53 protein-coding genes and 1 pseudogene (2 of these 54 running past the window's edge) are annotated in these 56,132 nt (G+C 65.0%); 27 read left to right on the plus strand and 27 right to left on the minus strand.

Annotation, left to right across the window (positions count from 1 at the left end; all coding sequences use genetic code 11):
* The 6 genes from polA to VA599_RS07240 all read left to right on the plus strand — a co-directional run.
* Positions 1-1,145: the 3' end of a DNA polymerase I gene (gene polA, locus VA599_RS07215; RefSeq protein ID WP_346788090.1), read on the plus strand. The gene continues 1,654 nt to the left of window position 1, outside the view; only the last 1,145 of its 2,799 coding nucleotides appear in the window; its start codon lies off the left edge, out of view; its stop codon occupies positions 1,143-1,145.
* Between the two features lie 181 nt (positions 1,146-1,326).
* Complete coding sequence (locus VA599_RS07220) at positions 1,327-1,869, plus strand: GspH/FimT family pseudopilin (RefSeq protein WP_104945431.1); 543 nt, start codon at positions 1,327-1,329, stop codon at positions 1,867-1,869.
* A complete protein-coding gene (locus VA599_RS07225) occupies positions 1,856-2,350 on the plus strand; it encodes a prepilin-type N-terminal cleavage/methylation domain-containing protein (protein WP_021476874.1) in 495 nt (164 codons plus the stop codon). Before VA599_RS07220 ends, VA599_RS07225 begins: the two co-directional genes overlap by 14 nt.
* On the plus strand, positions 2,328-3,197 hold the full coding sequence (locus VA599_RS07230) for a hypothetical protein (protein ID WP_346788091.1): 870 nt from the start codon (positions 2,328-2,330) through the stop codon (positions 3,195-3,197). The genes VA599_RS07225 and VA599_RS07230 overlap by 23 nt, the downstream gene beginning before the upstream one ends.
* Complete coding sequence (locus VA599_RS07235) at positions 3,194-3,829, plus strand: pilus assembly PilX family protein (protein ID WP_158677404.1); 636 nt, start codon at positions 3,194-3,196, stop codon at positions 3,827-3,829. Before VA599_RS07230 ends, VA599_RS07235 begins: the two co-directional genes overlap by 4 nt.
* Positions 3,826-4,254, plus strand: coding sequence for a type IV pilin protein (locus tag VA599_RS07240; RefSeq protein WP_152526907.1), 429 nt, complete (start codon positions 3,826-3,828; stop codon positions 4,252-4,254). The genes VA599_RS07235 and VA599_RS07240 overlap by 4 nt, the downstream gene beginning before the upstream one ends.
* Before the next feature lie 9 nt (positions 4,255-4,263).
* Here the strand turns inward: VA599_RS07240 and VA599_RS07245 are convergent, their stop codons facing one another.
* From VA599_RS07245 to metX, 4 genes are all read right to left on the minus strand, one after another.
* Positions 4,264-5,541 carry an AmpG family muropeptide MFS transporter gene (locus VA599_RS07245; RefSeq protein ID WP_021476870.1) on the minus strand — a complete coding sequence of 426 codons (1,278 nt, stop codon included), beginning with the start codon at positions 5,539-5,541 and terminating at the stop codon, positions 4,264-4,266.
* Between the two features lie 87 nt (positions 5,542-5,628).
* Positions 5,629-5,817 (minus strand): YqaE/Pmp3 family membrane protein, encoded by a 189-nt coding sequence (locus VA599_RS07250; RefSeq protein ID WP_346788092.1) that lies wholly within the window; start codon positions 5,815-5,817, stop codon positions 5,629-5,631.
* A gap of 25 nt (positions 5,818-5,842) precedes the next feature.
* Complete coding sequence (gene metW, locus VA599_RS07255; RefSeq protein ID WP_021476868.1) at positions 5,843-6,436, minus strand: methionine biosynthesis protein MetW; 594 nt, start codon at positions 6,434-6,436, stop codon at positions 5,843-5,845.
* On the minus strand, positions 6,433-7,575 hold the full coding sequence (gene metX / locus VA599_RS07260; RefSeq protein WP_104945428.1) for a homoserine O-succinyltransferase MetX: 1,143 nt from the start codon (positions 7,573-7,575) through the stop codon (positions 6,433-6,435). The genes metW and metX overlap by 4 nt, the downstream gene beginning before the upstream one ends.
* 157 nt (positions 7,576-7,732) lie before the next feature.
* Here metX and VA599_RS07265 point away from each other — a divergent pair, with 157 nt between their 5' ends.
* From VA599_RS07265 to ybaK, 5 genes are all read left to right on the plus strand, one after another.
* Complete coding sequence (locus tag VA599_RS07265) at positions 7,733-7,915, plus strand: protein MIGRI (RefSeq protein WP_346788093.1); 183 nt, start codon at positions 7,733-7,735, stop codon at positions 7,913-7,915.
* Positions 7,916-7,991: 76 nt separating this feature from the next.
* Entirely contained in the window at positions 7,992-8,909 is a 918-nt protein-coding gene (gene mnmL, locus VA599_RS07270; protein WP_346788094.1) for a tRNA modification radical SAM protein MnmL/YtqA, read from the plus strand.
* Positions 8,910-9,041: 132 nt separating this feature from the next.
* Positions 9,042-9,959, plus strand: a complete 918-nt coding sequence (msrP, locus tag VA599_RS07275; protein ID WP_346788095.1) for a protein-methionine-sulfoxide reductase catalytic subunit MsrP — start codon at positions 9,042-9,044, stop codon at positions 9,957-9,959.
* A complete protein-coding gene (locus VA599_RS07280) occupies positions 9,959-10,576 on the plus strand; it encodes a protein-methionine-sulfoxide reductase heme-binding subunit MsrQ (RefSeq protein ID WP_346788096.1) in 618 nt (205 codons plus the stop codon). Before msrP ends, VA599_RS07280 begins: the two co-directional genes overlap by 1 nt.
* A 64-nt stretch (positions 10,577-10,640) precedes the next feature.
* The gene (ybaK, locus tag VA599_RS07285) at positions 10,641-11,120 is read left to right on the plus strand and encodes a Cys-tRNA(Pro) deacylase (protein WP_346788097.1); all 480 of its coding nucleotides are present in this window, start codon (positions 10,641-10,643) and stop codon (positions 11,118-11,120) included.
* Here ybaK and VA599_RS07290 read toward each other — a convergent pair.
* The 7 genes from VA599_RS07290 to VA599_RS07320 all read right to left on the minus strand — a co-directional run bounded on the left by VA599_RS07290 (position 11,104) and on the right by VA599_RS07320 (position 18,561).
* A complete protein-coding gene (locus VA599_RS07290; protein WP_346788098.1) occupies positions 11,104-11,868 on the minus strand; it encodes a substrate-binding periplasmic protein in 765 nt (254 codons plus the stop codon). The genes ybaK and VA599_RS07290 overlap by 17 nt on opposite strands.
* Before the next feature lie 63 nt (positions 11,869-11,931).
* A complete protein-coding gene (locus tag VA599_RS07295; RefSeq protein ID WP_346788099.1) occupies positions 11,932-13,383 on the minus strand; it encodes a 4Fe-4S binding protein in 1,452 nt (483 codons plus the stop codon).
* The gene (locus VA599_RS07300) at positions 13,380-14,204 is read right to left on the minus strand and encodes an FTR1 family iron permease (RefSeq protein ID WP_346788100.1); all 825 of its coding nucleotides are present in this window, start codon (positions 14,202-14,204) and stop codon (positions 13,380-13,382) included. Before VA599_RS07300 ends, VA599_RS07295 begins: the two co-directional genes overlap by 4 nt.
* A gap of 18 nt (positions 14,205-14,222) precedes the next feature.
* Positions 14,223-14,558: a cupredoxin domain-containing protein gene (locus VA599_RS07305; RefSeq protein WP_021476859.1), complete on the minus strand. Its 336-nt coding sequence runs from the start codon at positions 14,556-14,558 to the stop codon at positions 14,223-14,225.
* A 101-nt stretch (positions 14,559-14,659) separates the two neighbouring features.
* Positions 14,660-15,205: an iron transporter gene (locus VA599_RS07310; RefSeq protein WP_021476858.1), complete on the minus strand. Its 546-nt coding sequence runs from the start codon at positions 15,203-15,205 to the stop codon at positions 14,660-14,662.
* Positions 15,206-15,415: 210 nt separating this feature from the next.
* Positions 15,416-17,272 carry an asparagine synthase (glutamine-hydrolyzing) gene (gene asnB, locus VA599_RS07315; protein ID WP_346788101.1) on the minus strand — a complete coding sequence of 619 codons (1,857 nt, stop codon included), beginning with the start codon at positions 17,270-17,272 and terminating at the stop codon, positions 15,416-15,418.
* Positions 17,273-17,361: 89 nt separating this feature from the next.
* Positions 17,362-18,561: an MFS transporter gene (locus VA599_RS07320; protein ID WP_346788102.1), complete on the minus strand. Its 1,200-nt coding sequence runs from the start codon at positions 18,559-18,561 to the stop codon at positions 17,362-17,364.
* A gap of 96 nt (positions 18,562-18,657) precedes the next feature.
* On the opposite strand from VA599_RS07320, the gene VA599_RS07325 reads away from it, so the two are divergent.
* On the plus strand, positions 18,658-19,431 hold the full coding sequence (locus VA599_RS07325) for an AraC family transcriptional regulator (protein ID WP_346788103.1): 774 nt from the start codon (positions 18,658-18,660) through the stop codon (positions 19,429-19,431).
* A gap of 354 nt (positions 19,432-19,785) precedes the next feature.
* On the opposite strand, the gene VA599_RS07330 is transcribed toward VA599_RS07325, so the two are convergent.
* A complete protein-coding gene (locus tag VA599_RS07330) occupies positions 19,786-20,145 on the minus strand; it encodes a hypothetical protein (RefSeq protein WP_346788104.1) in 360 nt (119 codons plus the stop codon).
* Positions 20,146-20,819: 674 nt separating this feature from the next.
* Positions 20,820-21,416: an NAD(P)H:quinone oxidoreductase gene (wrbA, locus tag VA599_RS07335; RefSeq protein WP_346788105.1), complete on the minus strand. Its 597-nt coding sequence runs from the start codon at positions 21,414-21,416 to the stop codon at positions 20,820-20,822.
* 99 nt (positions 21,417-21,515) lie between these two features.
* On the opposite strand from wrbA, the gene VA599_RS07340 reads away from it, so the two are divergent.
* Complete coding sequence (locus VA599_RS07340) at positions 21,516-22,724, plus strand: YihY family inner membrane protein (protein ID WP_346788106.1); 1,209 nt, start codon at positions 21,516-21,518, stop codon at positions 22,722-22,724.
* Here VA599_RS07340 and VA599_RS07345 read toward each other — a convergent pair.
* Positions 22,676-23,479 (minus strand): DUF3025 domain-containing protein, encoded by an 804-nt coding sequence (locus tag VA599_RS07345; protein WP_346788107.1) that lies wholly within the window; start codon positions 23,477-23,479, stop codon positions 22,676-22,678. The genes VA599_RS07340 and VA599_RS07345 overlap by 49 nt on opposite strands.
* A 34-nt stretch (positions 23,480-23,513) precedes the next feature.
* Positions 23,514-25,490: a sensor domain-containing diguanylate cyclase gene (locus VA599_RS07350; protein ID WP_346788108.1), complete on the minus strand. Its 1,977-nt coding sequence runs from the start codon at positions 25,488-25,490 to the stop codon at positions 23,514-23,516.
* Between the two features lie 149 nt (positions 25,491-25,639).
* On the opposite strand from VA599_RS07350, the gene cysG reads away from it, so the two are divergent.
* The 8 genes from cysG (at position 25,640) to VA599_RS07390 (ending at position 34,171) form a co-directional block, all read left to right on the plus strand.
* On the plus strand, positions 25,640-27,052 hold the full coding sequence (gene cysG / locus VA599_RS07355; protein ID WP_346788109.1) for a siroheme synthase CysG: 1,413 nt from the start codon (positions 25,640-25,642) through the stop codon (positions 27,050-27,052).
* Positions 27,053-27,150: 98 nt separating this feature from the next.
* The gene (locus VA599_RS07360) at positions 27,151-27,558 is read left to right on the plus strand and encodes a PTS sugar transporter subunit IIA (RefSeq protein WP_031296747.1); all 408 of its coding nucleotides are present in this window, start codon (positions 27,151-27,153) and stop codon (positions 27,556-27,558) included.
* Positions 27,545-27,814 (plus strand): HPr family phosphocarrier protein, encoded by a 270-nt coding sequence (locus VA599_RS07365; protein ID WP_021478263.1) that lies wholly within the window; start codon positions 27,545-27,547, stop codon positions 27,812-27,814. Before VA599_RS07360 ends, VA599_RS07365 begins: the two co-directional genes overlap by 14 nt.
* Positions 27,815-27,989: 175 nt before the next feature.
* The gene (ptsP, locus tag VA599_RS07370; protein ID WP_346788110.1) at positions 27,990-29,729 is read left to right on the plus strand and encodes a phosphoenolpyruvate--protein phosphotransferase; all 1,740 of its coding nucleotides are present in this window, start codon (positions 27,990-27,992) and stop codon (positions 29,727-29,729) included.
* A 42-nt stretch (positions 29,730-29,771) separates the two neighbouring features.
* Positions 29,772-30,914, plus strand: coding sequence for a glycosyltransferase family 4 protein (locus VA599_RS07375; protein ID WP_021478265.1), 1,143 nt, complete (start codon positions 29,772-29,774; stop codon positions 30,912-30,914).
* A gap of 18 nt (positions 30,915-30,932) precedes the next feature.
* Positions 30,933-31,856, plus strand: coding sequence for a glycosyltransferase (locus VA599_RS07380; RefSeq protein WP_346788111.1), 924 nt, complete (start codon positions 30,933-30,935; stop codon positions 31,854-31,856).
* A 64-nt stretch (positions 31,857-31,920) separates the two neighbouring features.
* A complete protein-coding gene (locus VA599_RS07385; protein WP_021478267.1) occupies positions 31,921-32,892 on the plus strand; it encodes an NAD-dependent epimerase in 972 nt (323 codons plus the stop codon).
* On the plus strand, positions 32,882-34,171 hold the full coding sequence (locus VA599_RS07390) for an O-antigen ligase family protein (protein ID WP_346788112.1): 1,290 nt from the start codon (positions 32,882-32,884) through the stop codon (positions 34,169-34,171). The genes VA599_RS07385 and VA599_RS07390 overlap by 11 nt, the downstream gene beginning before the upstream one ends.
* 1 nt (position 34,172) lies before the next feature.
* Here VA599_RS07390 and VA599_RS07395 read toward each other — a convergent pair whose 3' ends face one another.
* Together VA599_RS07395 and rfaQ are read right to left on the minus strand one after the other, a co-directional pair.
* Positions 34,173-35,264: a glycosyltransferase gene (locus VA599_RS07395; RefSeq protein WP_346788113.1), complete on the minus strand. Its 1,092-nt coding sequence runs from the start codon at positions 35,262-35,264 to the stop codon at positions 34,173-34,175.
* Positions 35,265-35,266: 2 nt separating this feature from the next.
* Positions 35,267-36,340, minus strand: coding sequence for a putative lipopolysaccharide heptosyltransferase III (gene rfaQ, locus VA599_RS07400; protein WP_021478270.1), 1,074 nt, complete (start codon positions 36,338-36,340; stop codon positions 35,267-35,269).
* Between the two features lie 242 nt (positions 36,341-36,582).
* Between rfaQ and VA599_RS07405 the strand changes: the two genes are divergently transcribed.
* From VA599_RS07405 to msbA, 3 genes are read left to right on the plus strand one after another with little or no spacing between them, the layout of a single operon-like run.
* Positions 36,583-37,473, plus strand: coding sequence for a hypothetical protein (locus tag VA599_RS07405; RefSeq protein WP_346788114.1), 891 nt, complete (start codon positions 36,583-36,585; stop codon positions 37,471-37,473).
* Between the two features lie 11 nt (positions 37,474-37,484).
* Complete coding sequence (locus tag VA599_RS07410) at positions 37,485-38,588, plus strand: glycosyltransferase family 4 protein (protein ID WP_346788115.1); 1,104 nt, start codon at positions 37,485-37,487, stop codon at positions 38,586-38,588.
* A gap of 11 nt (positions 38,589-38,599) precedes the next feature.
* Positions 38,600-40,354, plus strand: a complete 1,755-nt coding sequence (gene msbA, locus VA599_RS07415; protein ID WP_346788116.1) for a lipid A export permease/ATP-binding protein MsbA — start codon at positions 38,600-38,602, stop codon at positions 40,352-40,354.
* Between the two features lie 86 nt (positions 40,355-40,440).
* Here the strand turns inward: msbA and VA599_RS07420 are convergent, their stop codons facing one another.
* The 8 genes from VA599_RS07420 to VA599_RS07455 all read right to left on the minus strand — a co-directional run bounded on the left by VA599_RS07420 (position 40,441) and on the right by VA599_RS07455 (position 47,523).
* Positions 40,441-40,821: a type IV pilus assembly protein FimV gene (locus tag VA599_RS07420; RefSeq protein ID WP_021478274.1), complete on the minus strand. Its 381-nt coding sequence runs from the start codon at positions 40,819-40,821 to the stop codon at positions 40,441-40,443.
* Positions 40,822-40,938: 117 nt separating this feature from the next.
* Positions 40,939-42,018: a 3-dehydroquinate synthase gene (gene aroB, locus VA599_RS07425; protein WP_104945362.1), complete on the minus strand. Its 1,080-nt coding sequence runs from the start codon at positions 42,016-42,018 to the stop codon at positions 40,939-40,941.
* The gene (gene aroK, locus VA599_RS07430; protein ID WP_021478276.1) at positions 42,018-42,572 is read right to left on the minus strand and encodes a shikimate kinase AroK; all 555 of its coding nucleotides are present in this window, start codon (positions 42,570-42,572) and stop codon (positions 42,018-42,020) included. Before aroK ends, aroB begins: the two co-directional genes overlap by 1 nt.
* 34 nt (positions 42,573-42,606) lie before the next feature.
* Positions 42,607-44,706, minus strand: coding sequence for a type IV pilus secretin PilQ (locus VA599_RS07435; protein ID WP_104945361.1), 2,100 nt, complete (start codon positions 44,704-44,706; stop codon positions 42,607-42,609).
* Positions 44,703-45,221: a pilus assembly protein PilP gene (locus VA599_RS07440; protein ID WP_043149258.1), complete on the minus strand. Its 519-nt coding sequence runs from the start codon at positions 45,219-45,221 to the stop codon at positions 44,703-44,705. Before VA599_RS07440 ends, VA599_RS07435 begins: the two co-directional genes overlap by 4 nt.
* A gap of 5 nt (positions 45,222-45,226) precedes the next feature.
* Entirely contained in the window at positions 45,227-45,838 is a 612-nt protein-coding gene (locus tag VA599_RS07445; protein WP_021478279.1) for a type IV pilus inner membrane component PilO, read from the minus strand.
* Positions 45,835-46,410, minus strand: a complete 576-nt coding sequence (locus VA599_RS07450; protein WP_021478280.1) for a PilN domain-containing protein — start codon at positions 46,408-46,410, stop codon at positions 45,835-45,837. Before VA599_RS07450 ends, VA599_RS07445 begins: the two co-directional genes overlap by 4 nt.
* Positions 46,411-47,523 (minus strand): pilus assembly protein PilM, encoded by a 1,113-nt coding sequence (locus tag VA599_RS07455; RefSeq protein WP_021478281.1) that lies wholly within the window; start codon positions 47,521-47,523, stop codon positions 46,411-46,413.
* Between the two features lie 115 nt (positions 47,524-47,638).
* Here VA599_RS07455 and VA599_RS07460 point away from each other — a divergent pair.
* The 3 genes and pseudogenes from VA599_RS07460 to lpxO form a co-directional block, all read left to right on the plus strand.
* Positions 47,639-50,025, plus strand: a pseudogene (locus tag VA599_RS07460) (penicillin-binding protein 1A); the annotation flags it as partial.
* Positions 50,026-50,117: 92 nt separating this feature from the next.
* The gene (locus VA599_RS07465; protein ID WP_346788117.1) at positions 50,118-50,852 is read left to right on the plus strand and encodes a metallophosphoesterase; all 735 of its coding nucleotides are present in this window, start codon (positions 50,118-50,120) and stop codon (positions 50,850-50,852) included.
* Positions 50,853-50,974: 122 nt separating this feature from the next.
* The gene (gene lpxO / locus VA599_RS07470; RefSeq protein WP_021478284.1) at positions 50,975-51,895 is read left to right on the plus strand and encodes a lipid A hydroxylase LpxO; all 921 of its coding nucleotides are present in this window, start codon (positions 50,975-50,977) and stop codon (positions 51,893-51,895) included.
* Positions 51,896-52,114: 219 nt separating this feature from the next.
* Here lpxO and VA599_RS07475 read toward each other — a convergent pair whose 3' ends face one another.
* Positions 52,115-53,500: an efflux transporter outer membrane subunit gene (locus tag VA599_RS07475; protein WP_346788119.1), complete on the minus strand. Its 1,386-nt coding sequence runs from the start codon at positions 53,498-53,500 to the stop codon at positions 52,115-52,117.
* Between the two features lie 3 nt (positions 53,501-53,503).
* Positions 53,504-56,132, minus strand: the 3' portion of a protein-coding gene (locus VA599_RS07480) for a multidrug efflux RND transporter permease subunit (protein ID WP_346788120.1). 515 nt of this gene lie beyond the right edge of the window; only the last 2,629 of its 3,144 coding nucleotides appear in the window; the start codon falls outside the window, past its right edge; it ends in the stop codon at positions 53,504-53,506.

The raw sequence follows: 56,132 nt of genomic DNA on the forward strand, positions 1-56,132 counted from the left end.
ACAAGCTGGTCGCGCAAAGCCACCAGCTGGGCAGCCAGATGCTGGAGCTGGAGCAGCGGGCCTACGAGCTGGCCGGCCAGCCGTTCAATCTGAACTCGCCCAAGCAGCTGCAGGAAATCCTGTTCGGCAAGCTGGCTATCCCGACCAAGGGCGTCAAGAAGACGCCGAGCGGCGGTTATTCCACCGACGAGTCGGTGCTGGAACAGTTGGCGCTGGATCACCCGCTGCCGAAGTGCATCCTGGAGTACCGCGGCCTGGCCAAGCTGAAGTCCACTTATACCGATAAGTTGCCGACGCTGATTTATCCACAGACCGGCCGCGTGCACACGACTTATGCACAGGCGGTGGCGATCACCGGCCGCTTGGCAAGCAACGACCCGAACCTACAGAACATTCCGGTGCGCACCGCAGAGGGCCGCCGTGTGCGCGAAGCCTTCATCGCGCCGGCCGGCTGGCAGATCGTGTCGGCCGACTATTCGCAGATCGAGCTGCGAATCATGGCCCACCTGTCCGACGACGAAGGCATGCTGAAGGCATTCGCCAGCGGCGAGGACATCCACCGCGCCACCGCGGCCGAGGTGTTCGGGGTCGATCTCGGCGCGGTCACGTCTGACCAGCGCCGCGCCGCCAAGGCGATCAACTTCGGCTTGATCTACGGCATGAGCGCGTTTGGTTTGGCCGCTCAGCTGGACATCGAGCGCAGCGCCGCCCAGCAGTACATCGATCGCTACTTCATGCGCTACCCGGGCGTGGCCGAGTATATGCAGACCACGCGCGAGAAGGCGCGCGAGCAGGGCTATGTCGAAACCGTGTTCGGCCGCCGCCTGTATCTGCCGGACATCAAGCTCAGCAACCCGGGCCGGCGCGCCGGCGCCGAGCGCGCGGCGATCAACGCGCCGATGCAGGGCACGGCAGCGGATCTGATCAAGCTGGCGATGATCGCGGTGCAGGCTTGGCTGGAACGCGACGGTTTGCAGAGCAAGCTGATCATGCAGGTGCACGACGAACTGGTGCTGGAAGTGCCGCAGGCCGAGCTGGCGCTGGTCAAGCGCCGTCTGCCGGAAATCATGGCCGGCGCGGCTGAATTGAAGGTGCCGCTGCTGGCCGAGGTGGGATCCGGCGACAGCTGGGAAGCCGCGCACTGACGCATCCATCGCATCCGTCCGGAACGGCGCCATTCGGCGCCGTTTTGTTTTTGCGTCAGCGCCGACCTGCCCTTTTGGATATGAGCGCCGCGCGGCGGCTCCGGCTTTGGTACAGGCGGCGCTGAGCGTCGGCGTCGGCGCTCTCAGACTGGAGACTTCCCATATCGGAACGGAGCGCGCGATGGACAAGCCGCGTCAGGCTGGACTGAGCTTGCTGGAAATGATGGCCGCGCTGGCGATCGCCGCCATCGGCGCCTGCCTGGCGCTGCCCGCGCTGGGACAGGCGGTGGAGCGGCAACGGCTGCGCGGCCAGGCGATGGCTTTGATGGGCTGCCTGGAGCATGCGCGCGCCGAGGCCTTGCGGCTCAACCGGCCGGTGTATCTGTGCGCGGCCAATCTGAAAGTGAACCGCGAGCTGCAGGGCTGCCTGCCGCCGCAGGGCGGCAGCGGACAATCCTGGCCCGAGGGCGCGCTGGTGTATGCGGATCAGGGCGCGGCCAACGGCTATTACGACAGCGGCGAGCGCTTGCGCCTGGCGATGTTCGACGGCGACCGGGTGGCGGTGCGCGCGGACGCCAGGCAACTGGCGCTGACGGCCGAGGGACGGTTGCAGGCATCGAAGGCGATGCATTTCTATCTGAACGGCCGCAGCCAATGCCTGACGCTGACCGTAGCGGCCAACGGCCGGGCCCGGCTGGGGGAGGTGGGCGATGCCTGCGCCTGAGCGGGGATTCAGCCTGATCGAGGCCTTGGTCGCATTGCTGATCTGGATGGTGGCGGTGCTGGCCTTCAGCGGCGTTCAGGCGCGCGCCTTGCTGCATGCGCGGGAAACCGAACTGGGCAGCCGCATCGGCGACGCGGCCGCCAATCTCTCCAGCGCCATCCTGGCCAGTCCGGAAAGCTTGTGGCCGTTGTATCTGGAGCAGGGCTACGACGACCATCGCGCCGGCGGCGCGTGCGCGGTCGGTTGCTCGGCGCAGCAGCTCGCCGACGCCAATCTTGCCCGCTTCAAGCGCGAGCTGGGCCAGGCAGGCCGGAGCGAGCAGGCGCGCGGCGTCGTGTGCCGCGGCGACAGCCGGGTGCGGCCGACGTTGGACAAGCCGGGCTGCGACGGCAAAGGAGAGCTGGCGATACGGGTGGCATGGCGTACCCGGCTGGACGGCGGCTGGCGGGAGCACGCGGGTGTCTGGCCGCTGCGGCCCTGAGCGGCAAGGCGGCGCCCTGCTGCTGAGCGTGTTGCTGGCGGCGGCGCTGACGTCGCTGGTGCTGGTGTTGTCGCTGACCGCGCTGGCCTCGGTGCAGCGCGGGGTCAGCGTGGCCGAGCAAAGGCTGGGACGGAGCCAGGATGCGCGCTGGGCGCTGGGGCAACTGGCACGGGATCTCGCCGGCCATGGGCGTTCGGGTTGTCGGTCGCTGCCATGGCGGGCCGGCGATTTCACCGCCGGAGAATGGCGGTTGCAATTGCCGGGGCGGGAGCTGGAGATCATCCGCGTCAGCCGGTCCGGAGACGACTTGGCCGGCGTGAGCTTGGCGCCGCAGCCGCCAGAGGCCTGGCGGTCGTGGTCCAGCGTCTGGCTGGGCAGCTGCGGCGGCGGCTATGCGCTGCAGGGGAGCCGCGCTCACTGGCGAGGCGGAGCCGGCGCGCCGGAGCTGGCGCTGACGCCGCCGTTGCCGGTATCGCCGCTGGCGGAGGGCGTGCACCTGTCCTCGTTGCAGCTGTGGCTGCCGCGGGAGAGGCGCTACCGTCTGGAGGCGGCCGCGCGCGGCCATCGGTTGCTGGCGCGCGACGCCGAAGGCGGATTGGCCGATGGCGGGGAGAGGGTTTTGCTGGAAGGCGTGCAAAGCCTGGACTTGCAGCTGCTGGCGCGGGACGGTTGCGGCGAGTCCGCCCGCTGGAGCTGGCGGGAGGCGTCGCAGTGGCCTTCCGGGCTATCGCCGCAGGCCGCCCGCGTGAGTTTGGCATGGTATCCCGACGACAAGGAGAACGAGGTGAGTCTGTTGAGCCTGGATCTGGCGTTGGAGCCGGTTCCGCCTTGCGGGGTGTCGCCGTGAACGCGCGGCGCCAGGGCGGCGGCGCGCTGCCGCTGGTGATGTCGCTGCTGGCTGTGCTGGGCTTGCTGGTGCTGACTTCGTCGCGCCAGCTGACCGGCGCGGGCCGGCTGGCGGCCAACGCCCAGGACAGGCAGCGAGCCGAGATGCAGGCCCGCCAGGCCTTGTCGGGGGCGGAGCAGTGGGTGTGGCGCATGGACCGCCGCCTGGGGCTGGATGCCGCGGATCCGGCGAAGTTATATGGGGAGGGCAGGCTGTTCCCGCCCAGTTGCGAGGGGACCGAAGGCAAGGGCCTGTGCGAGCCGATGGCGCCGCCTCACCGGCGCCGCGTCGGCGGCCAGCCGCTGCTGCATCCCTGCGGCAACAGCCGCGAATACGCGCTGGAGCCGGGATTGCCGCAGACCGGCTGCCCGCAGCGGGTGCGCGGCGGCGCGCTCAGCTGGGCCAATCCGCGCTATGTGGTGGAACTGGTCGACCCGCGCTTCGGCGACGCGGCCAAGGACAGGCTGTACCGGATCACGGTGCGCGCCTGGGGCCATCATCCGCTCAGCGTGGTGACGCTGCAAAGCTGGTACCGGGTGGGCCAGGATGCGGACGAAGGGCGGCGGCTGGACTGGCGCGAGGTGGCGGAGTGAAGCGGGGACTGGGGCGGGGATTCAGCCTGATGGAGCTGGCCGGCTGCATGGCCATTCTGGCCATCCTGCTGGCGCTGGCGGTGCCGAGCTATCGGCAGTACCTGCAGCGGGCGCGGATGGAAGAGGCCAGGGCGGCCCTGATGGAAAACGGCCACTTCATGCAGCGCTGGTACCAACTGCGCGGCGTCTACCACCAGGAAGGACCGCTGTCCTGGCCGCCGCTGCCGGTGCTGGAAACCGGCGCCTTCGTGATCGGCTTCAGCAGCGCCGGACCGTCCTCGGACAATATCGATCAAGCCAGCTTCATCATCGAGGCCAGGGCCAAAACCGGATCGGGCCTGGAGGAGTGGCTGCTGAAGCTGGATCAGGACGGCAACATCCGCCAGTGCCGGCAGGAGGATGGCGTCGAGAATTGCCGGCTGTAGCCCAGCGGCTCAGGCTTTCTGCGGTTCGGGGTCGTCGCCCCACGGCGCCACTTTGACCAGCAGCATCATCCCGGGCAGCGCCAGCGCCGTGCACAGGAAGAAGAACGAGGTCCAGCCCACCGAGTCGACGATGTAGCCGGTGGCGGCGTTGGCCAGCGTGCGCGGCACCGCCGCCAGGCTGGTGAAAAGCGCGAACTGGGTAGCGGTGTAGGCCGGGTGGGTGCTGCGGGCGATGAAGGCGACGAAGGCCGCGGTGCCGAGGCCGACGCCCAGCGCCTCAAAAGCGATCACCACCGCCAGCATGGATAGCTCCGTCGCGCCGACGCTGCCGAAGCGTCCGTAGCTGGACAGCCAGGCGAAGCCCAGAATCGATACCACCTGCACCACGCCGAAGGCCCACAGCGCGCGGTTGATGCCCAGCTTGATCATCCACAGGCCGCCCAGCAGGCCGCCTATCACCGCCGGCCACAGCGCCGCGTGCTTGGCCACCAGGCCGATCTGCGACTTGGCGTAACCCATGTCGAGGTAGAACGGCGTCGCCAGCGAGGTGGCCATGCTGTCGCCCAGCTTGTACAGGAAGATGAAGCCCAATATCCACAGCGCGCCCTGCCAGCCCTGGCGGGTGAGGAATTCGTGGAAGGGCTCCACCACCGCTTCGCGCAGCGTTTTCGGGCTGCCGGGAGCCTGAGCGGGCTCCTTCACCATCAGCGTCATCAGCGCGCCGGGCAGCATGAACAGCGCTGTGACCATGAACACGCTGCCCCAGTCCAGGTGGTCGGCCAGGATCAGCGACAGCGAGCCCGGAACCAGGCCGGCCAGCCGGTAGGCGTTGATGTGCACGGTGTTGCCCAGACCCAGCTGGACGTCGCTGAGGATCTCGCGGCGGAAGGCGTCCAGCACGATGTCCTGGCTGGCGGAGAAGAAAGCAACCGCCAGCGCCAGTCCGGCGATGCTCCAGATGTCCTGCCGCGGATCGAACAGGCCCAGCAGCGCGAGGCTGCCAAGCAGCGCCAGCTGGGTGGCCAGCATCCAGCCGCGGCGGCGGCCCAACAGCGGCAGCGCGTAGCGGTCCAGCAGCGGCGACCACAGGAATTTCCAGGTATAGGGCAGGCCGATCAGCGCGAACAGGCCGATGGATTTGAGGTCGACGCCTTCGCTGCGCAGCCAGGCCGGCAGCAGGTTGATCAGGGTGTACAGCGGCAGGCCGGAAGCGAAGCCGGTGAACACGCAGACGAGCATGGTGCGCGAGAACACGTCGCGCCGCCAATTGATGGTGGCCAGGGTCATGTGCTTGTTGTCGTGGTGGTGGACGGGCCGCCCGCGCTGACGAGCGGGCGGAGGTCGGGGCGGGCGCGGGGCCCGTCGGGAATGGCTTCAGCGCCGCAGCGCCTGCGCTATCTTTTGGTCGGTCTTGTACTGGCTGAGCGCGTACACCGACCATAGAGAGGCCGGAATCCAGCCGATCAGCGTCAGCTGAAGGACCAGGCAGATCAGTCCGGCGAACGGCCGGCCTATGGTGAAAAACTGCAGCCAGGGCAGGAAAATGGCCAGCAACAGGCGCATGCGTCTCTCCTTGTGCGAGGCGGGATCAGTCGCGGGCCACCCGGTAAAACGCCAGGCTGCCGCGCAGGTTAGGCAGCAAGGATACCCGCTTGCCCTTGTCCATGACCACCCTTTGAACCACTCGGATGCCGTTCTTGGCGCAGAGTTCCTCGAAGTCGCCCAGCATGCACCAGTGGATGTTGGGGGTGTCGTACCACTGGTAGGGGATGGTGTCGGACACCGGCATGTGGCCCTTCAGGATCTGCAGCCGGTTCTGCCAGTAGCCGAAATTGGGGAAGGTGACGATGGCTTCGCGGCCGACGCGCAGCATCTCGTTGAGGATGGCCTCGGTGTGGCGCATCGCCTGGATGGTCTGCGACAGCACCACGTGGTCGAAACGCTGGTCGCCGAACTCGCACAGGCCGGTTTCCAGGTCGCCCTGCACCGCGTTGACGCCGGCGGCGACGCAGCGCACCACGTTGGCGACGTCGAAGTCCACGCCGTAGCCTTGCACCTGTTTGCCATCCTGCAGCGCCGCCAATAGTTCGCCCTGGCCGCAGCCCAGGTCCAGCACCCGGCTGCTGGGCGATATCCAGTCGTAGATCATCCGCAGGTCGGGACGGAGGGTCAGTGGTTTCATGCGTTCGCCTCCTTGGCCACGCGGTCTAGGTAGGCGCGCATCAGGTCCACATAGGGCTGGTCGGTCATCAGGAAGGCGTCGTGGCCGTGCGCTGATTCGATCTCGGCGTAGCTGACGCGCTTGCCGGCGGCGATCAGCGCCTTCACAGTCTCGCGTGATCGCTCCGGCGAGAAACGCCAGTCGCTGGTGAAGCTGGCCACCAGGAATTGCGCTTGCGCCGGCTTCAGCGCGGCGGCCAGGTCGTCGTTGCAGTCCTTGGCCGGATCGAAGTAATCGAGCGCCTTGGTCATCAGCAGATAGGTGTTGGCGTCGAAGTAGTCGGAAAACTTGTCGCCCTGGTAGCGCAGATAGCTCTCTATCTCGAATTCCACGTCGTAGCCGAAGCGGTATTCGCCCGAGCGCAGCATGCGGCCGAATTTCTCGCCCATGCCGTCGTCGGACAGATAGGTGATGTGGCCCAGCATCCGCGCCAGCCTGAGGCCGCGGCGGGGGATGGCGTTCTGCTGGTAGAAATCGCCGCCGTGGAATTCGGGGTCGGTGAGGATGGCCTGGCGCGCCACGTCGTTGAAGGCGATGTTCTGTGCCGACAGCTTGGGAGCGGAGGCGATCACCAGCGCGTGGGCGACGCGCTGCGGGTAGGCGATGCTCCAGTGCAGCGCCTGCATGCCGCCCAGCGAGCCGCCGATCACCGCAGCCCAGCGGTCGATGCCCAGCCGGTCGGCCAGCCGCGCCTGCGACGTCACCCAGTCCGGCACCGTCACCACCGGGAAGGCCGAGCCCCATGGCTGGCCGGTGGCCGGATTGACGCTGGAGGGGCCGGTGCTGCCGTGGCAGCCGCCCAGGTTGTTGACGCCGACCACGAAAAAGCGTCGGGTGTCTATCGGCTTGCCGGGACCTATCATATTGTCCCACCAGCCTACGGCCTTGTCGTCGGCGTGGTGGCGGCCGGCGACGTGGTGGTGGCCGGATAGCGCGTGGCAGATCAGGATGGCGTTGCTCTTGTCGGCGTTGAGTTCGCCATAGGTCTCGAAGCGCAGCTGATAGCCGGGCAGCGCGGCGCCGCTGGCGAGCGGCAGGGGGGCATCGAATGCGGCATCCTGGGCCGCGACGATGCCTACCGAACAGTTGGTGTCGGTCATTGGGGCCTCTTCTATTTGTCCGCGTCCGCCGCCCTCTGCCGGGGCTGGTCTGGATGCGGTCTCCTGCGGCTACCGGTCGATTATATCCATAACATAAGCTTGCGCGGGAGTATGGCGCGCCGGGATAATCGGCTGGGTTTCCGCCACGGTCCCCATCATGTTCGGACGTCTGTTCAAATTCTTCGCGTTGTGCCTGCTCGCCTGGGCGGTCGCCCGCTGGTTCCTCAAGCCCGGCCAGCGCCGCAACCTGCACGAGCTCATCACCGCGCTGGCCATCGCGCTCCTGGCCAGCGCCGGCCTGTTCTGCGTGCTGTACTGGCTGGGTTGGCACAATATCTGAATCGACAAGTCCTTGATCGCGCGCAGCCTGCCGCTGGCGCCGCGGCGCTAGACTGCGGCCTTTTGTCGGCAGCGCGATGGACCTCACCCGCCATATCCACACCTTCGGCCATTATCTGAAACGCCGCTTCGGCGAGACTGTGCACAAACTGTCGCTGGCCGGCGATTTCACCTGCCCCAACCGCGACGGTACGCTGGGGCGCGGCGGCTGCACCTTCTGCAATGTGCGCAGCTTCGGACGCGAGGCCGCCAGCCTGTCCATCGCCGCACAGATCGAGCGGGAGAAGGGCAAGACCGGCCGTGCCCGGCGCTATCTCGCCTATTTCCAGGCCTATACCAGCACCTATGCCGAGGTGGAGACGCTGCGCGCGCTGTACGACGAGGCGATGGCGGCGGCCGATGTGGCGGGCCTGTGCGTCGGCACCCGGCCCGATTGCGTGCCGGACGCCGCGCTGGACTTGCTGGCCTCGTACCAGGATGGCGGGGCCGAAGTGTGGCTGGAGCTGGGTTTGCAGACCGCGCACGATCGCACCCAGGCCTTGATCCGCCGCGGCCACGGGCTGGCTGACTACCGCGACGCCGTCGCCCGCGCCCACGCAAGAGGCCTCAAGGTGTGCGCGCATCTGATCGCGGGCCTGCCCGGAGAGAGCGCCGATGATGCGCATGAGACCCTGCGGACGGTGCTGGACATCGGCGCTGAGGGGTTGAAGCTGCACCCGCTGATGATCGTGCGCGGCAGCCGGATGGCGGCGCAATACCGGCGCGGCGAGATCGCGCCGATGGATCTGGGCGCCTATGCCGACCTCGCCGCCGATCTGATCCGCCATACGCCGCCGGAGGTGGTCTATCACCGGATTTCGGCCACCGCCCAGGCGCCGACGCTGATCGCGCCCGATTGGTGCGGCCCGCGCTGGGGGGCCTTGCAGGCGATAGGCGAGCGCTTGGCGCGGAATGGTGGGCAGGGCAGCGCGCTTGGCCGCGAATGGCGGCCTTAGCGCCGGCAGGCCTTGGCTCAGGTATTTTGCGAGCTTGTGTTAGCGGGGCTGGGCCGGACAAAACTGTTTACATGCGCTACTGTCAGAATCCGGAGGATTGTTCGACCAAATGGAAACGACAGGAGAGCCGCCATGCTGATCAGGAAACCCGCCGACCATTTGCCGTCGGACATCACCAGCGAATCGGTGTATTTCAACCGCCGCCAATTCATGGCCGGCGCCGCCGGCCTGCTGCTGTCGGCGGAGACATTGGCCGGCCTGGCCGCCAAGAAGAGCCCGCTGTCTCAGCTTGCCGGCAACGACAAGCTCAACAGCCTGAAAGACATCACCAGCTACAACAATTTCTACGAGTTCGGCACCGACAAGTCCGATCCGGCGGAGAACGCGCACACGCTGCGCACCCGGCCGTGGAGCGTGCTGGTGGACGGCGAGGTGGCCAAGCCGCGCCGCTTTGCCATCGAGGAGCTGCTGAAGTTTCCGCTGGAAGAGCGCGTCTACCGGCTGCGCTGCGTCGAAGGCTGGAGCATGGTCATTCCCTGGGTGGGCTTTCCGCTCGCCAGCCTGATCAAGCAGATGAATCCCACCTCGCGCGCCAAGTACGTGTCGTTCGAGACGCTGCAGCGGCCCAGCGAGATGCCGGGCCAGCGCCAGGCGGTGCTGGACTGGCCGTACCGCGAGGGCTTGCGCATCGACGAGGCGATGCATCCGCTGGCCATTCTCGCCGTCGGCCTGTACGGCAATGTGCTGCCCAACCAGAACGGCGCGCCGATCCGGCTGGTGGTGCCGTGGAAATACGGCTTCAAGAGCATCAAGTCCATCGTGCGCATCCGGCTGCAGGAAACGATGCCGGCCACCAGCTGGAACCTGGCCAACGCCCATGAGTACGGCTTCTATTCCAATGTGAATCCGGATGTCGACCACCCGCGCTGGAGCCAGGCGTCCGAGCGCCGCATCGGCGAATTCTTCAAGCGCAAGACGCTGCCGTTCAATGGTTACGCCGAGCAGGTGGCCGGCCTGTACCGCGGGATGGACCTGAGGAAGAACTTTTGATGACGACGCTGCGCATGAAATTTCCCGCTTCCGCGGCCGACCGCCGCCTCGCCGCCGGCAAGGTCTTGCTGTTCATCGTCTGTTTGCTGCCGCTCGCGCGCGCCGCGTGGATCGTGCTGATGGGCGAGGCGGTGAATCCGGTCGAATTCATCACCCGCTCCACCGGCACCTGGACGCTGGTGTGGCTGCTGGCCACGCTGTCGATGACGCCGCTGCGCCGCCTCACCGGCCAGGCCTGGCCGCTGAAGTGCCGGCGCATGCTGGGCCTGTTCGCCTTCTTCTACGCCAGCCTGCATTTCACCACCTATGTCTGGCTGGACCAGTTCTTCGACTGGCATCACATCCTGAGGGACATCGCCAAGCGGCCGTTCATCACCGTCGGCTTCGCCGCCATCGTTTTGATGTCGCCGCTGGCGCTGACTTCCACCCAGGGCTGGATGCGGCGCTTGAAGCGCAATTGGGGCAAGCTGCACCGGCTGGTGTATCCGGTGGCCGTGCTGGCGGTGGTCCATTACTGGTGGCTGGTGAAGAAGGACATCACCCAGCCGCTGATCTACGCCGCGGTTTTGGCCTGCCTGCTGGGCCTGCGGCTGTGGTGGCGCGCGCGCAAGGCTTGATCCCGCCGCTTGGCAAGGCGCGGCCGGGGTTTTAAAGTCGGGGGTTTCGCATTGGGAACACATCATGTCCAGCAAGGCCCCCGTCACCCAGGCCGTCCGCGTGCTGCGCGAGCACAAGGTCGATTACACCGAGCATCTGTACAAGTACGAGGACAAGGGCGGCACCACGGTGTCGGCGCGCGAGCTGGGCGTCGACGAGCACTGCGTGGTGAAGACGCTGATTATGGAGGACGAGAACAAGCGTCCGCTGATCGTGCTGATGCACGGCGACCGCGAGGTGGGCACCGGCATGCTGGCCAAGCAGATCGGCGTCAAGAAGATCCATCCCTGCGATCCCAAGACCGCCGACAAGCACAGCGGCTACCAGGTGGGCGGCACCAGTCCCTTCGGTACCCGCCATCCGATGCCGGTGTATATGGAGGCGGGCATCGCCGAGCTGGACACCATCTACATCAACGGCGGCAAGCGCGGCTTTTTGATCGGCGTCAGCCCGCACGACGTGATCCGCGTGCTGAATCCTACGCTGGTCAACGCGGCGGCGTAGCCTCGGGGAAGCGGCGCTGGTAGATCGCTTTCAGGCTGCCGTCCTTCTCCATCTGCGCCAGCGCGCGTCCGAAGTCCTCGCGTATGCGCTCCGCCTGCGGGTAACTGCGCGAGAACATCAAGCCCAGCGGCGTATCCTTGTCCATCGGCGTCGGGATGTAGCCGAATTCCTTTTCATGCTCCGGCATGCTGTTGTGGATCAGGTATAGCCCGCGCTCCAGCACCATCGGCACCAGATCCATATGTCCCAGCTGCAGTTGCCGCAGCGCGTTGACTTCGTCCGGGGTCAGCAACGTGTTGAGCCGATGTTGCTGGAACATCGGGATATACCAGTAGCCCAGCTGGATGGCGATGCGGTAGCCGCGCAGCTCGTCCAGGGATTTGAACTGTTGCGGGGGATGGGGCAGGTGGGGCTTGTGGTAGAACAGATAGCTGTTGGCGCGCATCAGCGGGGCGGAAAAGTCGAAATCCCGTTCCCGTTCCGGCGTCGGCCGGTAGGGGAAGGCCGCGGCGGCCTTGCCGGTTTTGGTCAGCCATTCGGTCTGCGGCCAGCTCTGGAAGGTCAGTTGCACCCGGTAGCCGGCGCGGCGGAAGGCTTCTCTGACGATCTCGGTGAACGCGCCCTGGGCTGGAAGCTGCTGGGACACGTAAGGCGGCCATTCGCCAGTGGCCAGATCCACGGTCTGCTCGGCAGCCGGCGCGCGGAACGCCAGCAGCAGAGCAAAAGCGGACAGCAGCAGACGCCGCATGGCGACTCCTCGAAGAGGCGGGGATACTGTGTTATCGCACAGCCTCCCGCCTCAACCAAGCGCTCACCACCACCAGAACATGAAGCCCCAGGCGCAATCCACCAGGGCCAGCGCGCCGCAGAACGGCAGCAGCGCGGCCCCGCGGCGCAGGTCGCCGTTCCAGCGCGACAGAATGCCGAAGGCCAGGCGAAGCGCCCACAGATTGGCCCCCGCCAGCAGCGCCAGGCGCGCGTCGTTGACCCAGTGCATGCCAAAGCCTTCGGCTTTCAGCAGCGTCACCGTCAGCGCCGACAGGCCGAGGAACACGCCGCAGCCGGCCAGCGGGATCAGCGCCTGCGCCAGGTGGTGTAGTCGTTGGGTTCGCCAGCGGCCGGACGCGATCACCGCCAGCGCCAGCGAGATCAGGATGCCGGTGCCGAGCACCAGCGCGGTGGCGGCGACGTAGGCGATCAGCGACGCGCCGTCCAGCCAGGAGAACACGTCGTTATGCTGCGGATAGTGGGTGAGCAGCCACCACGGCGCTTCGGTGTCCAGCGGCCACATGATGTCGCGGTCCACCAGCCATTCCGCCGCGGCCTGTTTCAGCGCGACGAACCAGGGGCTCATGGTCCAGTGGAAAGCGCCCATCGCCACGCCCAGCAGGCCGTAGACGATCAACGCGGTCTGCCAGCCGTCGGCCTCTTTTTCGGCCACGCGCACCACTTCGTCGCTGGACGAGCGCAGGCTGAGCTCGATCGCGCCGCGGTGGTCGCTGCAACGGCCGCACATGTGGCAGCCGCTGCCGCCCTGCATATGCCGCAGCGGCTGCAGCGGCGCGCAGTCGACGGCCGGCGTCCGCTCATGCGAGGCTTTCCAGGCGGCCTCGTCGACGCGGTAGTACAGCGGCGCCAGCTTGGACAGGAGGCCGAACACGCCGTTGACCGGGCACAGGTGGCGGCACCAGGCGCGCTTGCCGCGGGTGTAGACGAAGCCCACGGCGATGGCGGCCACGGTGGAGCCGCCCAGCACCAACAGCGCGGCTTTCGGGTATTGGTAGACGCTGACCAACTGGCCGTAGACGGTGGTGAGGACGAAGGCGAGGAAAGGCCAGCCGCCCCAGCGCATCCAGCGCGGAATCGGCCGTCCCATGCCCTTGCGAGCCGCCCATTCCGACAGCGCGCCTTCCGGGCACAACACGCCGCACCACAGCCGGCCGAACAGCACCATCGACAGCAGCACGAACGGCCACCAGATGCCCCAGAACACGAACTGGGCGAAGATGGTCAGGTTGTCCCACATCCGCGCCGTGTCTTCAGGCAAGGACAGGCAGGCGGGGACGATCAGCAGAAAGGCATAAACCAGCACCACCGCCCATTGCAGCTTGCGCAGCAGAGAGGCGTGGTCTCGCAGCCAGGCGCCCGCGAGCGCCAGCAGGCTGCGCGGCCGACGCTCAGGGCTACAGGAGCCGCCGCCCGATGGGGCGGCGACGATGGGAATCACCCGTTGCGGCGGGCGCTGGGCGCGGCCGGATTTCATGCGGCGACGGCCTGGCGGCGGTTGCGCCACTGGAACAGCGACCAGATCGCCGCCCAGAACAGCGCGTAGGCGATCAGGCTGGTCAGCGCCGGATGCGAGCGGTAGCCGGTCAGCGCGGCCACCACGCCGCCGAAGGGGCTCATGTCGTCAAGCAGCGCCGAGCTGTCCCACAGCGGGTCCACCAGCGCCGGCAGCACGTCCATCGAAATCAGCTTTTCCACGCCGGACAGGAACAGCGAGGCGCCCAACAGCAGCAGCATGATCTCGGTGACGCGGAAGAACAGCCGCCAGGACAGCACCTTGCCGCCCAGCTGCAGCAGGTAGAAGGTGAGGAAGGCCAGCAGCAGGCCGATCAGGCCGGCCGCGCCCATCTTGGCCAGCTCCATGCCCTGGGCTTCGGCCAGCATGCCGTACAGGAAGACCACGGCTTCGCTGCCCTCGCGGGCGATGGCCAGCGCGGCCAGCACGGTCACGCCCCACCAGTTGTTGCTGGCGGCTTTTTCAGACAAGCCGCTTTCCAGCTCTTTCTTCAGCGTGCGGCCGTGCTCGCGCATCCACAGCACCATCTGCACGATCAGCGCGGCGGCGATGAACACCATGCCGGTCTGGAAGTAGTCCTGGGCGCCGGCCATCAGGCTACCGGCGGTGAACAGCGCCACGGCCAAAGCCACGGCCATCGCCAGGCCCAGCGCCACGCCGCCCCACAGATAGGGCTTGCCGGCGCGGCCGGCCGGGTTGTGGTTCATCCAGGCATTGAGGATGCCGACCACCAGCAGCGCCTCGACGCTTTCGCGCCAGACGATGAAGAGTACCTGTCCCATTCGCGTTTACCTTTTGTGTTACTTGGCGACGATCACGCCCTGGCCGGTCTTCATATGGAATTCGTCGAAAAACTTGTATTCGCCCGGGGCCAGCGGCTGGAACACCAGGAAGGATTCGGCGCCGGGGCCCAATACCTTTTCCTTGCGCAGCGGGGTGCTCTCGAACTCGGCCGGGGTCTTGCCGATGTTCATCACTTCGATCTTGAATTTCTTGTTGGCCGGCACCACTAGGCGGGCCGGGATCAACTGGCCGTCTTTCATTTGCAGCTTGAATACCGGCATGTCTTCGGCGAACGCCGGAGAGGAGAGCAGGCCTGCCAGCAAGGCGGCGGCCATCAGGCGCAGAACAGTCATCGTTTCGGAGTCCCGGAATGAGAAACAGCGCGGCAGGCCCGCGCCGTCTCCAATTGTATCGCAGTCAAGAATGCTTTGCGTTCACATTCTCACTATGCGGATCAGTAGCCGCCCTTCTTGCCGATGCCGGCGAAGGTGAACTCGTAGTTGACGTCGAACGGCTTGAACCAGGCGGCGACGCCGGTTTCCTTGTCGACGTGGCGGCCGAAGTGGGCGTGCTCATTGGCGGTCGGCGGCATGATGGTGTACTTCAGCTTGTACTTGCCCGGGCCTTGCAGCTTGATATTGTCGCCGTAGTGCGGGCCGTCGTTGGCCACCATCGGCATCAGTTCGCCCTTCTGGGTCTTGCCGCCAACCTTGGTCAGTTCGTACTTGACCACCAGGTAGGGCATCCAGGCGCCTTCTTCGAAGCCGTTCGGGTTGTTCTTGGTGGCGTGGATGTCGGCTTCCAGATGCACGTCGGATGCTTCCGGCTTCAGCATCATGCCTTCCGGCTCCATCTTGGTCGGCTGCAGGTAGACGGCGCCGATTTCCATGCCGTTTTTCAGGGCGGGCTTGCCGATCGGGTATTCCTTGGCCATGGCGGCGAAGGAGGCGGACAGGGCGATGCTGGCGACAGCCAGCTGGCAGACAAAGCGACGCATCATGTTTTCCTTATTAAGTAAGGCGGCAGTACCGGCCGCTGAACTGCATGATAATGCTAGTAATTATCGTTTGCAAACCTTGGGTGGCTGGAAATGGCTTGAAAAATCATCAATATATATGACTTCGTCAATTTGTTTCCTGAATGGCGTCCCCAATGTCTTGCTGGATGCGGCGACAGCCGGATTTGGCGCCGCCGGGAGGAGGGCCGCTGATCAGCGCAGGGTTAGGCGCAGCTGCCGCAGCTGGGCCAGGCTCTGGTCCAGGATCAGCAGCTGCAGCATCTGCTCGGCCAGATGGTCGGCGCCGTCGCGATAGGCTTGGGCGAAGGCGTCCACCGCCGCGGCGTCCAGCTGCCCCTCGGTGGCCGCGGCCAGCCGCGCGCCCAGGCCGTCGAAGCGCGGGGCCAGGCTGGTTTGCAGCCAGCCGGACAAGGGCGGGTTGAAGCCGCGCTTCTTGCGCTGGAAGAAGTCGGCCGGCAGCGCCGGGTGGATCGCGCGGCGGAAGATCAGCTTGGCCGGCTTGGTGTAGCGTTCGGCGGCGGAGGTCGTCAGCAGACGTTGGTAGAAGCCGTGGTCCAGCAGCGGGGCGCGGCCTTCGAGGCCGTGGGCCATCGTGCACAGGTCGGACTTTTGCAGAATGTAGTCGGGCAGATAGTTGGCGAAGTCCAGCTCCAGCAGCTGGTGCAGGCCGGGCGCGCCGTCCTTTGGCTCCGGGCCGATGTCGTCGGCCGCGCGCCAGTGGCACAGCTTTTCCAGCTTGCGGCCGCCTTGCAGGAAGCTGCGTTGTCCCGGCGTGAAGCCTGAGAAGCGCAGCGAATAGGCGCTTTTCCAGTCCATCGCCAGCTCGGTGGCCAGCTTGCCGCGCTTGCTGTCCAACTGCGGCTTGATCGGCAGCGGCAAGCGGATGTTTTGCCGCCAGCGGGTGCGCAGGTGCTTGCCCATGCGCTTGTAGCCGGCCAGCATTTCATCGCCGCCGTCGCCCACCAGCACTACCTTGACATGCTTGGTGACCTCCCGCGCCAGATACCAGGTGGGGAAGCTGGACGGATCGGCGAAGGGCTGGTCAAGGTCGGCGACGATGCGATCGAAATCGGCGGCCAGGTTTTCAGGCATTTCCACTCGCACATTGGGCAGGCCCATTCGCTGGGCGGAGTCGGCGGCGTCGCCGGACTCGTCCATGCCCGAGCCGGGGAAGGCGGCGGTGAAACTGGAGAATTGCGTCAGCTGCTGGGTGGCGAGCCGGCTGGCGATCACGGTGGAGTCGATGCCGCCTGACAGCAGCACGCCCAGCGGCCTGTCGGCCACGGTGCGCATCGCCACCGCGTGGTCCAGCTCCGGCAGCCAGTCGCCGGATTCCGCCTTCGGCTGCCAGTAGCGCTGCTTGCTCAACTGGCGGCTGTTCAGGTCGAATTCCAGCCGGTAGCCGTTTTCCAGCCGCTGGATGTGGCTGAACACGGTGGCCGGAGAGGGGATGTAGCGGTGGGCGAGGTAGGCGTCTATCGCCGCCGGATTGAAATCGCGCTGATCGGCCGGCAGGAAGGGCAGCACCGCGCGCACCAGCGAGCCGAAGGCGAAGTTTCCATCCCGCAGCGAGTACAGCAGCGGCTTCTCGCCCATGCGGTCGCGGGCCAGGTGGACCTTGCCGCTGCGCTTGTCCAGGATGGCGAAGGCGAACATGCCGCGCAGCCGCGCGAGCAGGCCTTCGATGCCCCAGGCCTGGTAGCCACGCAGGATGAACTCGGTGTCGGCATGGGTGCGGAAGACGGCGCCGCCGGCTTCCAGTTCGGCCTTGCCGGCTTCCCAGTCGTAGACCTCGCCGTTGTAGCAGATCCAGACCTGGCCGTCTTCGCTGGCCATCGGCTGGTTGGCCACCGGACGCGGGTCGATGATGGCGAGGCGGGCGTGCAGCATCGCGTTGTGGATGGCGTCGTCGTCGGCCGGGTTCAGCGCCGCGTCCAGCAGCAGCCGGCTGGCGTCATCCGGGCCGCGGCGGCGCAACTCGTCCAGCATCGCTTGCGGGACGGCGGGGTTGACGGGGCGGCGCGAGAAAAATCCGGCGATTCCACACATGATGACTGCGTTTCCGAACGCGCGGGGCGGCCAGGCGCCCCGCTTGGGTTTTCAATGCCGCGCAGTATCCGGCGCGCCGCCGGACGGTGTCAAACCCTGGCCTTGCGATGCAGGTCCGGCAGCGCCACCGCCGCGATGCCCAGCAAGGGGAGGAAGGCGCACAGCTGGTAGACGAACTCGATGCCTCTGAGGTCGGCCAGCTCGCCCAGCACCGCGGCGCCGATGCCGCCGATGCCGAAGGCGAAGCCGAAGAACATGCCGGATACCATGCCCACCTTGCCTGGCAGCAGCTCCTGCGCGTAGATCAGGATGGCCGGGAAGGCCGAAGCCAGAATGAAGCCGATGGGCAGCGACAGCGCGGCGGTCCAGAACAGATTGGCGTGCGGCAGCGCTAGCGCCAGCGGCGCCACGCCCAGAATGGAGAAGCCTATCACCCGCTTGCGGCCGATGGCGTCGCCGATCGGGCCGCCCAGCACGGTACCGGCGGCCACCGCGAACAGGAACAGGAACAGATACAGCTGCGCCGACTGCATGCCCACCTGGAAATGGTGGATCAGGTAGAAGGTGTAGTAGCTGGTGATGCTGGCCAGATAGAAGTGCTTGGAGAATACCAGCAGCAGCAATAGCAGCAGCGTCAGCTTGACCCGGGCGGAGGACAGTTCGAGCGGGGCGACCACGCTGGCCTTCTTGGCCTGGCGCTGCTGATGCGCGTACCACTGGCCGACGCGGAACAGCACGTACATCGCCAGCAGCGCGGCCAGGCCGAACCAGGCCACGCTGCGTTGGCCCAGCGGAATCACGATCAGGGCCGCCAACAGCGGTCCGGTGGCGCTGCCGGCGTTGCCGCCCACCTGGAAGATGGACTGGGCGAGGCCGGGACGGCCGCCGGACGCCATCCGCGCCACCCGCGACGATTCCGGATGGAAGATGGACGAGCCGGTGCCGACCAGCGCGGCTGCCAGCAGCAGCAGCGGGAAGCTGGAGGCGCTGGACAGCATCAAGAGGCCGATCAGCGTGGAACTCATGCCGAATACCAGCGAGTAGGGCTGGGGACGCTTGTCGGTATAAATGCCCACCAGCGGCTGCAGCAGCGAGGCGGTGCACTGGTAGGTGAAGGTCATCAGGCCGATCTCGGCGAAGCTGAGGTGGTAGTTGCCCTTCAGCAGCGGATATAGCGCCACCAGCAGCGACTGCAGCATGTCATTGAGAAAATGGGAAAAACTGATCGCGCCGAGCACGCGGAAGCGGGTGTCCTGCGGGGCGGCGAGCGTGGGACTGCTGGTGGTCATCGTGCAATACTCATTCGGGGTGGTGGAACCATGCTAGCAAGCACATTTCCGCCAGTCCTGCGAAAATGAGGCAACCATCTTATCGAAAGAGGCATAGTGGACAGCCTGGAGCCCCGAGACGAGTTCGACCTGGGAGAGGAGCCGGTGGTGGGCAAGCCGCGCGACTACCCAGCCGGCAAGGAAACCGAACGCCACCGCCATCCCACCGCCCAGCTCTTGTACGCGGTGGAGGGCCTGATGCTGGTCGGCACCGAGCGCGGCCAGTGGGTGGTGCCGCCGACGCGCGCCATCTGGCTGCCGATCGGCACCTGGCACCAGGTGAGCATGGTCAGCCCGGTGCGGATGCGCAGCATCTACGTGCGCGGCGACCGGCTGGAGGGGCTGCCCGCCGATTGCTGCGTGTTGGAGGTGTCGCCGCTGTTGCGCGAACTGATCGTCGCCGCGGTGGCGGTGGGGCGAGTCTGCGCGCCGGGCTCCCGCGATGAGAAGGTGATGGATTTGCTGCTGGCGGAAATCGGCCGCGCGCCGGTGTTGCCGCTGTCGCTGCCGCAACCGGCATCCGCCGCGCTGCGCCAGCTGTGCGACGTGTGGCTCGCGCATCCGGACGACGCGCGCGGCGCGGCCGAGTGGGCGCGCGAGCTGGCGCTGGACCCGCGCACCTTGCAGCGCCGCTTCCGCCGCGAAACCGGCCTCAGCTTCGGCCAGTGGCGGCGCCAGGCGCGGCTGATGCTGGCGCTGCAGAGGCTGGCCTGCGGCGATAGCGTATTGAAGGTGGCGCTGGACCTGGGCTACGCCAGTCCCAGCGCCTTCGCCACCATGTTCAAGCGGGAATTGGGCGCGCCGCCGAGCAGCTTCTTCGCCGCCTCGTAGGGTGCGTCACCCCGTAGGGGCGACGCACCGTGTTGTTCCCGCTTTGCGGAGAATGTTTTTCATGGCGGGGCTGAGCGCCGAGTAGGCAGGTCGTGTTGGCTAGGGGGATGCGCAGCAACGCGCGATGTTGTGTCCGCTGCGCGGACGATGTGTTAGGTGCCGGTTCCGCCCGTCTGTCGGGCGGAACCTGAACTCCAACATCGTCCTGGACGCGGATTCCTGGCGCAATTTAACTGCGCCGCCGCTCGGCGTTAGTGAGGCTCTGCGTTCGCTACCGGCAGATTATGCCTACAACGCTTGTGGGAGACGCTGGGCTTCATTCTATCCCGTCCCGGCTGCAGATATTGCCGGATATTATTTTTGACCCAGAGTGAAGTCAGGTTCCTTGGCTTGTTTAGCTGCTGGGGCAACTGCAGCAACCGTGCCTCTCACCGCATAGAATTGTCCTGAGCTGGGGCTAGCCGTAGCGTAGCCCTGAATGCCATCCAAGGCGTTGCGGGTCACATTCGCTGCGTAAACTAAGCCAGGGGCGCTGTTGAAGTTCCAGAACACCATGCCTTCATTCTGTATCCAGCGGCCGCCTCCAAACGGGTAGGTCCAAGAACCGTCTGCATTAAAGGTCCAAACCGTGGAGCTGTTGTGAACCGGGCTGCCTGTATTGCCCCAGTCGACATAGCCAGTCCAAGTACCAACAATACTCGTTGCGGATGACATATAAGTTCTCCTTGAAACGGATATCATGGTTGAGCACTGACGAATCCAGTGCATTGCGCAAAGCCGTAGCGGGCGGACATGCAAGGATACGCGCACTACGGCAGAAAACCGCCGGAAACCAGCGGAATCAGAAGCTGGAGGTAGCCCGCAAAATCATGAGGAAGCTTTTCGTAGAGAGGCTGATAAACCATTTGGCGTGGCAATTCCCAGAGACTCGCTGGAGAATCCATGCACCGAACGCCCCGGGCGCGATGAAGGCAAGATCGCAAAAATCCGCAGCAAGCCTGAAATATTCTATGCATGTGGCCACATGCCAAGTCGATCGGCGCGGGCCGTGCGGCAGACAGGCCGCCATCGCATGGTTTATCGGATGGACAGCTATGCCCTATCTCGCATTGAAAATGATTGTGGGGTGCGGGACAGGCTAAGAGTTGGGCATTGAGATGTCAAATGAATTATTTGGGGCGTGCGTAGCTGGCGCCATTGACGTGATTTTCCAATGGGGCCTGGAGGGGCTGGCCGTTGGGCGGCCATGCCCGCATCCGGTACTATGTGGATTTAGGCCCCGCTGACAAAACTCCTGATCCTGCGTCGCGCTTCCTTGTTGTATGACTGGTACTGCCTGCGCCGGCGCGCCTTGGCTCAGGCGCGAAACGGAATGTTGTAGGCCGCTCTTATTTTGCCGCCAACTTCACCGCCAATTCCGCCAATCGATTCCCCTGCGCCAAGGCCAGCGCCTTCTCATGCTCGCTGATCGGCCGGTCGCTTTGTGGTCCGGCCAGATGGCTGACGCCGTATGGCGTGCCGCCGGTCTGGGTGGCGAGCAGCGCGGCTTCGGAATAGGGCAGGCCGGCGATCACCATGCCGTGGTGCAGCAGCGGCACCATCATCGTCAGCAGCGTGGCTTCCTGGCCGCCGTGCAGCGACGAGGTGCTGGTGAACACGCAGGCCGGCTTGCCGGCGAGCGCGCCCTGCATCCATTCGCCGCTGGTGCCGTCCAGGAAGTACTTCATCGCCGACGCCATATTGCCGAAGCGGGTGGGGCTGCCCAGCGCCAGGCCGGCGCAATCGATCAAATCCTGCCGCTCGACGTAGGGCGCGCCGCCGTCGGGGATGGCCGGCTCGACCGCTTCGCATACCGAGGAAACCTTGGGAACGGTGCGCAGCCGCGCCTGGCAACCGGGCACGCCGTCCACGCCGCGGGCGATCAGCCGGGCCAGCTCGCGGGTGGCGCCGTGCTGGCTGTAATACAGCACCAGAATGTCTAGCATGATGACCTCTATACTCGCGTTCAATCGCCGCATGATAGGGCAAAGCGGCTTGCCTTGCCTCCCTTGCTTCGCGGCGGCTTTGGCATTACCTTTGCCGCCATGCAAGTCCAACGCCTAGAACCCTATTTCGGTTTCGCCCGCTTCATCGCGCGCCGCATGAGCTGCCTGCGCGTGCTGCAGATTTCGGGCAGCCTGACCTTCACCACGCTGCTGGCGCTGGTGCCGCTGTTCACCATCGCGCTGACGGTGCTGTCGGCGTTTCCGGTGTTTTCCGACTACAGCGCGCGCTTCAAGATCATGCTGCTGTCGACGCTGGTGCCGGAGTTCGCCGGCAAGGTGATCACCGTCTACATGCGCCAGTTCGCCGACAACGCGGAAAAGCTCACCGCCGCCGGCATCGTGATGCTGGGCGTCACCGCGCTGATGCTGATGTCCACCATCGAGCGCACCTTCAACGCGATCTGGGGCGTGCGCCGCGGCCGGCCGTGGCTGCAGCAGAGCATGGTGTACTGGACGGTGCTGACGCTGGGGCCGCTGGTGTTGGGCGGCAGCTTGCTGTCCTGGCGCTGGCTGTTCAAGGCCACCCGGCTGGAGAAGAACCTGCCCTTGCTGGCCACCTTGCTGGAGGCCGGCGGCACCATCGTGCTGACCGCGCTGGTGCTGGCCTTGCTGTACCGCATCGTGCCCAACCGCTTCGTGCCCTTCCGCCACGCGGTGTGGGGCGCGCTGGTCACCGCGGTGCTGCTGGAGCTCACCAAGATGGGCTTCGGCTTCTACATCGGCCAGATCGCCAGCTATCAGCTGGTGTACGGGGCCTTCGCCAGCGTTCCGATCTTCCTGCTGTGGGTGTACTGCCTGTGGCTGGTGGTGCTGGCCGGCGCGGTGTTCACCTCGGCGCTGTCTTATTGGGAAGGCGGCGCCTGGCGCCGCCGCAACGAGCCGCACCGACGCTTCCAGGATGCGCTGGAACTGCTGTTGCTGCTGGACGCCGCCCACGAGCGCGGCGAGGCGATGACGCCGCGCCAGCTGCGCGAGGAGGTGAAGGTGGGTTACGACGAGCTGGGCCTGGTGCTGGACCGGTTGGCGCTGCGCGGCTATGTGCAGAAGGGCCACGGCGACGCCTGGGTGCTGATGCGGCGCGCGTCGGCCATCAATCTGTCGGATCTGTTCCAGCTCTTCGTCTACCGCCGAGACGCCAGCGGCGGCGATGCGCTGGACCAGACCCTGGCCGAGTTGCTGGGGCCGCTGACCGACCAGCTTCAGGCCGTGACGGTGGCCGACTTGGCGCGGCGGGTCGGCCGGAAGTAGTCGGCATTGTCGTAGAAGGCCGGATCTTCGTTGTCCGGCCACCAGCCCGGAATGCCCAATAGCGGCAGCGGGCACAAGGCGCGTGGCGAGGTGAGGAAGGCGTCGTCGTCCAGCCGCGCCGCCAGTTCGGCGTCCAGCAGGGCGGTCTGCCCGTCGCCGTCCAGTCCGAAGAAATCCTCCCCCACTTCCACGATCAGCGCCTTGCCGCACCAGCCCAGGTGCGGCGCCAGCCCGGTCTCCATCAGCGCGTGGCCCAGCGTGTGGGCGGCGATGCGCCGCCCCCAGTGGTCGCGGCTCTCGATGAACAGCTCGCACCAGCGCATGTCGTCCAGCAATTGACCCAGTCGTGGATCGGCGACGGCCACGATGACGCCGCATTCGTCGAACAGGGTGGCGGCGTCGCGCAGCGGGCCGCGCTTCGCCTCGCCGCGCGCGATCGCGCGGACGTGGCGGCGGTTCAGCGCCGCCTTGGCGCGCGGCCAGGCCAGCCAGGCCAGCGCGTTGAACCAGTCATGCCAGTTTCGCGCGCGGGTGGGGACTTCGCCGGTGGTGCCGATGTGCATTTCGTAATAGGCGTCCGGCTCCAGTTCGCAGACGAAGCGCAGGCCGGCCGGCAGCGGCGCGCTGGCGGCGCGGGCGCGGTCCAGCAGCGCGTCGTAGCCGGCCTGGTCGGGCCAATCGGCTAAGGGAGGGACGAAGCGCCGCGCCGGGCGGTACAGCGGATGGGACAGGTAATCGGTATGCCAGCGGTTCACGGTCAAGCGGGGATGAGCGGTTGAAGCCGGCATTCTAGCCCGAATGGGCGAGCGCCGCGCCGCTGACGCGGTTGCGGCCTTCGCGTTTGGCCTGGTACAGCTGCTTGTCGGCGCGGCCCAGCACTTCATCGATGTCGGTTTCATCGGCGCGGCGCTCGGCGACGCCGATGCTGACGGTGTAGCCCAGCGTGTCGGTGACGGTGGCCAGCCTGGCGGAGGAGGCGAGGCCGCGCAGGCGCTCCGCCACCTGGCGCGCGTCGTCGAGGCTGGTGTCCGGCAGCACCGCGGCGAATTCCTCGCCGCCCAGGCGGCCGCACAGGTCGCTGGCGCGTAGCACTTCGCGGCAGACCTGGGAGAAATGGCGTATCACTTCGTCGCCGATGGCGTGGCCGTAGTGGTCGTTGATGTCCTTGAAGCGGTCCAGGTCCATCATCAGCACGCTCATCCGTCCGCCGTGGCGGCGGCTGCGCTCGATCTCGCGGTCGGCCAGCTCGATGAACTGGCGGCGGTTGTTGAGCTCGGTCAGCCCGTCCTGGGTGGCCAGCCGGTACAGCTGTTTTTCGTGGCCGTCGCGCTGCAGCGCGATGGCGATGATGCGGGTGATGCGCTGGGCCAGCGCCAACTCTTCCTGGGACGGGCTGCGTGGTTCGCGGTAGTAGGTGGCCAGCGTGCCCAGCAACTGGCGGTCGCTGGAGAAAATGGGCATGGACCAGCAGGCGCGCAGGCCGAACGGCTGCACCTTGTGCAGCGCGTGCGCCCACAGCGGGCTATTCAGGATGTCGTCGACGACGATGGTGCGCTTCCAGTGGGCGGCGGTGCCGCAGGAGCCGACGCTGGGGCCGACCGTCACGCGCTCGGACAGCTTGCGGTAGGCCGGCGGCAGGCTCAGGCCGGCGGCGAAGCGCAGCGACTGGCCGTCCTCTTCCAGCAGCAGCACGGCGCACATCGCGCCGGGTTGCTGCGACTCCATCATCTGGCAGATCTGTTCAAGGGTTTGCGGCAGCGGGTGGTTGCCGGCGATCATTTCCAGCACCTCGTTTTCCTCGGCCAGCAGCCGCTCGCCCTGGCGGGTGGCGGTGACGTCGCGATCCACCGACAGGATGGACTTGAGCATGCCGGCCTTGTCGAACTCGGGGAACAGGCGGATCTCGAAGATGTGGCGCTGCTGGCCGTGCTGCAGTTCCAGCTCGAAGCGGCGCGCCTCCCAGTTGTTGATCAGCAGCTGGCATTCCTGCTCGAAGCGGGCGCTGGCTTCTTCCGACCAGCCCTTTTGGCGAGGCGTCTTGCCCAGATGCTCCTCCAGCGGCAGCTCGGAGAAGCGGCTGACGCTGCGATTGATGAACAGGCAGCGCAGCTCCAGATCGTAGCGGGCGATGATGTCCTCGGCGTTTTCCACCAGGGTGCGGAACTGCTGCTCGCGCTGCAGCATCGCGGCTTCGTCGTGCTTGCGCGCGGTGATCACGCGGCAGATCGCCGTCAGCTGCTGCACCTTGCCGTTGCGCCAGGTGGGCTGCAAATTCATTTCCAGCCATTCCCAGTGGCCGCTGTGGTGGCGGATGCGCATTTCGTAGCCGGTTTCCGGCGTGCCGGGGGGATGCTGGAGCAGATTGGAGAACAGCTGGCGGTCTTCGGGATGCAGCAGCATCAGCCAGCGCGCGCAGTTCATGCCGCGGGTATGGGCGGGCAGCCCCAGCAGCCGTTGCAGGGTGTGGACGCTGCCGCGCACGTATTGCTGCGCCAGATCGAATTCCAGCAATCCCAGGCAGGCATCCTGCAGGGTGGCGCGCGCCTTGCGCCGCTGATTCCGGCCGTACAGCCACAGCGCGCCGCAGCACAGCGCGGCCAGCCAGCCGGTCTGGCCCAGCAGCAGCGCGCGCTGGTCGGCCGCCAGAGCGGATAGCAGCAGAGGCAGGCATAGCAGGGCGGAAATGGCCGATTGGCGGACAAAGGTACGGGGAATCAAACTGCGCTCCACGGCGACGGCGGCGAATCGAAACGGGAATTTTGACATCAGCGAACCCTCGGCCCCCGTATGAGTCGGCTTTGCCGCGGTTTAGCGTCGTATTTATGCAACAAATACAGTATGCTTGGACGATATTGGCGCGCCCGGCGCGCGGCGCGCGGACAAGGCGGCAATCGCCCCCTGGCATGGAGTGTGGCATGGAGTTTTTCCCGATATTTCTCAAGCTGCGGCATCAGCGCTGCCTGGTGGTGGGCGGCGGAGAGGTGGCTTTGCGCAAGACCCGGCTGCTGTTGGCGGCCGGCGCTTCGTTGCGGGTGGTCGCGCCGGAGCTGGCGCCCGAGCTGGCCGACTTGGCCGAAAGCGGCGAGCTGGAGCATGTCTCTGGACGCTACTCGCCCGCGTTGCTGGACGGCTTGCGGCTGGTGGTGGCCGCCACCGACGACGCCGAGGTCAACCGCGCCGTGGCGGCCGACGCCGAGGCGCGCGGCATCCTGGTGAACGTGGTGGACGACGCCGAAGCGTCGCGTTACATCAGCCCGGCCATCATCGACCGCTCGCCGCTGATGGTGGCGGTGGCCAGCGGCGGCAGTGTGCCGGTGCTGGCGCGCTCCATCCGCGCGCGGCTGGAAAGCCTGATTCCGGCGGGCTACGGCCGGTTGGCGCGTTTCGGCTCCTCGTTCCGAGACGCGGTCAAGGCGCGCTTCCCCGACGTCGACGCTCGCCGCCGCTTCTGGGAAACGGTGCTGGAAGGGCCGCTTGCCGACGCGGTGATGAATGGCGACGAGGCGGCGGCGCGGGCTGAAATGGAAGCGCGCATCGCCGCCGGCGGCGCGGATCGCGCCGGCGCGGTCTATCTGGTGGGCGCCGGTCCCGGCAATCCCGACCTGCTGACCTTCCGCGCGCTGCGGTTGATGCAGCAAGCCGACGTGGTGCTGTACGACAAGCTGGTGGCGCCGGAACTGCTGGAGCTGGTGCGGCGCGACGCCGAGCGGATCTATGTCGGCAAGGCGCGCGCCAATCACGCCTTGCCGCAGGACGACATCAACCAGTTGCTGGTGGATCTGGCGCGGCAAGGCAAGCGGGTGCTCAGGCTCAAGGGCGGCGATCCGTTCACCTTCGGCCGCGGCGGGGAGGAGATCTCCACGCTGGCCGAGCACGGCATCGCTTTCGAGGTGGTGCCCGGCATCACCTCCGCCAGCGGCGCGGCCGCCTATGCGGGCATCCCGCTGACCCACCGCGATTACGCGCAGTCGGTGACCTTTGTCACCGGCCACAAGCAGGATGGCTCCATAGACCTGGACTGGCAGGCGTTGACCCGCCCGCACCAGACGGTGGTGGTGTACATGGGCGTGTCCACCGCGGCCGAGCTGTGCCAGGCCTTCGTCGACAACGGCCGCGCGGCGGCCACGCCGGCGGCGGCGGTGGAGTGGGCCACTACCGAGCGCCAGCGCGCGGTGTGCGGCACTTTGGCCACGCTGCCTGGTCTGATGGCCTCGCACGGCATCGCGTCGCCGGCGCTGATCATCGTCGGAGAAGTGGTGGAATTGGCGGACAAGCTGGCCTGGTACCGCCGCAGCGAGAATTCAGCTGTTACAATTCAGGAAGATTGATTTCGCGGATGCGCGGCGCGCCGGTTTGTACGGCGTCGCCGCGCGGTTCAAATCAAGCGGCCGGACGGGTTCCGGCCCACCAAATCGAAGACTCGGGCATGGTAGGTGTTCTGATAATTGCACATGGGGACCTGGGACGTAGCCTGGCGGATTGCGCCAAGCACATCCTGGGCCGAGAGCCGGACAATCTGGCGGTAATGGCTGTGGACAAGACCGAAGACCCGGAGCGCAAGCTGGCCGAGGCGCAGGGCCTGGTGGACGGGTTGGACGGCGGGGATGGCGTGGTGGTGCTGACCGACATGTACGGCGGCACCCCGTCCAATATCGCCAGCCGGCTGATCCGGCCGGGCCGCGTCGAGGCGGTGGCCGGCGCCAGCCTGCCTATGGTGGTGCGAGCGCTGTGTTACAGCAGCCAGCCGCTGGAAATCGTCGTCAGCAAGGCGATCACCGGCGGCCTGGAGGGCGTGCTTTATATAATCCCGGGGGAAGGTAATGCTGCGATCTGAAGTCGAAATCATCAATAAGCTGGGCCTGCACGCGCGCGCCTCGAGCAAGTTCACCCAGCTGGCCAGCCGTTATAAAAGCGATATTTTCATTTCCCGCAACAACCGCCGCGTCAACGGCAAAAGCATCATGGGCGTGATGATGCTGGCGGCGGCCAAGGGGGCCACGATCGAGCTGGAAATCAGCGGCGATGACGAACAACAGGCGCTGGAGGCGCTGACCGCGCTGATCAACAACCGCTTCGACGAAGCGGAGTGAGACGCGACGGGATGGGAGGCCGGATTTCCCCGGCTTTCAGGGAGCCCGCTTGAGGCTGCCGATCGGCATGCGCGGGCCGTCCGGGACGTGGACGGCAGGCGATAGGCCGGCGGCCCTCCGGGTGGAGACAGCGGCAGGCACAGCACAATAACACCCGCCTGCCAGGGAGGGGGAAATGAGCATCATCCTGCACGGGGTGGCCATTGGCGGCGGCATCGCCATCGGCCGGGCCCATTTGATTTCGCGCAGCATGGACGATGTTGCGCATTATCTGCTGGAAGACGAAGAGATTCCCGCGGAAAAGACGCGTTTCGACGAAGCGGTGAAGGCGACGCGCAAGGAGCTGGAGATGCTGTGGGGCAGCATCCCGGAGAACGCGCCGGCGGAACTGGGCGCCTTCCTGTCGCTGCACATCATGCTGCTGGGCGATGTGACCATTTCGCGCGAGCCGCGCGAGATCATCGAAAAGCAGCGCTGCAACGCCGAATGGGCGCTGAAGCTGCAATGCGACCACCTGGTCGAGCAGTTCGACGCGATCGAGGAAGATTACCTGCGCGAACGCAAGAACGACGTGCTGCAGGTGGTCGAGCGCATCTTCAACAATCTGGACGGCGACGCGCCGCAGCTGCCGGCGCCGGAAGACCTGGTCGACGACCACATCCTGGTCGCGCACGACCTGTCGCCGGCCGACATGGTCTATTTCAAGGATTCCAACTTCGCCGCCTTCGTCACCGACGTCGGCGGCGCCACCTCGCATACCGCCATCCTGGGCCGCAGCCTGGACTTGCCGTCGGTGATCGCGCTGCACCATTCGCGCGAGCTGATCCGCGAGGACGAGATGATCATCGTCGACGGCGAGCAGGGCGTGGTGATCATCAACCCGGACGCGCTGGTGCTGACCGAGTACCGCCGCCGCCAGCGCGCCTGGCGCGGCGCGCGGCGCAAGCTGTCTTCCATCCGCAAATCCAACGCGGTGACCCGCGACGGCGCGGTGATAGAACTGTTGGCCAATATCGAGCGGCCGCAGGATGTGGAGGAGGTGCGCGAGTCCGGCGTGGTGGGCATCGGCCTGTTCCGCAGCGAATTCCTGTTCTTGGGGCGCGACACGCTGCCCACCGAGGACGAGCAGTTCGAGGCCTACCGCCACGTGGCGACGGTGATGAAGGGCATGCCGGTCACCATCCGCACCATGGATCTGGGCGCCGACAAGAGTCCCAAATGGCTGAATCACTGCCAGGCGGAGAACCCTGCGTTGGGACTGACCGGCATCCGGCTGTGCCTGGCCGAGCCGCTGATGTTCCGCGCCCAGTTGCGCGCGCTGCTGCGCGCCTCGGTGCATGGCAAGATCCGCGTGCTGTTCCCGATGCTGAACTCGCTGCCGGAGCTGAAGCAGGCGCTGGTCCAGTTCGAATACGCCAAAGAGGAATTGCGCGACGAGGGCATCGCCTACGCCGACGACGTCGAAGTGGGGGCGATGATAGAAATCCCATCGGCGGCGCTGGTGGCCGGCAGCCTGGCCAAGCACGTCGATTTCCTGTCCATCGGCACCAACGACCTGATCCAGTACACGCTGGCGATCGACCGCAACGACGACACCGTCAGCCATCTGTACGATCCCATCCATCCGGCGGTGCTGAAGCTGATCCTGCATACCATCAAGACCGGCATCAAGGCCAATGTGCCGGTGTCGGTGTGCGGCGAGATGGCGGGCGACGCGCGCCTGACGCGGCTGCTGCTGGGCATGGGCCTGCGCAAGTTCTCGATGCACCCGGCCAATCTGTTGTCGGTGAAGCAGCGGGTGCTGACCAGCCATCTGGACGAGATCGCGCCGATCGCGACGCGCATGCTTAGATCAGAAGACCCTGATAAAATAGCCGATCTGTTGCAAATGCTGAATGCAGAGCCGGGTGTCTAACCCGGCTTTTTAGTTTCCGGATTTCGAGAGGTTTTTCCCCGCATGACACGCTTGGCCATCGTCCGTCAGAAATACAACCCCGCTGGCGGCGCCGAGCGCTTTGTGAGCCGCGCGCTGGCCGCTTTGCGCAATCAGGGCGCGCTGGAAGTATCGTTGATCGCGCGCCGTTGGGAGCCGGTCGAAGGCGTCAAAGCTTACCAGGTTGGCGGCTCCTATCTGGGCAATGTCTGGCGCGACTGGAGTTTTGCCCGGCAAGCCAGACGGATATGGTCGAGGGAGGGCTTCGATCTTGTCCAGTCGCATGAGCGCATACCGGGTTGCGACATTTATCGGGCGGGAGACGGCGTCCACCGGCGCTGGCTGCAATTGCGGCGACAGGGCATGTCGGCATGGGGCCGGTTTGTATTGTGGTGCAACCCTTACCATCATTATATCCAGCGGGCTGAGTCCGAGATGTTCCATCACCCCCGTCTGAAGCGGGTGATCTGCAATTCTCAGATGGTAAAGCGGGAGATACAGCAATATTTCGGTCTGACCGATCAGCAGATCGTCGTCATTTACAACGGGGTGGACCTGCAGTCCTTCCATCCCCGCCTCCGCGCCGAGCATCGGCAGGCGATGCGCGGCAGGTGGGGCGTGCCCGACGATGCGCCGCTGCTGCTGTATGTCGGTTCGGGTTTCGAGCGTAAAGGCGTGGCGCGCGCCTTGAGGGCGTTGCGGGCTAATCAAGGCGTATGGCTGATGGTGGTGGGGGGCGACAAACGGCTGGCTCGCTACCGCCAGTTGGCGGAAACGCTGGGCGTGAGCGCCAGAGTGGTTTTCGCTGGCGCGCAAGGCGAGGTCAAGCCGTTCTATGGCATGGCAGATGCCTTCATCCTGCCTACATTGTATGACCCCTTTCCCAATGTGTGCGTCGAGGCGTTTGCTTGCGGGCTGCCGGTCTTGACGACGCGCCAGTGCGGCGCGGCGGAGTTTGTCCGGCAGGGAGAGAACGGTTGGGCATGCGATGCTTTCGATGAGGAAGCGCTTGCCGGAAACGTGGCGGAATGGGCGTCGGCCCATCAGCGTTGGCCGGCTCTGGCGGAAGCGGCCCGATGCAGCGTGGAGGGGTTGAGCCTGGAGGCGATGGCGGAGCGGATGATGAACTGTTACCGGGATTTATTGTCGGTTAGCGATGTAGCTTGAAGAAAGGTTTATGAGTTGATGTTGCTAAGTATCATCATGCCGGCGCATAACGCTGCAGCGTATCTGGGGCGGACCTTGGAGGTGTTGGCGCGGCAAATGGCTGAGTTGGAGCAGGTTGAGGTGATCGCGATTAATGACGCGTCTACCGATGAAACGGCCAAGATACTTGAGGAGTTCGCGCGGCCCCATCCCTGGTTGAAAACGATTTCGGTTGATTTCGCCAATGTCGGTTTGGCGCGCCAGGCCGGCGTGGGCCAGGCGGATGGACGATATGTGACCTTCCTCGACAGCGACGATGCTTTCTTATCGGGCGGCTTGGCCTGGATGGTGGATACGCTGCGGCGGCATGAGCCGGATTTGTTGATGACGCCGTTGCGGGAAACCGGCCAGCCCTTGGATGGGAGCGAGGCGGGAGGATTGTTTCGCGACGTGGCGCCGTTGTCGGTTCAGCAAGCTTGCAACCTGTTTTGCGAGCATCAGAGTCTGCAAGGACACTTCGCAGGCAAGTGCGTGACTCGCCAGATTCTGCTGCAGCATGATCTGGCCGCCATGAAGTGCTACGAAGACATGATGACGACGCCTCATTGGATCACTGAGGCGCAATCCATCGTATGGGGCGCGGAGCCTGTCTACGCCTATTACAAGCGTCCGGGCAGCCTGTCCGATCGAGGTCAGACATGGCGTTACGGCGAGGAATACATCAGGGCATTGCAGAGCATCGAGACCGCTTTTGCCGGGCGTATCGCCGCTTGGCAGACCGCGCATCTCTGGATCGGCTTCGCCAAGGATTTGCTTAAAACGCCTTCTGGGCGTCAATTTCTGAATGCGCAGCCAGCCGTCGCCGCAAAGCTTCAGTCCATTTCGGTATGGAAGTATCTTGCGGCGAGACAGGTTTCCTGCAAATGGAAGCTGCGCTTTCTGCGGGTGCGATTGAGACTGTGACAGCTTGATTCTGGCTGGCGCGAACGTATGAGTGATGGTCCGCTGAGTGGACATAAGGTATTCAATGATGAAGATTCTGGTGACCGGCGCCGCCGGTTTTATTGGCCGGGCCGTATGTGAAAAGCTGTTGGGGCGGGGGGATGTTCAGGTTGTCGGGATTGACAATCTGAATGATTACTATGCGGTCGAGCTCAAGCATGCGCGGTTGGCGACTTTGCAGGGGCGGCCTGGTTTCAGCTTTTATCGGCAAGATATCGCGGACTGGCCCGCGATGGAGCGCTTGTTCGCGGCTGAAAAATTCGACTATGTCATCCATCTGGCTGCCCAGGCCGGGGTGCGTTATTCTCTGAAAAACCCTCATGCTTATGCGGAAAGCAATTTGCTGGGCTTCACCAATGTATTGGAGGCCTGTCGCCACTATCCGGTGAAACACTTGGTATTCGCCGGATCATCCAGCGTCTATGGCAGTGGTTCGGCCGTGCCGTTTTCAGAGGATCAGCGAGCTGATCATCCTGTCAGCTTCTACGCGGCGACCAAGCGCGCGAATGAGTTGATGGCGGCCAGCTATTCCCATTTGTACCAATTGCCTACGACCAGTTTGCGCTTCTTCACCGTTTACGGCCCGTGGGGGCGCCCGGACATGGCCCCTTGGTTGTTCACCGACGCCATTCTGAATGGCCGGCCGATCAAAGTGTTCAATCACGGCAAGATGCAGCGCGACTTTACCTATATCGATGACATCGTCGAGGGGGTGGTGAGAGTGATGGAGCATGTTCCTTCGGGCGAGTTGCCGCATACGATTTTCAATATCGGCAATCATCAGCCGGTGGAGTTGATGACGTTCATCCAGCTGACTGAGAAATACTGCGGCAAGGAGGCGGTCAAGGAGTATCTGCCGATGCAGGATGGCGATGTGCCGATTACCTATGCCGAGACGTCCCGCCTGAGGGATGCGGTGGGTTTCACGCCGTCTACCTCGCTTGAGATCGGCATGGCGCGTTTTGTCGAATGGTTCCGGAGCTACCATGCGGTTTAATGGCATGGCGGCGCCGGCGTGGACGGCGCCAATGTTGGACCGAGCGAATCAAGCGGCTCCATTGGCCCTGCTGTTGGGATGCGGTCTGATCCTGGCTTTTCCCGCATCCGGGCGCACGCTGTTTTACATTCTGTGCTTGCTATCCCTGCTGGCTTTGCCGTTGGTCATGTTTCAACGTCGGGACGCCGAATCGAAGACGCTGAACCTGTTGTTGTCGTTTGCGCTGCTGATTTTCATTGCGTTTCGCGCCGCCTGGCTCTGGTATTTTCCCGCGCCAGCCGACCCTGCCCTTTTTTCCGTAGCCTTCGCCTACCAGCTCTCAAATAAAATCTGGCTTAGCGCCTTGCCCTTGCTTTTGCTGCCATTATGGGGATCATTCGGGCGGCGTCTGTCTCCAGCATGCGCGACGTTCGCCATGGTATCCGCGTCGGCGTTGCTGTCCATTATTACTTTGAAAGCCTGGCATGATGCGCATGGGGTCAGGGTTGGCTTGGGGGGCTTGTATGCTACCGGCGCAGCCTATCTTCTCTGCGCGATTCATTTTTTCGCCTTATTATTGTTTTACCCATTCCGGCTGAAAAAATGGCAGTGGCTCGGCCTCTGTTTGCTGATCGCATTGCAGTTCATGTCCATTGTGGCAACAGGCACGCGCGCGGCGCTTCTGGTTTACCTGTTTGTGCTTGGCTGTGCTGTTCTATGGCGCTTTGGTTTGAATCAGAGCTGGCGCACCTATGTCATCGCTGCGTTGTTGGCCGGGCTTGCGCTATGCTCCAGTTGGGCGGTGGTGGGCAGTAGAATCAAGGAAGCGCAAACAGATTTGATTGCTTATAGCCAAGGCAATGCCGATACCTCTTTGGGCATCCGCTTTTCTCTTTGGGATGCTGGAGCGCATGCGGTGGGGGAACGGCCGTGGGGGCAGGGCATCCAGGCGCGGGATGAGCTATTTCATCAGTTGGTCAATGATGGGGCGCTCAATAAGGCAGCCTTGATTATGCGGGATATTCATTTGCATAACGAATGGCTTGAGATTATGTCTTTGCAGGGGGTTCCGGGCGCATTATCCTGGCTGATTTTTTTATCGGGATTTGCCATCTATGGCTGGAGGCGCGGAGGCTTCTCCAGGCGTTTCATGGCGCTTTATGTCGGATTCTGGCTAGTATTCGGGCTGAGCGATGTGTTGTTGCTGAGCCCGCAGATCGCGATGTGCGGTGCGATGCTTGCCGCTCTCGGCCTGTACCTGGCACCGATATTCGATGCCAGGAACGAGGTTGCGCTCTAGCTTATTGATTCGCCAGCGTCAGATAGCGATCGACAGCGGTATTGAGCGAGAATGGCTCCAGTTGTTCTGGTCGCAGCAGCGCAGGAGAACGCAGAACGCGCGTGATGGCGTCTGCCAGCGATTGGCTATCCATCTTGCTCAGGCCGATAGCCAGATCGCCGGTCAGGATTTCCGCCGGGCCTTCCGGACAATCGGTGCTGGCCACAGGCGTGCCGCAGGCCAGCGCTTCGACCAGCACGTTGCCGAATCCCTCGTAGTCGGAGCTGAGCACCAGCGCGCGGGCGGCCCGCATGTAGGCGTAGGGGTTGTCCGTGAAGCCGGCGACGACCAGCCGGTCCGCGATGCCTAGTCGCTGTGCCTGTGCTTGGACCGCAGATAGCTCGGCTTGGCCGCCTTGGCCAAGCAGCACCAGCTTGCCGGAGTAGCCGCTCAGCTTGAATGCCTCAAGCAGCCGGTCGTGCCGTTTTTGATGGTTGAAGCGGCCGACATGAAGAATGAAGTCCTCGCCATCCATCGGGCAGGGCGCTGCCGCGCGCTGGCGGATCCAGTCCAGGTCGAAGGGGTTGTAGATGGTTTCCATCCGCGCCGGGCGCAAGCCGCAATCCAGCGCGTCCCGCTGCAGCGCCTGGCAGACCGTGATCAGTTTGCGGTCCGAATAGGTGCGGATGAGCTGGCGTTTTTTCAGCCAATGGTGGATTCCGCTTCGCTCTGCCAGTTGTCCTGCCTGGATCGCGCAATGCAGGCACAGCCAGGCTTGTGCCAGATAGGGGCAGGCCGCCACGATCCTGTCGGTTTTCGGCAGGTTGGAGATGGCCAGGTTGACGGTGCGCCCAGCGAAGTGCCGACGAAGCGCGCTATCTAGCTGGCGTGCCCGGCGGAGGATCTCGGTCTGGCGGCGAAACGGTCCGCGGTAACGGTCTTCCACCAGAAGGTATTCGACGCCTTCGGGTATCGGATAGTCGAGGCAGGCTTGCAATGAGGCGATCGTGACTTGATGGCCGCGGGCGGCCATCTCGCCGGCCAGGGTGATGACCACGCGCTCGGCACCGCCTCCGGGCAGGCCGTCGATAATGAACAGAATGGTATGGCGCATGCTTATTCCTGGGCTGGGGAGGACAGCAGCTCGCGGCTGGCGTTCAGAGCCGCCTCCAGCGGGATGTTTGCCAGATAGCGCTGGCGCGTCGAGGTGTCCACTTGGTCCGGATCGATCAGTTCGCCGTAGTCGGCGGCGTTCAGCAGGCGATGGCGGGTCATCCAGGGATGCCACTCATGGATTTTGCTGGGGCCGAAGAGGGCGATGGTGTCCTTGCCCAGCGCGGCGGCCATGTGCATGGGGACGGAGTCCACGCCGATGAACAATCTGGCGCCGTCTATGATGGCCGCCAATTGGTTCAGGGTGAGCCGGCCGGCGACGGAGACGACGCGGTCGGAGCGGATTTGCGCCCGTATGGCGGCGACCATGTCCATTTCGGCAGGATCGGGCGCCGCGGTGAGAACGATGGACCAGCCGTCGGACGCCAACGTTTCCGCGAGTTCGGCGAATCTGTCATCCTCCCAGCATTTGAAGAACCAGCGGGAGGATGGATGGATGACGATGTAGGGGCCGTCGACGCCAGCTTCCTTGAGCAGCGCCGTCACCGATTCCCGGTCGGCGGCCTGTATCGGCAGCACGCAGCGTTGCTCGTCGGGGGTCGGCGTGATGCCAAGCGGCGACAGCGCGAGCAGGTTCTGGCTGACGGTGTGCAGGGTATCGCTCGGCGCTAGCGGGGCGAGGGCGGTGAAAAAGCGATGCCAGGGGCTGTTGCGGCGTTTCGGGTAATCGAAGCCGATCGCGTGGCGGCGGGCCAGCAGCTTGGCGAAAAAGGCCCCTTGCATCTGGTCGCTCAGGTGTATCACCGTCTGGTAGCGTTGCCGGCGCAGCGCCAGCAGCAGGCGGAGTTGAGACGCCAGTTTGCGCCAGCCGCGCAATGAGCGGTCAAGCGTCCAGACGCGGGAGATGTCGGGATTGTGTTGCAGCAGCGGGATGGTTTCCCGGTAGACCAGCATGTCGATCTCGCACTGCGGGTAGCGCGATTTCAGCGTCCTGGCCACCGGCGTGGTGAGCAAGATGTCGCCATGATGGCGCAGTTTGATCAGAAGGATGCGGTCGGGTGCTTCGGTCTGGGGCATAAGAGGGTGCGGATGTTCGTCCCGGGCGATGCCCGGGAGGGCTCGGCGGGCGCGCTGGTGCGATTAGTAGAGGCCACGGCGGCATCATGATCAGGCGATTATATACGACATGGGAGCCTTCTTGAGGAAGCTTGCTGCCCGTGGTTATTGCTGCGATGATTGCGCCTCTCCGAGCGTTTGGCCGAGGCGCGCCGTAAACGGGGTTGATGTATGAAGAATAATATCTGGAGTGTGTGTGCGTAATGCGTGATCTGTCCGATTTTGGCTTGGCCGAGTGGTTGAGGCTGTCGCCGTGCCATGATGCGCTCAAGCAGTGGCGGAACGATGCATGGCAAACCATGTATCTGGCCAAGCGCGCCGTGGGGCAGGAGCGTTTTGTTGAGAGCCTGCGCGACCCGGCGGCCAACCTGGGCCTGGTTGTCGCGTTCGAGCAGCCCTGGGCGCTGAACTGGCAGCTGGAGCGCGCGCGCGTGAATGTTCCGGGCACCCGGATGGTGGTGTTCGACAATTCCCGGCGTCCGGAAATGAGGCGCCAGATCGAGCAGGTCTGCCGCGAAAACCAGGTGCCTTATCTGGCCCTGCCGGCCAATCCGACCCGGCATGTCAATCGTTCCCATGGTTTCGCGATGAGCTGGATCTACCACAACATCGTGCTTCCGGCCGAACCCCGCAGTTTCGCTTTCATCGATCACGACATGATTCCGGTGGCGCCCAGCCGGCTGCTGGTCGACCTCGACGACCAGCCGGTGTACGGATTGCCTAACCACAGCGAGTGGGGTTGGCATTTGTGGGCAGGATATTGCGCGTTCCGCTTCGACCACATGAAGCGACGCCGGCTCAATTTTCTGTATGACTTTTCCAATGGCCTGGATACCGGGGGCCGCAATTGGCGTTCGCTGTATCGGGAGCTGGACGCTTCTCGTCTGAGAATGGCGAAGCATCGCATGCGCGAGATCCGCGACCCGGTCAGCGGGCACCCTTTCAGCATTCAGGTGATCGATGATTGCTGGTATCACATCGGCAGCATCAGCTATAACAATGGTTTTGAATCGCAGTTCGAGCTGTGCCAGCACCTCAAGGCCGCGTTGGCGGCCGGCCGGCCCTGGGCTGAGCTGTGTCTGCCCGAAGGTTGATGGGCATCCGCATGTCTGAGTTCATATTATTCTCCGAGTCTTCGCCCAATGTGGGAGGGCAGGAGCTTCAACTGATGCAGCAGATGGCCAAGCTGGGCGAGGCGGGCTACCGGCCGGTGCTGGCGTGCCGTCCCGGCACGGCGGTGGCCGATGTCGCGCGCGACAAGGGTTTGGCCATCCTGCCCTTGCGCTTTCGGAACAGCGCGCATTTGCCCACCATTGTCGGCTTATGGCGCTGGATGCGGGAGCACCGGCCCAGGCTGGCGGTCTGCCACAGCGGGCATGACAGCAATAATGTGGCCCTTGCCGCCAGAATGTTGCGGGACCGGCCGTTTCTGCTGCGATCCCGCACTTACCAGGCCGGTTACCCGTCGACCTTGACTTACAACCACCTGATTGATGCGACGATGCTGCCGAGCGAGTGCTTGCGGCAAACCCTGTTGGCGAATCCTGCGATCCGGGCGGAGCGCTTGCACGTCGTGTATCCGGGGATCGACTTCGAACGGCTGGATCAGGCTGCCGGACAGTCCTTGCCGCCGCGGATTGCCGATTGGCTCTCTGGCGGGACCGGCCCGGTGCTGGCGCATGCGGCGATGCTGCGCGGCGAGAAGGGGCATCTGACTTTGCTCGGCGCGCTGGCCGAACTGAAAGACGCGTGGCCTGGCTTGCGTTACGTCATCGCCGGAGACGGCGGGGAGAGGGCGCGCATCGAAGCGGAAGTCTCTCGTTTGGGGTTGCAGGATCGCGTGTTGCTGGCCGGCATCGTCAATCCGGTTGCGGCCTTGCTCGCCCGGGCCGACATCGTCGTCATGCCTTCCACTTACGAGCCGCTGGGCATGTCGCAGATCGAGGCGCTGGGTTTGGGCATTCCCGTCATCGCCAGCGATACCGGCGGCATTCCGGAGACGGTTTCCGATGGCGTGACCGGCCTGTTGGCTGCGCCTGGCAGCGTGTCCGACTGGACCCGCGCGCTGGCGGAGGCTTTGGCCGACTTGCCCAGGATGCGCGCGATGGCCGAGGTGGGGCGCGAGGATGTCCGTCAGCGTTTCTCGGTCGAACGCAATTTGGAAAGCATTCTTCAATTAGCAGGTTTGCCGCGCTGGCCGCGCCGATGACAGGGTTTTGAATGAAAGATTCGTTTAAGAATAGTTGGGCTATATACCGGCGGCTGCTCGGATACTTGTTTGGTTACTGGAAAGTGCTGTTACTGTCGATACTATCGATGGCGGTGGCGGCGCTGACCGAGCCTGCCGTCGCCAAGCTGCTCAAGCCGCTGATCGACGGCGGCTTTGTCAATAAAGATCCCCAGGTGATCATGTGGGTGCCGCTGGCCATCATCGGCATTTACCTGATACGCGGCGTGGCCGGCTTCATCAACGAATACACCGCCAGCTGGCTGACCGGGCAGCTGGTGCAGGCTTTGCGGCAGCAGATGTTCTCCAAGCTGGTGCGTTTGCCGGCGCATTATTACGACGAGCACCAGTCCGGCAGGTTGATGTCGCGCATCACCAACGATGTCAATCAGGTGACCGAGGCGGGCTTCAACGTGATCACCGTCACCGTGCGCGACGGCTTGACTGCGCTGGGCATGCTGGGCCTGATGCTGATGACCGACTGGCAGCTGACGCTGATCTGCCTGGTGGTGATGCCGGGGGTCACCTATTGCATGCGGCTGGTGGGCAAGCGTCTGCGCGGATTGGCGCGGCAGAACCAGCAGCATATGGCGCAGATGACCCAGGTGTTGGCGGAGAGCATCCAGTGCCAGCGCGCGATCAAGGTATATGGCGGCCAAGAGCGCGAAATGGCGCGATTCGACGATACGGCGACGTCGGTGCGGCGCAACCAGGTCAAGCAAAGCGCGGCCAGCTCGGCCAATACCGGCGTCACCCAGCTGATGATCGCGTGCGCGCTGGCGGCGATCTTGTACTTTGCCGGCCTGCGCGCCCAGCATGGCGCGCTGACCGCCGGCGATTTCATGGTGTTTCTGACGGCGATGCTCGGCCTGTTCGCGCCGGTCAAGCGCATTTCCAGCGTATCGCAGGCGATGCAGCGCGGCCTGGCGGCGGCGGAGTCGGTATTCTCCTTCATCGACGAGCCCGGCGAGGCCGACAGCGGCGACCGCGCCCTGCCCGCGCCCAGCGGGCAGCTGCGCTTTGACGGCGTCAGCTTCGCCTATCCCAATGTGGACAACCCCGCGTTGTCCGGCATCGACTTGACGATACAGCCCGGCGAGACCGTGGCGCTGGTGGGGTCCTCCGGCAGCGGCAAGACTACGCTGGCCAGCCTGGTGCCGCGTTTCTACGAGCCGTCTGCGGGGCGGCTGCTGCTGGATGGCGTGGCGCTGTCCGACATCCCGCTGAGCCAGCTGCGCGGGCATATCGCGCTGGTCAGCCAGCAGGTGGAGCTGTTCAACGATACCGTGGCGGCCAATATCGCTTACGGCCGGGAGGATGCGTCGCGCGAAGCGATCATCGATGCCGCCCGCGCGGCCAATGCGCTGGAGTTCATCGAGGCCTTGCCGGAAGGGCTGGATACCATCATCGGCGAAAACGGTTCCCGTTTGTCGGGCGGTCAACGGCAGCGGCTGGCGATCGCGCGCGCGCTGTTGAAGAACGCGCCGCTGCTGATCCTGGACGAGGCGACATCGGCGCTGGACACCCAGTCGGAGCGTCTGGTGCAGGCCGCGCTGGAAAACCTGATGAAAAACCGAACTACGATCGTGATCGCGCACCGGCTGTCCACCATCGAGAACGCCGACCGCATCGTGGTGATGCATCAGGGGCAAGTGGTCGAGCAGGGGCGTCATCAGGCATTGCTGGGGCAGGGCGGTTTGTACGCCAGATTGCACAGCCTGCAGTTCAGCGAGCCGAAGGCGGACTGAGCCGCCCATCGTTCTTGATGTAAAACGACAAGGCTGCCCGTGGGCAGCCTTGTTTCGTTGGGCATTGCGCTTTAGCGCTCAGAAACTCAACGTTTGGAGAACAGCGGTTCCTGCGGCGCCAGTTCGCGGCCGTTTTCCCGTATCGTGTGCCAGACTGGCTGGCCTTGCACTTGAGGGTGGACGTCGCGCGCGAGCGACACATAGGCCTTGCTGTCGCGGGCGTTGGAATACGCGCGCAGCAGGGCGACTTTGGCGTGGAGATTGTCGGGATCGTCCTTCAGGGAATCCTTCAGGACTCGGACGGCTTCGCGGGTGCGGCCATAAGCCAGGAAGACTTCGGCTTCTCCGACAGGGTCGATGCCGCGTTGAACGGGCTTGATGTAACGTAGATGGCGCCAGAACTGGCGCAGCGAATAATAGACGAGCATCAGGGCCAGACTGCTGGCCAGTGCCGTAAAGACATCCATTCTATTTCTCCCCCCTCGTGTGAAACAACATCTTATTTAGTCTGTTGATTATTCTGACGAGGCGGGCGACTTGGCAATTCGTATAAATCCGTAGCCAGGCCGCCCGGACAGCCGGGATCAGCTGTTTTCGCGCAGAATCCGGTCCAGCAAGGCGGTGTCCAGTCCCGACTCTATCACGGCTTGGCCCAGCGAGCGCAACAGCACGAAGCGCACGGTGCCGGCCTCGACCTTCTTGTCGTGGCTCATCAGGCTCAGCCATTGCTCGGTCGGCATGGCGGGCGCCTTGACCGGCAGGCCGGCGGCGGCGATCAGCCGGCGCACGCGCTCCACGTCGTCCCGGCTGATCCAGCCGAGCTCGGCGGAGGCCGCGGCGGCCAAGACCATGCCGACGGCCACCGCTTCGCCGTGCAGCCACGCGCCGTAGCCCAGGCCGGCCTCGATGGCGTGGCCGAAGGTATGGCCCAGGTTCAGGAGCGCGCGCACGCCGTTTTCCTTTTCATCCTCGGAAACGATGGCGGCCTTCATTTCGCAGCTGCGCTTCACCGCGTATTGCAGCGCTTCGCCGTCGCGCGCGCGCAGCTTGGCCATATTGGCTTCCAGCCAGGCGAGGAAGCCGGCGTCGCCGAGCAGGCCGTACTTGATCACTTCGGCCAGGCCAGCGGACAGCTCGCGGTCGGGCAGGGTGGCCAGCAGATCCATGTCGGCGATGACGGCCTTCGGCTGGTAGAAGGCGCCGATCATGTTCTTGCCCTGCGGGTGGTTGATCGCGGTTTTGCCGCCGACCGAGGAGTCCACCTGCGCGAGCAGGGTGGTGGGAATCTGGATGAAGGGCGCGCCGCGCTGGTAGCAGGCGGCGGCGAAGCCGGTCATGTCGCCTATCACGCCGCCGCCGAGCGCGATCAGCGTGGTCTTGCGCTCGGCGTTGCCCGACAGCAGCGCGTCGAAGATCAGATTCAGCGTCTGCCAGTCCTTGTGCCGTTCGCCGTCGGGCAGCACTACGCTGGAGCAGACCACGCCGCGGGCTTCCAGCGCTTGCTGCAGCCGGGACAGATAAAGCGGAGCGACGGTGGCGTTGCTGACGATGGCTGCCTTGGGCAGCGGCAGGTGGGGCAGCAGCAGATCGACCTGTTCCAGGAGTCCGTGGCCAATGTGTATCGGGTATCGGGTGTCGGGAAGGATCAGGTCGAGTGTGATCACTAGTCGGTTTCCTTGGGATGGTGCGGTGAAGCCAACAGCTGGTCGAACAGGCGGGCGACCAGCAGATTGACGTTCTGCTGGGTGGTGTCGATGATGATGTCGGCGATCTCGCGGTACAGCGGATCGCGCTCGTTGAACAGGCTTTCCAGCTTGGCGCGCGGATCGGCGATCTGCAGCAGGGGGCGGTTCTTGTCGTGCTGGGTGCGGGCGAGAAGGTCGTCTATCGCGGCGCGCAGGTAGATCACGGTGCCGTGGCTGGCCAGAACCTTGCGGTTCTCCTCGCGCATCACGGCGCCGCCGCCGGTGGCGAGCACGATGTCGCGCTGCTGGGCCAGGTCGCGTATCACGCAGGCTTCGCGATTGCGGAAGCGCAGCTCGCCTTCGATGTCGAAGATGGTGGCCACGCGCACGCCGGTGCGCGCCTCGATCTCCTGGTCGGAATCGTAGAACGTCTTGCCGGTGCGGCGCGCCAACGCCCTGCCCACCGTGGTCTTGCCCGCGCCCATCAGACCGACCAGAAAAAAGTTGCCTGCCAGTTTCTCCATGGCAGGCATTGTAGCTGATCGTTAATGAATCTGTCTTGGCCCTTCAGCGCGACGCGGCCACCAGGTCGTTGATCACTTTCGGGGTGATGAAAATCAGCAGCTCGCTGCGCTTGTCTATCTTCTGCGAGCTGCGGAAAAGCGCGCCCAAGAGGGGGATGTCGCCGAGGAAGGGCACCTTGTTGACCACATTGTCCAGCTGCTGTTGATAGATGCCGCCCAGCACCACGGTGCCGCCATTGTCCACCAGCACCTGGGTGGTGATTTTCTCGGTCGACAGCGATGGCGTGCCGTTCACCGTCTGCTGGAAGTTGGCTGAGTCCTTGTTGACGGTGATGTCCATCATCACGTGGTTGTCGGGCGTGATCTGCGGTTTCACCTTGAGGCTGAGCACCGCCTTTTTGAACGCCACCGACGTGGCGCCGCTGGAGCTGGCTTCCTGATAGGGGATTTCGGTGCCCTGCTCGATGGTGGCTTCCTGGCGGTCGGCGGTCATCACCCGCGGGCTGGATATGATGCGGCCCTTGTCCTCGGCCTGCATCGCCTGCAGCTCCAGGCCCAGAATCACCGAGTGGCCGACGTTGTACAGCGCGGACAGCGTGCCGGACGGATTGGCGATCGGCAGGTTGACGCCGGCGGGCGTGGTCTGGATCACATAGGGCTGGTTGGTGTTCAGGTTGGTGACGTTGTTGACGTTGGTGCCCAGCGGGTTGCCGGAGATGATGCCCTTGGGGTCGGCGCGGTCATAGGTGAGCTTGATGCCCAGATCGCGCTCCCAGTTGTCGGTGGCTTCAACGATGCGGGCTTCGATCAGCACCTGTTTCACCGGGATGTCGGTCTTGGCGATCACGTCGCGGATCTTGTCGATCGCCGTGCCGATGTCGTTGACGATCAGGGTATTGGTTTTGGGGTCGATCAGCACGCTGCCGCGCTCCGACAGCAGGCTTTCCTTTTTGCCGGAGCTGTTGTCGCCGTCCAGCACTTTCTTGAAGTCCTCGGCTGAGCGGTAGCGCAGCACGAAGGTTTCCGAACGCAGCGGTTCCAGCGTGGCCAGCTGTTGCCGCGCCTCCTGAACTTGCTTGTCGCGCGCCAAGAGTTCGTCCCGCGGCGCGATCTGGATGATGTTGCCGTTGCGGCGCTGATCCAGCCCCTTGCTTTGCAGGATCAGGTCCAGCGCCTGGTCCCAGGGCACGTCCTTCAGCCGGAGCGTGATGTTGCCGGTGACCGAGTCGCTGGTGACGACATTGAGGCCGGTGAATTCGGCGATCACCTGCAGCACGGTGCGGATCTCGATGTTCTGGAAGTTGAGCGACAGTTTGTCGCCCTTGTACAGCGGTTTGCCGGCGTCGCCGCCGCCCGCCACAGTCAGCGCGGGGCGCCGCACCTCGACCACCAGCTTGCCGTCGGTCTGGTAAGACGAATACTCCCAGTCGCCCTGCGGCATCACGGTGACGCGGATGTTGCGGCCCAGATTGGCGGCGTCCACCTTGGCTACCGGGGTGCCGAAGTCCGTGACGTCGATGCGGCGCACCAACTGGGGCGGCAATGAGGCGCTGGCGATGTCGACCACCAGATTGGCGCCGTCGCGTCGGATGTCCACCGGCGTGTTGGCGCTGGGCAGCGCCAGCTCCACCCGGCCCTCGCCGTTGCGGCCGCGGCGGAAGTCCAGGCCGGCCGCGCCGCCCGCGGCGCTTTGCGCCTGTATGTCGGCGCGGACGGACGGCGCGATTTCCTGAGGCGTGGAGGATGCCTGCTCGGAAGAGGTGGAGCCGTCCAGCGTCAGCAGCAGGCGGTTGCCGCTGATCTCGCTGCGGTAGCTGGCGTTGCGGGCCAGGTTGAGGACCAGCCGCGAGCGGCCGCTGGCCTCTACCGCGACGGCAGAACGCAGCAGCGGGCTGTCGACGCTGAGCGAGGGTTTGGACATCTTGACGCCGGTGTTGGCGAAGTCCAGCGCGATGCGGGGCGGGTTGGACAGGGAGAAGCTGTTGGGCTTGACTGCCGGACCGTCGAAGGTGATTTGCAGCGTTTGCCGGTTGCCGTCCACCTTGCCCGCGTCCAGCGCGGTGATGGCCGGCGCGGCGACGGCCAATCCCCCGGCCAGGCACAAGGCCAGGCCTGTCCACAATGCGATGCCGAGTCTTTTCATTTGTTCTGCCCTTGTTCTGCAAGATGCAGGCTGCTGCTGCGCTGCACCCACTCTCCATTCAGGTCTTCGACGGTTTCGGCAAGCTGCACTTCCGCATCGCTGATCGAGGTGACCTTGCCAAAGTTCAGCCCCAGGTAGTTGCCGGGCTGCACTCGGTAGACTGATCCTTCCGGCGTGCGGATCAGCGCGTAGATGGCGGCGCTCCGTCGTATCGTGCCCACCATTTCCAGTTTGTCCAGATCGTAATTTTCCAACGCCTCCCTCGGGCGGCTCAGGTCCGGCGCGTTGGCCGAATTCTGGCGCTTGCCCGCCTGCAGCTTCTGCGGATTGAACGGATCGGTCAGGTCGTAGGCCTGATAGTTGAACGGTTTATAGGCCTGCACTTGCGGCAACGGTTCGATCTGGCCGCGCAGGCCCAGGCTGCTGTTCGCCATCCACTGCTTGAGGTCGTCGTTGCCGCCGTCTCCGCAGGCGCTCAGCAGCAGCGGGAGCAGGCAGATCGCTATTCTTCTCATCGTCATCACTTCTGCGCCAGCGCGCCGAGGCGCTCGCCCGGCTCCAGCGCCCGGTAAGTGCGGGCCGTCGCGTCCATGATCAGCCGGTTGTCCTTGCCGCTGCCTGGCGTGAGATTGATCTCGCCGATGGTGACGATGCGGGACAGTTGGGCGATGTCGTTGACGAAGGCCGCCAGGTCGTTATACGAGCCGGTCAGGCGGATGGTGATCGGCACTTCGGCCATCTCCGCGGTGCGGGTCTCGGTGCCGGGTTTGAACAGGTCGAATTGCAGCCCGCGGCCGATGCCGGCCTGATTGATTTCCGTGAGCAGGGTATCCATGTCGGACTTGGTCGGCAGTTGCTTGAGCAGGGCGCCGAAGGAGGCGTCGATTTCCTTCAACTGTTGTTCCAGCGCGTCCAGGTTCACTGCTTGGCGCTTCTTGTCGATGAAGGTCTGCTTCAGCGTGGCTTCCTGCAGGCGGGACTGGCCCAGCTTGTCCAACTGCTCGCCCAGCACAAAGAAATAGCCCAGCCCCACCACCAGCAGCAAGAGCAGAAACAGCATCAGCATCTGCGCCTGTAGCGGCCAGTTGGGCATGTCCTTGGGGTCGAGCGCGCGCAGTTCGTCCAGCGTCATGGCGTGGCTCCGGCGGGTTTGTTGGAGGGCAGGCTTTGCTTCATCGTGGCATTGAGCGTAAACGCGCTGACGCGCTGATTGTTGACGATGATCGAACTGACTTCGACCAGCACCGGCGCGTCGAAGGTTTCCGACTGGCCGAGCTGGCGCATGTAGCTGGAAACCCGGGCGCCGGATTGGGCGTAGCCGGTCAGCGTCGCCTGGTTGCCGATCTGCTTGAAGCTTCTCAGATACACGCCGTCCGGGGTCTGGCGCACCAGCTGGTCGAACAGGTGCACCGCGGAGTTTCTCCCTTCCTGCAGCCGCTCCACCAGCTGTTTGCGCGCCAGCAGATCATCGCGTTGTTTCTTCAGCTTGCCGATGTCCTTGATCTGCCGGTCCAGCTTGCCGATTTCCGCCTGCAGCACGTGATTGCGCGCCTCCTGTTCCGAAATCTGGTGTTGCAACACCATATAGCCTATGGTCAGCAGCACCAGCGAAACGAGGACGGCGGCGCCCAGCAGAAGCTGGAAGCGCAGCCGGTGCGCGGCTTTCTTCTGTTCGCGGTGGGGGAGGAGGTTGACCCGAATCATTCAGTCGAACCTCCTGAGCGCCAGCCCGCAGGCGATCAGCAGCGAAGGCGCGTCCATCAGCAGCTCTTTCAGCCGGATGCCGGGCGCCTGGACCAGGGTGGTGAACGGGTTGGCGATCATGGTGCTGATCTGGGTGCGGCCGGCCACCGCGTCGTCGAGCCCGGGCAGCATGCTGCAGCCGCCGGCCAGCAGGATGTAGTCGACGCGCAGATATTGCGACACACTGACCGTGGTGTAGAAGAATTGCAGCGCGCGCTGGATTTCCTGGGCCAGCGAGTCGATGAACGGGTGCATCAGCTCGGATTCGTAGCCGTCGGGCAGCGCCATGCTGCGCTTGCCGCTTTCGGCTTCCTCGAAGCTGATGTTGTAGCGGCGCTGGACGTCGCGCGTCAGTTGGTGCCCGCCGAACATCTGCTCGCGGTAGTAGATCTGCTGGTTGTTGCGGATGATGTTGCAGTGGATGCGGGTGGCGCCGATGTCGAACAGCGCGAAGGTCTGGTTCATGCCTTCGTCCGGCAGCTGCTGCTGGATCTGCTCGAAGGCCGTCATCATCGCGAACGATTCCACGTCCACCACTTGGGCGCGCAGGCCGGCCATTTCCACCACCGCCACGCGCTCTTCCACTTTTTCCTTGCGGGCGGCGCACAGCAGCACTTCCAGATCGTCCAGGCTGGACGGCGACGGGCCCAGCACCTGGTGGTCGAGGTTCACCTCGTCGAGCGGAAAGGGGATGATCTGGTTGGCCTCGGACTCGATCAGATCGTCCATGTCCTCGGTCTGGCTGGCCGGCACCAGCAGTTTCTTGTAGATGGCCATCGGCGTGGGGATGGCGATGGCGACGCTGCGTATCGGGCTGCCCAGGCGTTTCCAGCCGTGGCGCAGCGCTTCGGAGATGCCGTCGATGTCGACCAGATTGCCGTCGTTGACCGCGTCCTTGGGCAGCGGCTCGGTCACGTACCGCTCCACCTGGATGTTGCGGCCGTTGCGGGAGAGCTCGACCAGCTTGATCGCGGTGCTGCTGATGTCCAGCCCAAGCAGCGGCGAATTGTGGGATTTCCCCAGCCCCAGTTGTTCGAGCAAGGAGCGCCCGAGCCTCAATTTATCGATTAGCATCCGCGCCTCGATCCGGTCTCATGCAACAGAAATTCGAACTGTTGCCGCCATTGTTTGTCTTGTTGGCTTTCACAAGACGTTATAATCCGGTTTCCAGTGAAAGCCCATCGTAAATATGCTCAGACGATTTCTTGCTATTTTGGCAGGCGTATTCCTAGGTGGCGTGGTGTTGCTCGCGGGTGCCGCCGCGATTGCAATCATCATAACCTACCCGCGCCTGCAAAGCCTTGATGTAATCACGGACTACCGTCCGAAAATTCCGCTCCGCGTCTACTCCGCCGACAACCAGTTGTTGGGCGAATTCGGCGAAGAGCGGCGTTCGTTTTCCCGCATCCATGAAGTGCCGCAGCTGATGAAGCAGGCGGTGCTGGCGGCCGAGGACGAGCGCTTCTATCAGCATAGCGGCATCGACTATCTCGGCATCATGCGCGCCGCCGTCGGCAATCTGGTGTCCGGCCATGCCCGCTCCGGCGCCAGCACCATCACCATGCAGGTGGCGAAGAACTTCTTCCTGTCCAGCGAGAAAACCTTCACCCGCAAGTTCAACGAAGCGCTGCTGGCGTTCAAGATCGAGCACACGCTGAGCAAGGACCAGATTCTGGAACTGTACTTCAACCAGATCTACCTTGGGCAGCGGGCCTACGGCTTCGCCGCCGCGGCGCAGACCTATTACGGCAAGACGCTCAACGACCTGAGCCCCGCCCAGATGGCGATGCTGGCCGGCCTGCCCAAGGCGCCGTCGGCTTACAACCCCATCGTGAATCCCGACCGCGCCAAGTTGCGCCAGCAATATGTGCTGCGCCGCATGCGCGAGCTGAATTTCATCACCCAGGAGCAGTACGACCAGGCGCTGGCCGAGCCGCTGCACCTGGCCGGCCAGGTGGCGGAAACCAGCCAGCCCGGCCAGTATGTTGCGGAAATGGTACGGCAGGCGATGTACGAGCGTTACAAGGAAGCGGCGTACACAGAGGGCTTCAAGGTCTACACCACCGTGGACAGCCGCCACCAGAAATGGGCGTATGACGCGCTGCGCGCCGGTCTGATCGATTACGACCGCAAGACCGGCTACCGCGGTCCGGAAAGCTTCCTGGATCTGCCTGCCGGCGACGGCGAAGACGCCACCGAGGCATTGGACGAGGCGATGGGCGATCTGCGCGACAGCGGCGACATGCTGCCGGCCATCGTGCTGTCGGCCAGCCCGTCCGAGGTGCGCGCCTACATGCGCGGCGGCAAGATCGCGTCGATCAAGGGCGCGGGCCTCGATTTCGCCCGCCGCGGGCTGAGCAGCAAGGCGTCGCAGCAGCTGCAGATCCGCCGCGGCGCGGTGATCCGCGTGCAGGCCAACGCCAAGGGCTATTGGGAGATCGTGGAGATGCCGGAAGTGGAAGGCGCCTTCGTGTCGCTCGACACCCGAACCGGCGCGATCAAGTCGCTGATCGGCGGTTTCGATTTCAACCGCCGCAGCTTCAACCACGTGACCCAGGCCTGGCGCCAGCCGGGCTCCTCGTTCAAGCCCTTCATCTATTCGTCGGGCATCGAGCGCGGCATCACGCCGTCCACGCTGATCAACGACGCGCCGCTGTCGGTGCCCGGGGTCAACGGCCAGATGTGGACGCCCAAGAACGACGACGGCAAATTCTCCGGCATGATCACCTTGCGCCAGGGCCTGACCCGGTCCAAGAACCTGGTGTCGGTGCGCGTGCTGATGGCGGTGGGCACCGACTACGCCCAGCAATACCTGCAGCGCTTCGGCTTCTCCGCCAAGCAGCATCCGGCCTACCTGCCGATGGCGTTGGGCGCGGGCTCGGTGACGCCGCTGCAGATGGTGGAGGGCTACTCGGTGTTCGCCAACGGCGGCTACCGCACCAAGGCCTTCTTCATCGACCGCATCGAAGACCAGTCCGGCCGCGTGCTGGCCAAGACCGTGCCCACCGTGGCCGGCCAGAACGCCCAGCAGGCGATCGATCCGCGCAACGCCTTCATCATGCGTTCGATGATGGGCGACGTGGTCCGCTACGGCACCGGCTTCCGCGCGATGAGCCTGGGCCGCACCGACCTGGCCGGCAAGACCGGCACCACCTCGGATTGGAAGGACGCCTGGTTCGTCGGCTTCAATCCCAATCTGGCGGCCGCCACCTGGGTGGGCTTCGACCAGCCGCGCTCGCTGGGCCGCTACGGCTACGGCGGCACCGCCGCGCTGCCGATCTGGATCAACTACATGGGCAATGCCTTGAAGGGCCAGCCGGAAGTGGAACTGCCGGTGCCGCAGGGCATCGTGGTGAGGCCGGGCGCCGGCCAGCGAGGCGGCGACGAGTACTACTACGAAGAGTTCCAGAAGACCAATCCGGAACTGCATATCGACAACCAGGGTTCGGTGCCGGGCGGCGAGGGCGACGCCAGCGCGCCGCAGGTGGACACGGACAGCGGCAAGCCCGCCGCCCAGGACGCGGTGGAGAACGTCAAGGATCAGTTGTTCTGATCTCCTTCACCGGGCGCAAACAACCGGCGGGACATCCCGCCGGTTTTTTTTATTGTCTGAGCCGGCGCGCGGTTTTGGCGATAATGGATGCCTTTGACATGGCGGGGAGCCGGGAATGAAAGTCGCGCAATTGACCGATCTGCACCTGTTCGCGGACAAGCGGGGCCGCCTGCTGGAGCGGGACACCCACGCAGCGTTGGAGGCGGTGCTCGCTTCGGTGGCGCGGGAGCCGGGCCTGGAGGCGGTTTTGCTGACCGGGGACGTGTCGCAGGACGAATCGGAGGCGTCGTACCATCTTGCGGCGGAAGCGTTGGCCGCGCTGGAGGTGCCGGTGCACTGGATCGCCGGCAACCACGACGACCGCGCGGCGATGGCGCGGGTGTTCGCCGGCTATGACTTCCTGCGGCCGCTGGAGACGCTGGCGTTGGGCGGCTGGACCTTCATCGGCGTCGACAGCTGCGTGGCCGGTCAGGATGGCGGCCGGATCGGCGACGCCGAGCTGGTGCGGCTGCGCCAGCGGCTGGATGGGGCGGGAGAGGGACCGGCGGCCGTGGTGCTGCACCATCATCCGCTGGCGGTGGGCACGCCCTTGCTGGACGACTGCATGCTGGCGCAGGCCTCGCCGTTCTGGCAGGTCGCGACGGCGGCGGACGCGCTGAAACTGGTGATCTGCGGCCATGTCCACGGCGAACACAGCATCGCCTATCGCGGCAAGACGCTGGAGGTGGGGCCGGCCACCTGTTTCCAGTGGACGCGCGGCGCGTGCGACATCGAGATCGACGACCGGCGCGGCTACCGGCTGTTCGACTTTGCCGCAGGCGGCTATTCGGTGCGAACGGCATTCGTCTGAACGTGTCCAAACTCCTGAAGATGCGGCAATTTTTTGTGCCTTGCGGCCAGTTTTTACCCGAATAAGCCTGCGCTGATGGTCCTGTCGTTTTACAATGTCGCTCTGTTTGTCTGGAGTTGCTGATGCCTTATTTCAAGATTCTGGTGGTGGCGGTTTTCGTGCTGTCCACCCTTTACGTGCATTTCCGCGGCCGCGTCCGGCTGGGATTCTGGCGCCAGTTGAGCGACCACTCCACCATCATGGCGCCGATCAACTGCTTCATGTATTTGTTTTCCAAGGTGCCGCCCAAGCCCTACCTGCCGGTGGCGCGCTTCCCCGAGCTGCAGGCGCTGACCGCCAACTGGGAGAAGATCCGCGAAGAGGCGGTGGCGTTGTACGATCGCGGCAACATCAAGGCTTCGGACAAGTACGACGATCTGGGCTTCAATAGCTTCTTCAAAACCGGCTGGAAGCGTTTCTACCTTAAGTGGTACGGCCAGGACCACGCGTCCGCCCAGGCGCTGTGCCCGTACACCACCGAGCTGTTGAAGCAATTCCCCAACATCAAGGCGGCGATGTTCGCCGCGCTGCCGCCGGGCAGCCGCCTGGTGCGCCACCGCGATCCGTTCGCCGGTTCGGTGCGCTACCACCTGGGCCTGATCACGCCCAACGACGACGGCTGCTTCATCGACGTGGACGGCGAGAAATACAGCTGGCGCGACGGCGAGGCGGTGATCTTCGACGAAACCTATCTGCACTACGCGGAAAATACCACCGACCAGAACCGCATCATCCTGTTCTGCGACGTGGAGCGGCCGATGTGGTTCTGGCCGGCGCGGGTGATCAACCGCATCGTCAGCCGGGTGCTGGTGGGCGCGGCCAATTCGCCGAACGAGGCGGGCGATCGCGTCGGCGGCCTCAACCGCGCTTTCCGCTACATCCAGCAAGTGCGTTTGTTGGGCAAGAAGATCAAAGCGCAGAGCCGGTTCACCTACTACTTGCTGAAGTGGCTGATCCTGGGCGGCCCCATCGTGCTGTGGCTGTTCTGGGGCGCTTGGCGCTAAGAACCTGTTCAATGTCTGCTGTGCGTCGGCGATACGGCGTTGAAAACATCTTCATCATGCTCATGTACCGTACGTACATTCCGCTTCTTCAGCTGTTTTCGCCTTGTCTCGCGCGAGCTCGCGAGACTTTGAACAGGCTCTAAGAGCACTTGCTTGGGAAACGAAAAACCGCGCCAATGAGCGCGGTTTTTGTATGGGGCGGAACGCGCCTGTCGGGAGTCAATGGTCGATCAAGCCGCCGCCCAGCGCCTTGTACAGCGCCACCGCATTGCCGAACTCGCCGCGCCGCAGGTCGAGCAGCGCTTGTTTGGCGGCGTAGAGCTGGCGCTGGGCGTCCAGCAATTCCAAGCGGCCGTCGACGCCGGCTCGGTAGCGCTGGGCCGACAAGTCCGCGCGGCGCTCGGCGCTGGCCACTGTTCGGCCCTGGGCGGCGATCTGCCGGCCGAAGGTTTCGCGTCCCGATAGGCCGTCGGCCACTTCGCGGAAGGCGGTCTGGATCGCGCGTTCGTATTCGGCGACGGCGCTGGACTTGCGCAGTTCGGCCAGGCGCAGCTCGGCGCGCAGCCTGCCGCTGGGAAACAGCGGCAGCGAAACCTGCGGCGCGAAGCTCCAGGCGCGGTGGCCGCCGTCGAACAAGCCGCGCATCGCCGGGCTGGCGAAGCCCAGCGACGCGGTCAGCGACAGGCTGGGAAAGAAGGCCGCGCGGGCCGCGCCGATGTCGGCGTTGGCGGCTACCAGCTGTTGTTCCGCCTGCAGGATGTCCGGCCGGCGCAGCAGCAGATCCGACGGCAGGCCCGCCGGCAGCCGCGTCGCCACCGGCTGGGCCTCCAGCGGCAGCGGGGCGGGCAGGCCGGCAGGCGGCTCCGCGCCGATGAGCAGCCGCAGCGCGTTGCCGGCTTGCGCGTGGGCGCGGGCGCGCGCCTCCAGGTCCGCCTCGGCGCTGGCGACCTGGCCCTCGGCCTGCGCCACATCCAGGCCGTTGTTTTGCTGGCCCGCTTTCAGCAGGCGCGCCAAGTCCAGCGATTGCCGCCAGTCGGCCAGCGTGCGCACGGCCAGCTGTTTTTGCTCGTCGGCCAGCCGCTCGGCGAAGTAGGCGTCCGCCACCGCGCCCACCAGAGAAATCTGCGCGGCCCGCCGGCCCTGCTCGCTGGCCAGATAGCGGGCAAAGGCGGCGTCGGACAGCGCTTGCATGCGGCCGAACAGGTCGATCTCGAAGGCGCTCAGCGCCAGGTTGGCGCTGTACTGCGTCTGCGTGGCGGCCGGCGTCGGGCCGTTCGCCGGCGTGCGCTGGCGCGCGGCGCCGGCCATGCCGTCCAGCTTGGGCAACTGTTCACTGCGCTGGATGCCGTACTGGGCCTGCGCGGCCTCGACGTTCAGCGCGGTCAGGCGCAGGTCGCGGTTATTGGCCAGCGCCAGCTCGATCAAGCGCTGCAGCCGCGGATCGCCGAACATCGCGCGCCAGCCTAGGTCCGCCGCGCGGGGGCCGGACTCGCCGCCGGAGGCGGCGGGGAAGACCGCGGGCACCGGCAGATCCGGTTTGACCAGCGGCTGGGTCAGCGAGCAGGCCGACAAGGCCAGGATGATGGGGAGAATGATGAATTTCATGGCTCAACCCTCCTGTTCGAGACTCGGGGCGGCTTCCGGGCGGCGCGGTTTCAGCCACCGTCCCAGACGCTCCTGCAAGCCGAGCACGAACACGAAGAAAACGGGAACAAAGAAAATGGCCAGCACGGTGGCGGTGACCATGCCGCCGAACACGCCGGTGCCGATGGCGTTTTGCGTCTCGGCGCTGGCGCCGGTGGCGATCATCAGCGGCACCACGCCCAGGCCGAAGGCCAGCGAGGTCATCAGGATGGGCCGCAGCCGCAGCCGAGCCGCCTGAACAGCGGCTTCGCTCAGGCTCTTGCCTTCGTCGCGCAGCTGCTTGGCGAACTCGATGATCAGGATGGCGTTCTTGGCCGACAAGCCGATCACGGTGATCATGCCCACCTTGAAGAACACGTCGTTGGGCATGCCGCGCAGCATCACGGCGGCCAGCGCGCCGATCAGGCCCAGCGGCACCACCAGCATCACCGACAAGGGAATGGACCAGCTTTCGTAGAGCGCGGCCAGCACCAGGAACACCGCGATCATCGACAGCGCCATCAGCATCGGCGCCTGAGACGCCGACTGGCGCTCCTGCAGCGACTGGCCGGTCCACTCGACGGCGAAGCCGGGCGGCAGCTGCGCAGCCAGCCGCTCCATCTCGGCCATCGCTGCGCCGCTTGAATGGCCGGGTGCGGCGCCGCCGGAGATGCGCGCCGCCGGATAGCCCTGGAAGCGCACCAGCTGCAGCGGCGTTTCGGCCCACACCGGACGGGCCAGCTCGGACAGCGGCACCATGCTGCCGGCCGCGTTGCGCACGTAGAGCTTCAGCACATTGTCTATCTGCATCCGCGCCGGCGCGTCGGCCTGGATGATCACCTGCTGCATCCGGCCTTGGTTGGGGAAGTCGTTGACGTAGGCCGAACCCATCGCGGCGGACAGCGTGTCGCTGACGCTGGCGAAGGGTACGCCCAGCGCCTCGGCCTTCTGCCGGTCTATCTCCAGCCGGATGCTGGCACCCGCCGGCAGGCCGTCCGGGTAGACGCCGGCCACCACCGGGCTTTGCGCGGCCAGTTCCAGCAGCTTGGCCTCGGCCGCCTTCAACGCGGCGGGGCCTTGGTTGGCACGGTCTTCCAGCCGCAGCGTGAAGCCGGAGCTGGTGCCCAGCTCGTCTATCGCCGGCGGTAACAGGCTCATCACCGCGCCTTCGGTGGCGCCTGCCATCGCCTGTTGGGCGCGCAGGCTTTCGTCGACGGTCGACGCGCCGCCGCGCTTGTCCCAGTCCTTCAGCACCGCGAAGTTCAGCGCGGCGTTGGCGCCGGAGCCGGAGAAACCGTAGCCGACGATGGAAATGCTGGACTGGACCGCCTGGCGGGTGGCCAGATGGCTGTCCAGTTTTTTGACCAGATCCTGGGTGCGTTCGGCGGTGGCGTCGGCCGGCAGCAGGAAGCCGGTCATGAAATAACCCTGGTCTTCCTCCGGCAGGAAAGACGAAGGCAGGACGTTGAAGCCGGCCGCCATCGCGCCGGACAGGGCGGCGAAGACCAGCATCACCCGGCCGGAGCGGCCGATCAGCCGGCCGACGCGCGTCTCGTACCAGTCGGTCAGGCGCGCGAAGCGGCGGTTGAACCAGCCGAAGAAGCCGCGTTTTTCGTGGTGGCCGCGGGGAATGGGCTTCAGCAGCGTCGCGCACAGCGCCGGCGTCAGCGTCAACGCCAGCAGCGCCGAGAACAGGATGGATACCGCCATCGCCAGCGTGAATTGCTGGTAGATCACGCCGACCGAGCCGCTGGACAGCGCCATCGGGATGAATACCGCGGTCAGCACCAGCGTGATGCCGACGATGGCGCCGGTGATTTCCTTCATCGCCTTCGACGTCGCCTCCCTGGGCGACAGGCCTTCTTCCGCCATCAGCCGCTCCACGTTCTCCACCACCACGATGGCGTCGTCGACGATGATGCCTATCGCCAGCACCATGCCGAACATGGTCAGCACATTGATGGAGAAGCCGGCGGCCAGCATCACCGCGAAGGTGCCCAGCATCGCCACCGGCGCGACGATGGACGGGATCAGCGTGTAGCGCGCGTTTTGCAGGAACAGGTACATCACCAGGAAGACCAGCACCATCGCCTCGACCAGCGTGTGTATCACCTTCTCGATGGAGATCTTGACGAAGGGCGCGGTGTCGAAGGGGATGGAATAGCCGATGCCGGCGGGCATCGCCTTGCCCAGTTCGGCCAGCCGCGTCCGCACCGCCTCGGCGGTTTTCACCGCGTTGGCGCCGGGGCTCAGCTGCACGCCGGCGAAGGTGGCCGGCTTGCCGTTTTCGGTGCTGGCGAAGTTGTAGGACTGCGAGCCCAGTTCGACGCGCGCGACATCGCCCAGCACCACCTTGGCGCCGCCGGCGTTGGCGCGCAGCACGATGGCGGCGAATTGCTCCGGCGTGGAAAGCGTGCCCTGCACGGTCAGCGGCACGGTCACCCGCTGGCCCGGCAAGGCCGGCGACGCGCCCAGGCTGCCCGGCGCGATCTGCGCGTTTTGCTGGGCGATGGCGGCGGTCAGGTCGCTCATCGCCAGGCCGTAGGAGATCAGCTTGGCCGGATCCACCCAGACGCGCATCGCCTGTTCGGCGCCGAACAGCTGCACCCGGCCG

Source organism: Chromobacterium indicum (assembly GCF_039708975.1).
Classification (GTDB): Bacteria; Pseudomonadota; Gammaproteobacteria; order Burkholderiales; family Chromobacteriaceae; genus Chromobacterium; species Chromobacterium piscinae.

What these genes read in the sequence shown, in the direction of transcription:
- VA599_RS07435 (WP_104945361.1), bottom strand. Translation starts at nt 44,706, where the DNA reads ATGAAAAGACTCGGCATCGCATTGTGGACAGGCCTGGCCTTGTGCCTG.
- VA599_RS07330 (WP_346788104.1), bottom strand. Translation starts at nt 20,145, where the DNA reads ATGTCATCCGCAACGAGTATTGTTGGTACTTGGACTGGCTATGTCGAC.
- wrbA (WP_346788105.1), bottom strand. Translation starts at nt 21,416, where the DNA reads ATGCTAGACATTCTGGTGCTGTATTACAGCCAGCACGGCGCCACCCGC.
- VA599_RS07320 (WP_346788102.1), bottom strand. Translation starts at nt 18,561, where the DNA reads ATGACCACCAGCAGTCCCACGCTCGCCGCCCCGCAGGACACCCGCTTC.
- VA599_RS07305 (WP_021476859.1), bottom strand. Translation starts at nt 14,558, where the DNA reads ATGACTGTTCTGCGCCTGATGGCCGCCGCCTTGCTGGCAGGCCTGCTC.
- VA599_RS07405 (WP_346788114.1), top strand. Translation starts at nt 36,583, where the DNA reads ATGCGTGATCTGTCCGATTTTGGCTTGGCCGAGTGGTTGAGGCTGTCG.
- VA599_RS07350 (WP_346788108.1), bottom strand. Translation starts at nt 25,490, where the DNA reads ATGTCAAAATTCCCGTTTCGATTCGCCGCCGTCGCCGTGGAGCGCAGT.
- ptsP (WP_346788110.1), top strand. Translation starts at nt 27,990, where the DNA reads ATGAGCATCATCCTGCACGGGGTGGCCATTGGCGGCGGCATCGCCATC.
- VA599_RS07250 (WP_346788092.1), bottom strand. Translation starts at nt 5,817, where the DNA reads ATGCGCCTGTTGCTGGCCATTTTCCTGCCCTGGCTGCAGTTTTTCACC.
- metW (WP_021476868.1), bottom strand. Translation starts at nt 6,436, where the DNA reads ATGAAACCACTGACCCTCCGTCCCGACCTGCGGATGATCTACGACTGG.
- VA599_RS07410 (WP_346788115.1), top strand. Translation starts at nt 37,485, where the DNA reads ATGTCTGAGTTCATATTATTCTCCGAGTCTTCGCCCAATGTGGGAGGG.
- VA599_RS07300 (WP_346788100.1), bottom strand. Translation starts at nt 14,204, where the DNA reads ATGGGACAGGTACTCTTCATCGTCTGGCGCGAAAGCGTCGAGGCGCTG.
- VA599_RS07245 (WP_021476870.1), bottom strand. Translation starts at nt 5,541, where the DNA reads ATGACCCTGGCCACCATCAATTGGCGGCGCGACGTGTTCTCGCGCACC.
- mnmL (WP_346788094.1), top strand. Translation starts at nt 7,992, where the DNA reads ATGGACCTCACCCGCCATATCCACACCTTCGGCCATTATCTGAAACGC.
- VA599_RS07385 (WP_021478267.1), top strand. Translation starts at nt 31,921, where the DNA reads ATGATGAAGATTCTGGTGACCGGCGCCGCCGGTTTTATTGGCCGGGCC.
- cysG (WP_346788109.1), top strand. Translation starts at nt 25,640, where the DNA reads ATGGAGTTTTTCCCGATATTTCTCAAGCTGCGGCATCAGCGCTGCCTG.
- msbA (WP_346788116.1), top strand. Translation starts at nt 38,600, where the DNA reads ATGAAAGATTCGTTTAAGAATAGTTGGGCTATATACCGGCGGCTGCTC.
- VA599_RS07445 (WP_021478279.1), bottom strand. Translation starts at nt 45,838, where the DNA reads ATGACGCTGGACGAACTGCGCGCGCTCGACCCCAAGGACATGCCCAAC.
- rfaQ (WP_021478270.1), bottom strand. Translation starts at nt 36,340, where the DNA reads ATGCCCCAGACCGAAGCACCCGACCGCATCCTTCTGATCAAACTGCGC.
- ybaK (WP_346788097.1), top strand. Translation starts at nt 10,641, where the DNA reads ATGTCCAGCAAGGCCCCCGTCACCCAGGCCGTCCGCGTGCTGCGCGAG.
- VA599_RS07375 (WP_021478265.1), top strand. Translation starts at nt 29,772, where the DNA reads ATGACACGCTTGGCCATCGTCCGTCAGAAATACAACCCCGCTGGCGGC.
- VA599_RS07465 (WP_346788117.1), top strand. Translation starts at nt 50,118, where the DNA reads ATGAAAGTCGCGCAATTGACCGATCTGCACCTGTTCGCGGACAAGCGG.
- VA599_RS07340 (WP_346788106.1), top strand. Translation starts at nt 21,516, where the DNA reads ATGCAAGTCCAACGCCTAGAACCCTATTTCGGTTTCGCCCGCTTCATC.
- VA599_RS07360 (WP_031296747.1), top strand. Translation starts at nt 27,151, where the DNA reads ATGGTAGGTGTTCTGATAATTGCACATGGGGACCTGGGACGTAGCCTG.
- VA599_RS07220 (WP_104945431.1), top strand. Translation starts at nt 1,327, where the DNA reads ATGGACAAGCCGCGTCAGGCTGGACTGAGCTTGCTGGAAATGATGGCC.
- metX (WP_104945428.1), bottom strand. Translation starts at nt 7,575, where the DNA reads ATGACCGACACCAACTGTTCGGTAGGCATCGTCGCGGCCCAGGATGCC.
- VA599_RS07450 (WP_021478280.1), bottom strand. Translation starts at nt 46,410, where the DNA reads ATGATTCGGGTCAACCTCCTCCCCCACCGCGAACAGAAGAAAGCCGCG.
- VA599_RS07390 (WP_346788112.1), top strand. Translation starts at nt 32,882, where the DNA reads ATGCGGTTTAATGGCATGGCGGCGCCGGCGTGGACGGCGCCAATGTTG.
- VA599_RS07310 (WP_021476858.1), bottom strand. Translation starts at nt 15,205, where the DNA reads ATGATGCGTCGCTTTGTCTGCCAGCTGGCTGTCGCCAGCATCGCCCTG.
- VA599_RS07295 (WP_346788099.1), bottom strand. Translation starts at nt 13,383, where the DNA reads ATGAAATCCGGCCGCGCCCAGCGCCCGCCGCAACGGGTGATTCCCATC.
- VA599_RS07455 (WP_021478281.1), bottom strand. Translation starts at nt 47,523, where the DNA reads ATGCTAATCGATAAATTGAGGCTCGGGCGCTCCTTGCTCGAACAACTG.
- VA599_RS07280 (WP_346788096.1), top strand. Translation starts at nt 9,959, where the DNA reads ATGACGACGCTGCGCATGAAATTTCCCGCTTCCGCGGCCGACCGCCGC.
- VA599_RS07380 (WP_346788111.1), top strand. Translation starts at nt 30,933, where the DNA reads ATGTTGCTAAGTATCATCATGCCGGCGCATAACGCTGCAGCGTATCTG.
- VA599_RS07290 (WP_346788098.1), bottom strand. Translation starts at nt 11,868, where the DNA reads ATGCGGCGTCTGCTGCTGTCCGCTTTTGCTCTGCTGCTGGCGTTCCGC.
- aroK (WP_021478276.1), bottom strand. Translation starts at nt 42,572, where the DNA reads ATGCCTGCCATGGAGAAACTGGCAGGCAACTTTTTTCTGGTCGGTCTG.
- VA599_RS07225 (WP_021476874.1), top strand. Translation starts at nt 1,856, where the DNA reads ATGCCTGCGCCTGAGCGGGGATTCAGCCTGATCGAGGCCTTGGTCGCA.
- VA599_RS07365 (WP_021478263.1), top strand. Translation starts at nt 27,545, where the DNA reads ATGCTGCGATCTGAAGTCGAAATCATCAATAAGCTGGGCCTGCACGCG.
- VA599_RS07265 (WP_346788093.1), top strand. Translation starts at nt 7,733, where the DNA reads ATGTTCGGACGTCTGTTCAAATTCTTCGCGTTGTGCCTGCTCGCCTGG.
- VA599_RS07395 (WP_346788113.1), bottom strand. Translation starts at nt 35,264, where the DNA reads ATGCGCCATACCATTCTGTTCATTATCGACGGCCTGCCCGGAGGCGGT.
- asnB (WP_346788101.1), bottom strand. Translation starts at nt 17,272, where the DNA reads ATGTGTGGAATCGCCGGATTTTTCTCGCGCCGCCCCGTCAACCCCGCC.
- VA599_RS07475 (WP_346788119.1), bottom strand. Translation starts at nt 53,500, where the DNA reads ATGAAATTCATCATTCTCCCCATCATCCTGGCCTTGTCGGCCTGCTCG.
- VA599_RS07440 (WP_043149258.1), bottom strand. Translation starts at nt 45,221, where the DNA reads ATGAGAAGAATAGCGATCTGCCTGCTCCCGCTGCTGCTGAGCGCCTGC.
- VA599_RS07420 (WP_021478274.1), bottom strand. Translation starts at nt 40,821, where the DNA reads ATGGATGTCTTTACGGCACTGGCCAGCAGTCTGGCCCTGATGCTCGTC.
- lpxO (WP_021478284.1), top strand. Translation starts at nt 50,975, where the DNA reads ATGCCTTATTTCAAGATTCTGGTGGTGGCGGTTTTCGTGCTGTCCACC.
- msrP (WP_346788095.1), top strand. Translation starts at nt 9,042, where the DNA reads ATGCTGATCAGGAAACCCGCCGACCATTTGCCGTCGGACATCACCAGC.